Source organism: Burkholderia sp. 9777_1386 (assembly GCF_015712265.1).
Taxonomy (GTDB): domain Bacteria; phylum Pseudomonadota; class Gammaproteobacteria; order Burkholderiales; family Burkholderiaceae; genus Burkholderia; species Burkholderia cenocepacia.
The window spans coordinates 1-57,671 of record NZ_JACCQB010000041.1; the positions used below are offsets into that span (position 1 = coordinate 1).

The following is a 57,671-nucleotide window of genomic DNA, read 5'->3' on the forward strand; positions in this document are numbered from 1 at the left end:
ATGCGAGCAGGGAGGCTCGCTTACGCGCCAAATTCACTGAATTGAGCGCCGATTCGCTTCGTCATCCAGAAAATTTGAAGCCATCTCGCCTGCAACTTCGGAAGTTGGTCCATTGATCAGCGTTTCCCTAACGGAACTGGGGGCGCGCCGTGTCGAAGAACTGCTATGGAAGCTATTCTACGGACTACCGGCATGAGAATATTCCGAATATCAGTAACCAGACGCCGGCCGCCATCGGGAACTTCGTGTTATCGGAACACGTCACCGACGCTCCGTATCCATCAAATCAACCAGTTCAGTCCGAATGAATCCAACACGCCTCCGTGATCAACTTTACACCTTGCGTAAGCGAGCCGGTTTGACTCAGACAGAACTGGCCGAGCTCCTACACATTGATCAATCGAATTTGTCTAAGATTGAGCGCGGCTCCCGGTCCCTCGACGTCTTTGGCTATATTGACTGGTGTCGCGCGTGCGGTGCATCCCCGACAGATTCATTGGCGGATCTGCTGGGGTCGACTAGCCTCGACACCTAGATCCGCCACCTCACCATCCAAGAGAATGCACAAACGCCTGCCCAGCAAGGTAGGCCGACGGCTCATTGTCCCCGCTCGCACCCATAGCTCGGACCTCACTTTTCTCCGGAAACAACGCACGAAGTTCTTCGAGCTTATGGTTCTTGGAAATTTAGCGTTGCTTGGGCACTTTCACAAAAAATACCCGCTACTCGCAAAAATTCAAGCTTAAACAAATCGTTTTCGTGTTAGTTCAACGTTAAATGCACTATGAGTTCAACGTCTCACGAGCAACCCTTCAGCAGAGCGTCGCCACATCATCGATTCGACGTCAAAAGTAAGTGAATCTCGACAAGTCCGGCCCGACTGTCGAGATGCGTCCAACTTGGAATTTTTTCGTTCAAGTTGAAACCGACCCTAGCCTGGGTCCACAAGACTGTCCCGTTTGGAAGTGGAAAATTCCGGCATGACGTTGTCATCGAGACCAGGAGAGCATGCCGGCACGCCGGCATGGGCGCTGCAACCTAGGAGACCAGGTCGTGGCAGGTGTGAAGAAAGACGCGACATCTTCATCACCGATAAGGTGCAACAGTTGCTTTGCCCCCGACAGCCCGACGTAACGCAGTTGCGATTCTCCGTGGGTCCGTTAGTGCCTGCCGCACCGACTTGCCGGTGAGTCATTTCGTCCCGGGATATCACCCCGATTCCTCCCACACATTGCTGTTCCGAACCCGGCTACCGCCGTACGGACATCGGACGTGAACTTTTTGCCGGCGTCTCGTCGGATATATGGCGTTACACAAGACACGCCGGCTTCCGCTCAAGCACATTCGCCCGGGTGGCGGAAATCGCGCTACTCTCGTTCACGCATCCAGTTTGTCCTGAATTCATCGATGTTCTGCCTCGCGGCCTCCGGCGCGCACCGCCAAGGCCGCGGACCGACCCACCGCGTATCGACACGAGGAGGCACACCCGGCATGACCACCCCATTCAGGCTGGGCGACCACGTCCGCTGGAATTCCGAGGCCGGCTACGTGACCGGCACGATCGTCGCGATCCATACCGCCGACTTCGACTACAAGGGGCATCGCCATCGCGCGTCGCCCGACGATCCGCAGTACGAGATCAAGAGCGACCGGACCGAGCACATCGCCGCGCATCGCGGCCGCGTGCTCGAACGCATCGCCGGCAAGGACGACGCATGACGCTCCCGTTCTACACGATCGGCCATTCGAACCGCACGCTCGACGCATTCGTCGACCTGCTCGATGCGGTCGAGATCACGCTGCTCGCGGACATCCGCAAGATGACGCGTTCGCGCACCAATCCGCAATTCAACGAAGCGACGCTGCCGGACGCGCTCGCCGCCGCCGACATCGCGTACGAACACATCGCCGAACTCGGCGGCCTGCGCGGCAAGTCGCGCGGCGTACCCGACGACGTCAACGGTTTCTGGACCAACCGCAGCTTTCACCGCTACGCGGACTATGCGCTGTCGCCGGCGTTTCATGCGGGCCTCGACCGGCTGATCGCGCAGGGGCACGAGCAGCGCTGCGCGATCATGTATTCGGAAGCCGTGTGGTGGCGCTGCCACCGGCGCATCGTGTCCGACTACCTGATCGCGCGCGGCGAAACGGTGCTGCACATCATGGGCCGCAACCGCGTGGAGCCCGCGCGGCTCACGGCCGGCGCCGTGATCCGGGACGACGGCACGATCGTGTATCCGGATGCCGAACGCAACGACTCGGCGTCGCACCCATGATCGTGCCGCGCCGGCGCGTTAGCGTTCGCGCAACGCCTCGGCTGCGCGGTTCAGCGGCTTGACCAGGTAGTCGAACACGGTGCGGCGCCCGGTGCGGATCTCCGCGGTGGCGACCATGCCCGGCAGGATCGGATGCCGCTTGCCGTCGCGGGTTTCCAGATACGCGTGCTGCGTGAGCACGTAGACGCGGTAGTAATACACGCGCCGGTCGACCTGGTCTTCGATCGTGTCGGGCGAAATCCGCTCGACCTTCGCCGGCAGCGACCCGTAGATCGACGACTCGAACGCCGTGATCTTCACGGTCGCCTCCTGCCCCGGATGAATGAATGCGATGTCGCGCGGGCTGAGGCGCGCCTCGATCAACAACTGGTCGTCGAGCGGCACGATCTCCATCAGCATGCCGCCCGGCGGAATCACCCCGCCGACCGTCGACACCCGGATGTCCTTCACGATGCCGCGCGCCGGCGCGCGAATCACGGTTCGCCGCAATTGATCGGCACGCCCTTCGCGAACCTTGAGCAGCGGCTCGAGATCGGCCATCGTCTTCGAATAGTCGGCTTTCAGCGCGACGTAGTATTCGCTCTGCGCCGCTGCGAGCTTCGTCGAGAATTCGGCGGCCTTCTGACGCAACCGGAGCACCTCGACCTCGTTGGTCGCGCCGGTTTTCAACAGCGGCAACGCAATCCGGAGCTCGTCCTCGGCGAGCCGCAACTGTTCGCGCAGGTTGGCGACGTTCTCGCGAAACGCGCGCCGGTTTGCGACGAACAGCTGACGCTCACGCCCGGTCACGGCCTTCTCGTTCGCCAGTTCCGCCGGGAATTCGATGCCGGGCAGGTCGTTCATCTCCGCATACAGCCGCGCGGCACGCCCCTGCAATGCGGTGATCCGTTCCAGCGTTTCCTCCATCGACGAGCGCGCGAGCACCGGATCGAGCGTCGCGAGCCGCTGGCCCGCGTCGACGACATCGCCTTCGCGCACCGCCAGTTCCAGCAGGATGCCGCCTTCGAGACTCTGGATGACCTGCCCTTTCGATGCCGGCGTGACCTTGGCTTCGCCGACCGCGACTTCGTCGAGGTTCGCGAACGCGGACCACACGAGGAAGATCGCCAGCGCAGCAACGATCAGCCACAGCATCCGCCGGGCGGGTGCCGCTTCGCGTGCGCGATGCGCCGACCACGGAAAATCGCTCATCGTGCCTCTCCCGCCATCTGCGCCGGCAACGGGCTCGACTCGCCAGCCGGCGCGCGCGAAGCCGCCGCCGGCTCCGGCGTGCCGGCACCGCGTAGCGCTGCCAGCACCTCGTCTTTCGGACCGTCACGCACCACGCGCCCGCCATCGAGCACGATGATGCGATCGACGATCGACAGCACCGGATAACGATGCGTCGCGACGATCAACGTGCGATGGCCGAGCCACTGCCGCAGGCGCTCGACGATCGCGCGCTCGGTCGCCTCGTCGAGCGACGCGGTCGGCTCGTCGAGCAGCAACACGTTCGGTGCACGCAGAATCACGCGGGCCAGCATCAGCGCCTGCTTCTGGCCGCCGGACAGGCCGAGGCCGCTTTCGCGCAGTTTCAGGTCGAGGCCGTGCGGCTGCCGCAACAGCAACTGGTCCGCGCAGGCGACCTTCATCGCCGCGAGCATCGCATCGTCGGTAGCGAGCGGATTCGCGATCAGCAGGTTCTCTCGCAGCGTGCCGTAGAAGAGACTCGATTCCTGCAGCAGCATCCCGACGTCGCGACGGACGTCAGCGACGTCGATCAGCGGCAGTGGCGTGTCGTTGAACAGGATGCGCCCCTGCACCGGCGTCGCGAGTCCGCCGAGCAGCCGCAGCAGCGTCGATTTGCCCGCACCGACCCGGCCGAGAATCGCGATCCGCTCGCCCGGCTCGATCGACAGATTCGGAATACCGAGCACCGGCTTTGCCTGCGGATCGAAGCTGTATCCGACCTGCTCGAAGCGATATCGGCCGACGAGCGCCGGCTTGTGATACGCATCGACCGCCGGATCATGATCGACCGGCAGCGCGAGCAGGTTGTCGAGCCCCTTCTTGCCCGCGCGTACGTTCTGGATGCGCGACAGCACGGCGGGAATCTGGCCCAGCGGGGCGATCGTGCGGCTCGTCAGGATGGAACAGGCCAGCACGGCGCCGAACGACAGGCTCGCGTCCAGGATGCCGTACACGCCGGCGACCAGTACGCCGGCGTACGCAAGCTGCTGCACCGTCTGCGCGAGATTGACCAGCAGACCGGCCAGCCGGCGTTGTTGCAAGCCGATATCGGCATTCACGCGATTCGTCCGCGCCCACAGCTGCCGGAATCGCGGCTCCGCCTGCAACGCCTTGATGTCCTCCGCGCGATAGATGGCCTCCATCAGGATCGCGTTGCGCAGCGCCGATTCCTCGAGCCCCTGGTTCGACAGCTTCGCCAGCGGGATTTGCGCGAGCACGCCCGGCAGGATCAGCAGCGGGATCGCCGCGAGCGGCACGAACGCGAGCGGCCCGCCGAGCAGCCAGATGATGAACAGGAACGTGATGACGAACGGGATGTCGATCAGCACGCCCATCGTGCTCGACGTCAGCAGTTCGCGCAGCTGTTCGAGGTCGCGAAGCTGGGCGACCAGCGTGCCCGGCGAGCGCGGCCGCGCGTCGTTGCGGATGTCGAGCACGCGCGCGAAGAACATCGCGGACAGCTTGAGATCCGCCTGCTTGCCGAAATGATCGGCGATCGATACGCGGGCGGTACGCAGCAGCAGTTCCAGCGCGAGCGCGAGCACGACGCCTGAAGCCAGCACCCACAGCGTGTGCGTCGCCCGCGCCGGGACCACACGATCCCACACCTGCATCGCGAACAGCGACGTCGCGATCGCGAGCAGATTGCCGAACAGCGAGCCGGCACCGAGATCGAGCAATACCTTCCATTGCGCCGAGAACAGATCGTGCAGCCAGGTGTCGGGTTTGGCGGACAGGTAGCTGTCGACGCGTTCGTCACGCCGCGCGACCCGCTCGTGGACGATCAACATCCGGGCCGGCCACGCCGGCGTCGACGCGTCCAGATCGATCGCGCGTTCGACCGGCTTGCCGTCGAAGACGAACTGGACGACCGCACGCTCCGCCGCGACCGATACGATCACGCCGACATGCGCATCGTCGAACACGGCGAGCGCCGGCAGCATCGCCGGCGTGAGCCGTGCCGGCGGCAACGCGACGAACTGCGCGGCCAGGCCCACGGACGCGGCGACTTCGATGACGGCGGCGTCCGGCTCCGCGACGCTCGCCCACGACGCCGCGCCACGGACCTGCTCGGGCGAAACGGCGAGACCGAGATGCCGTGCCGCGAAAATCAGCGGGTCGGTCCAGCGCGCGATATCGGCGCCGGCATCGCGCCCGGCGCGAAACGCATCATTCATGACGACTCCCCTCGTGTTCGCGCAGCAATTCGACGAATTTGCCGACTGCCACGTATGCCTTGATGCGCGCGATCGCGCCGTCGGCCAGTGCGTTGATCGCCTCGACTTCCGATTCGAAGATGTCGCGCTCCGGATTCACGACGTCGGTCAACGTACGCTTGTTCAGGATGTATTCCTGCCAGTACAGGTCGCGCGACGCGCGCGACAGCGCGGTCACTTTCTCGTAGCTGTTCAGGCGCGCGGCCGCGCCGGACGCTTCGATTTCCGCCGACTTGAGCGCGCTGCGCGTGACGAGCCGCCGGTTCTCGAGGCTTTCGCGGTTCGCGCGCAGTTCGGCTTCGGCGGCCGCGATCTGGTGTTTCGCCAGGCCGCCGAGCGAGTAGTTGCCGCTCACCGCGAAACCGATCCATGTGTCGTTGGTCGCGTTCGGGCGGCCGCTCGATATCGAACGGCTCGCGCCGATACCGATCGACGGAAAGCGTTCCGCCTGCGCGACCCGCACGCGCGCATCGGCCGCATCGACGGCCGCCGCCGCGGCAAGCACCGACGGCGTGCGTTCGATGTCGCCGCCGGCGTGGCCGAGATCGCCGACGAAATCGACCGTGCCGCCGAGGGGCGCCACGCGCCGCGGGCGGGCGCCGATCAGTTCGGTGAGCTTCGCGGCGGCGACGTCGAAGCGCGTGTTGGCCTTCAGCACTTCCGCCTGTGCATGCAGGATCGCCAGTTCGACCAGATTGCGGTCCGACGAAACCGACAGTCCGGCCCGCACGCGATCGAGAATCTTCGTGCGCGTGTCGCTCAGCGCGGCGACCTGGCGCCGCGCGGCGGCGACGACGTCCTGGCTCGCGGCCAGTTCGATGAACGTCGACGCCGTCTGATACGCAACCGTCTCGATCGTGTCGGCCAACTGGTACTGCTTCTGGCTGCGCGTCGAGTCCGCCGCGGAAATCCGGCCCGACGTACGGCCGAAGTCGTACAGCAACTGCGACACGCCGATCGAGGCGCGCGTGCCGGTGCGGTTGCCGTTGCTGCCGAAACTGCCGCCATAGCCGGGGCGCACGCCATAGTCGATCTTCGGGTACCAGGCCGCTTTCGCGACCTCGACCTCCGACAGGCTTTGCGCCACTTCCGCATGCGCGCGACCGATGTCCGGATGGCGCGCGATCGCGACGCCGACCGCGTCGCGCAGCGTCAGGCGATCGAGCGCGATGCGCAGCGTTTCGCCCGATGCGCCGGCGGAATCCTCTGCAACCTCGGGATCCGCTGCGTGCGCGGCGGCGGGCGTGTCGAATGCGTCCGGCAGATCCGGCGTGATCGTCGTCACCCCGTCGTGCGGCAACGGCACCGGTGATGGCAGGTCGCCCGGCGCCATCGCGCGGGACAGGTTCGCGAGGACGATGCGCCGTGCCGGGTCCGCAGGCGGCAATGGCGGCGCCAGGCGCCGGCGCGGGGCGGCAGCGGCGGCGGCGGGCATGCCGGCCGGCAACGGCACGAACGACGGCGCCATCGCGGTGTGCATCGCCGGAGCGGCACCCCGGGGAGACCCCGGCGGCAACGAACGCGCGGGAGATGCCGCGGCAGCCTGGGCCGCAGGAGCCGGCACGCGGACCGCGGTCTCGAACGAATCGGTCAGTCGGCCGCTCGGCAGCGGCGACGACGATGACGCGAACGCCACCGAGGCGATATCGAACAGCGCGATCGCGAACAACACATGGCCTGGATGAAAAACGGCACGCGCCGCGCGAGCGGCGCGACGCACTGTGAATCTGGAGCAAGCGGTTGTCTTGAGCATCATCGGGACGCCGGCGGCGAGCCGTCCGGCAAAGCTGGCCCCGCGCATGACGCGGGAACGGATATGCGTCGGGCGAGCCCGCGTCGCGATGCGAACGGGCCTACCGTGTCGGGGAGGCAGGCCGGCCTCCCCGGGGCGCTGCGGTCAGACGATGATCTGATGGTTCGCGAGCAGGCTCTCCAGGTTGGTCGTCACGTTGTTCAGCGTGACGAGGGTTTCGGAACCGAACGCCGTCCCGGCGCCGTCGCGGTCGATGCTGATCACCGTATCGGCGCCGACGTTCGTCACCGACAGGAACTGCCCGATCGTGTCGCCCGCATCGATCGCGGGCACGCCGTCCACGTAGTGCGCGGGCCCGTCCGCGTCGGCCGTGTAGCCGACCAGCAGCTTCGACAGATCGATCTTGTCGCCGCTCGTATCGGTGGGGCCGCTTGCCAGCTGGAAGTCGGTGATGACGTCATGGCCGTTGCCGCCGGTGTTGTCCGCGCCGACGACTTCCCACAGGAACACGTCGGTGCCGGCGCCGCCCGTCAGCGTGTCGTTACCGGCGCCGCCGATCAGGATATCGTTGCCGTTGCCGCCGTTCAGCGTGTCGTTGCCGGCGCCGCCGCGCAGCAGGTCATTGCCGTCGCCGCCGTTCAGCACGTCGTCGCCGCCATAGCCGTACAGTCGGTCGTTGCCGGACGTGCCCGTGACGGTGTCGCTGCCCGACGTCCCCTCGATGATCGACGCCGACTGCGTCGAGCCGAGCAGGCTCGCGTTCAGCAACTGACCGGCGGTGGCCGATGCGGACAGCCCTGTCTTGTCGGTCGCGGAGATCGTCACGCTGTCGAGCGCGCTGATGCTGATCAGCCCGCCGTTCAGCGTGATCGAACCGAGAAACTCGTTGAGCCTCAGGTTGTCGATCGGGCCGCCGTCGGTCGCCGTGATCGTCAGGTCGGACGACGGCCCGATGATGCCGAGGATTCCGGGGTTGTTGACGACGTTGAAGTGCAGCCCCAGTTCGTTCGCCAGCGCCTGATTCGCGTTGAATTGCAGCGCGCCGAGGCCGAGCAATCCGCCGTAGTGCAGCGTCACGTGATCGAGGTTGTTGTTGTAGTCCGATGCGGAGAACGCCTGCTGCGTGCTGAAATCGATCAGGTTGAGCAGGTTCGCGCCGACGATCCCGAGCAGGTTCCCGGATGCCTGCGCCGATACGACCGGTGCGACATTCGGATCGATCGTGAAAAGCTGCGACGTCGTCGGGCCGAGGTTGCCGGCGGCATCGACCACGCGCACCGTCGCCGTGTAGTTCGCCGCGGACAACACGCCCGGCGTGTACCAGGTCCAGTTCGTGCCGTTGACGGTCGCGTTGGTCCAGTGGGCGCCGCCGTCGAGGCTGACCTGGACGACCTCGCCCGCACCGAGCGCAGCATTCAGCGTGCCGCTCAGGGTCGGGGTCGTGTCGCCGGTGATCCAGTCGTTGGGCACGCCGGTGTTGTCGGTCAGGGTCGTCAGCGTGGCCGTCGCAGTCGGTGCGGTCGTATCGACCGTGATCGCGAATGCCGTGCTCGGGGGGCTCACGTTGCCGGCCGTGTCCGTGGCAGTCACCGTAATCGAGTGCGCGCCCTCTCCCAAACCCGTGGTCGGCGTGAACGTCCAGTTTCCGGACGGGTCTGCTGTCGTCGTACCCAACAACGTCGTGCCGTCATAGACGCTCACCGTGCTGCCTGCTTCCGCTGTACCGGCAAGCGTCGGGGTCGTGTCGTCCGTCGTCGCGCCAGTCGTCAGCAGACCAACGATCGAGCCAACGTCGTCGGTCACGGTGCCGATGATCGGCGCGGCCGGCGCCGTCAGGTCTGCAACCGTTACCGACGCGGACGGGCCGGTGTTGCCAGCCGCGTCCGCGGCGGTCACGCCGATCACCGTACCGATCGGCAGCGGGCTCGATGGTGTGTACGTCCACGCGCCACTCGGGTCGGCCGTCACGGTGGCGTCCGGCGTGCCGTCACCGTTCGTATCGATATTGACCGTCGCGCCCGCTTCCGCCGTACCCGACAGCGACGTACCATCGGTCGCGTTCACAGTCGGTAATGCAGGAGCCGTCGTATCGATCGTCAGATCGAAGGTCGTGCTCGGGGGGCTCACGTTGCCGGCCGTGTCCGTGGCAGTCACCGTAATCGAGTGCGCGCCCTCTCCCAAACCCGTGGTCGGCGTGAACGTCCAGTTTCCGGACGGGTCTGCTGTCGTCGTACCCAACAACGTCGTGCCGTCATAGACGCTCACCGTGCTACCCGCTTCCGCTGTACCGGCAAGCGTCGGGGTCGTGTCGTCCGTCGTTGCGCCAGTCGTCAGCAGGCCGACGGTCGAACCAACGTCGTCCGTGACGCTAACAACGATCGGGGCCGCAGGCGCCGTCGTGTCGCCCGTCACCGTCACCGACGCAGACGGGCCCGTATTGCCCGCCGCGTCGGTAGCAGTCACGCCGATCACCGTACCAGCCGGCAGCGGAGTCGAGGGCGTGTACGTCCAGACGCCGCTCGGATCAGCCGTTACGGTCGCATCCGGCGTGCCGTCGCCGTTCGTATCGATGTTGACCGTTGCGCCCGCTTCGGCCGTACCCGACAACGACGTACCGTCGGTCGCATTCACCGTCGGCGACGCAGGAGCCGTCGTATCGATCGTCAGGTTGAAGGCCGTGCTCGGAACACTCACATTGCCGGCCGTGTCCGTGGCGGTGACGGTCAGGCTGTGTGCACCCTCACCCAGTGCGGTAGTCGGCGTGAACGTCCAGTTTCCGGACGGATCTGCCGTCGTCGTGCCCAGCAACGTCGTGCCGTCATACACGCTCACCGTGCTGCCTGCTTCCGCTGTACCGCTCAATGTCGGCGTCGCGTCATCAGTACTGCCTCCGGAAATGATCGCACCAACAACAGAGCCTACGTCGTCCGTCACCGTACCGATGACCGGCGCACCCGGTGCCGTCGTATCGCCCGTCACCGTTACCGAAGCAGACGGGCCCGTATTGCCCGCCGCATCGGTGGCCGTCACGCCGATCACCGTACCAGCCGGCAGCGGGGTCGAGGGCGTGTACGTCCACGCGCCGCTCGGGTCAGCCGTTACGGTCGCATCCGGCGTGCCGTCGCCGTTCGTATCGATGTTGACCGTTGCGCCCGCTTCGGCCGTACCCGACAACGACGTACCGTCGGTCGCATTCACCGTCGGTAATGCAGGAGCCGTCGTATCGATCGTCAGGTCGAAGGCCGTGCTCGGGGTGCTCACGTTGCCGGCCGTGTCCGTGGCAGTCACCGTAATCGAGTGCGCGCCCTCTCCCAAACCCGTGGCCGGCGTGAACGTCCAGTTTCCGGACGGATCTGCCGTCGTCGTGCCCAGCAACGTCGTGCCGTCATACACGCTCACCGTGCTCCCTGCTTCCGCCGTACCGGCAAGCGTCGGGGTCGTGTCGTCCGTCGTCGCGCCAGTCGTCAGCAGGCCAACGATCGAGCCAACGTCGTCCGTGACACTAACAACGATCGGTGCGGTCGGCGCCGTCGTGTCGCCCGTCACCGTTACCGAGGCAAACGGGCCCGTATTGCCCGCCGCATCGGTAGCAGTCACGCCGATCACCGTACCAGCCGGCAGCGGGGTCGACGGCGTGTACGTCCACGCGCCGCTCGGGTCGGCTGTTACGGTGGCGTCCGGCGTGCCGTCGCCGTTCGTATCGATGTTGACCGTCGCGCCCGCTTCCGCCGTGCCCGACAGCGACGTACCGTCCGTCGCGTTCACCGTGGGTAATGCAGGAGCCGTCGTATCGATCGTCAGGTCGAAGGCCGTGCTCGGAACACTCACGTTGCCGGCCGTGTCCGTGGCAGTCACCGTAATCGAGTGCGCGCCCTCTCCCAAACCCGTGGTCGGCGTGAACGTCCAGTTTCCGGACGGATCTGCCGTCGTCGTACCCAACAACGTCGTGCCGTCATACACGCTCACCGTGCTGCCCGCTTCCGCTGTGCCGCTCAATGTCGGCGTCGCGTCATCAGTACTGCCTCCGGAAATGATCGCACCAACAACAGAGCCTACGTCGTCCGTCACCGTACCGATGACCGGCGCACCCGGTGCCGTCGTGTCGCCCGTCACCGTTACCGATGCAGACGGGCCCGTATTGCCCGCCGCGTCCGTGGCCGTCACGCCAATCACCGTGCCAGCCGGCAGCGGGGTCGAGGGCGTGTACGTCCACGCGCCGCTGGGGTCGGCTGTTACGGTGGCATCCGGCGTGCCGTCGCCGTTCGTATCGATGTTGACCGTTGCACCCGCTTCGGCCGTGCCCGACAACGACGTACCGTCCGTCGTGTCCACTGTCGGAATCGACGGAGCTGTCGTATCGATCGTCAGGTTGAAGGCCGTACTCGGAACACTCACATTACCGGCCGTATCCGTTGCGGTGACGGTCAGGCTGTGCGCGCCCTCTCCCAAACCCGTGGTCGGCGTGAACGTCCAGTTTCCGGACGGATCTGCCGTCGTCGTGCCCAGCAACGTCGTGCCGTCATACACGCTCACTGTGCTGCCTGCCTCCGCTGTACCGCTCAATGTCGGCGTCGCGTCATCAGTACTGCCGCCGGAAATGATCGCACCAACAACAGAACCCACGTCATCCGTCACGGTGCCGATGACCGGCGCACCCGGTGCCGTCGTGTCACCCGTCACCGTTACCGAGGCAGACGGGCCCGTGTTGCCTGCCGCATCGGTGGCCGTCACGCCGATCACCGTACCAGCCGGCAGCGGGGTCGAGGGCGTGTACGTCCACGCGCCGCTCGGGTCGGCTGTCACGGTGGCGTCCGGCGTGCCGTCGCCGTTCGTATCGATGTTGACCGTTGCGCCCACTTCGGCCGTGCCCGACAGCGATGTACCGTCCGTCGCGTTCACCGTGGGCAGCGCGGGAGCCGTCGTATCGATCGTCAGCTCGAAGGCCGCGCTCGGGGTGCTCACGTTGCCGGCCGCATCTGTCGCAGTCACCGTAATCGAGTGCGCGCCCTCGCCCAAACCCGTGGTCGGCGTAAATGTCCACTTCCCGGACGAATCCGCTGTCGTCGTTCCCAGCAGCGTCGTGCCGTCATACACGCTCACCCTGCTACCCGCTTCCGCGGTACCGCCGAGCGTCGGCGTCGTATCGCTCGTCGCACCGCCGATCGTCACCGGATGTTGTGCATCGTCGCTGACGGCCGTAATCGCAGGCGTTTCCGGCACGATCGTATCCACCACGATCCCCACCGTGCTCAGCTCGCTCGTATTGCCGCTACTGTCGGTCTGCGTCACGGTGATCTGATGGGCGCCCTCCGGCAACGTACCGGCCGTGTACGACCAGCGCCCGTTCGCGTCCGCAGTCACCGCACCGATCGTCTGACCATCGACCTGGATCGTCACCGTCGTGTTCGGCTGAGCGCCCGAACCCGCGATCGTCGGCGACGCCCGCCCCGTGACGATATTGCCGTTGCCGTCGATCGACTGCCCATCGATCGAATCGATCGCCAGTCGCGCCGGCCCGGTCGGCGTTCCTCCGCCACTGGCGCCGCTACCGCCGTCATCCCCACCGCCGCCGCTGGCCGCGGCTGCCGCAATGCCGCCGGCCGCGGCGACGCCGCCGAGTATTCCGAGCAGCGCACCGGTCGACAACCCGTCGCCGATCGGCGCATAAGTGAGCGCCGCATCGACGATGCCATCGCCGGTCGCCTGCAGTGCGGGGCCGAACTGCACAAGAAATCGCCCGTCGTCCTGAACGAAGACGAGATTGTGATAATCCGCGCCGTTCTCGAAGAACGCCTGAACGCGCACTGTTCGGCCGTCCTTGAATTCGACGACCAGGTCGTTCCCCGAACGCGCATAGTTGGCCACGTCCTCCTTGTGGGCCGACAGCAGAAAATTCGCCGGGCCACCCGGCGACGCGACGACCTGCGAACCGTTGGCGACCGGAACATCGACGTGATTGCTCAAGACCGACGAGGAAACCATTGCCCGACTCCTTGTAGATGGATGTGACAAAAGCTGGCCCGTCGATGACAGGCAAACGTTCAACCAAACAGGCGCGACGGAGCACGACGCGAATTCGCGCCGCTGCAAACCGGGTATCCGGCTCGCGCGGGACGCAACGAGCCGCTAGCCCGCCCGAGGCGGCCTATGCCGGAAAAGGAAAAATGGAGCCGGGGCTGCTACGGAATCAGGGATGAGTCCAGACGGCCGGAACAGCCGTTCGCCCTGCGTGCCGGGAAATGGCCCAATACAACGCGCCAGTCCGACGGACATACGTGTTTGATGGCCCTCGCGCCGCGGGTGTTGTCCACGCGGCGATTTTTTGTTTGATATTGGATCTGCATTTCTACCGCCCTCGCCATATTAGTTATTTCCTTTTATCGCGAATCATCAACAATTCGCTTGATCAGGGCGAATTGCCGCGGTGCACCATCACTCTCTCTATGTACCGCTCGTGCCTGCGTTTAGATTACACCGGTCTTTCACGTACATGATTGCACTCCACTGGCACTTTTACAAATATTTTCAGCCTTTCTTTCGCATATTTCCCGCCGCTTATAAAAACATAAACAATTGTCTGGATTGGTTCACCTTATTCGCTGTCGTGACAATGATTCACCGCGATACGGGTTATCCCGGAAAGCACCGCTGGAACCGAATGTTTTCGGCCCAGCCGGTGCGACAAGGCGCATGCACGCACGCTCGCACCCAACGCTGCAGGATGAAAAATGAAATCGAACCTCAGCATACAACTATATTGAGATCGAGCATTTCGACACGTCGGATCCTGCCAAAAACCTCTTCGACGACAAGGATTTTCGCAAGACGCTTCTCTCTTCCCGACATTCACTCAAAAACTTCCGACATCCGGGCGCTTCCGACCCCAGCATCCGTTTCTGCATGGATGCCCGGAATCCAATTCAACCTTCACCGCAACCCTGTCCGCTCATACCAAAAAAACCGTCTCCCGAAAACCACACCCGATGAATCCAGAAACGAAATAAACGACCTGGTCTTTATTAATTGAATCGTCGCCGCAGACAATCGATGCTCATTTCGTCCGCGTCCTGGCCGCCATCGGCACGCCGCGTATCGTGCGTGCATCGGCCGCGGTCCTGAATTACCATCGTGCATCCCCGCCCGGCAAGCTTGGCCGTTCGCGGTTCAAGGTCGGAATATCCCGGATCCATCGATCGTGCTCGCCCTCATCATCCTCGCCGGCCTGTGGGCCGGCCTGCAGAACGCTCTCGCCGGCGGCGGCTCGTTCGTCACGCTGCCCGCGCTGATCGTGTCGGGGATGTCGCCGCTCGCGGCCAACATCACGTCGACGGTCGCACTGTTCCCCGGCCAGGTCACGACGGGCTGGGCGAGCCGGAACATGGTGAGCGGCGTGGGCAGGCTGCCGTTTCGCGCGCTGTTCGCGATCAGCGTGGTCGGCGGCGCGCTCGGCGGGCTGCTGTTGCTGAAGACGCCTTCGTCGATCTTCTCGCGCCTCGTCCCGTGGCTCGTGCTGTTCGCGACGATCGTGTTCGCATGGGGCAGCTTCTTTCGCAAGCCGGGCGCGGGCACGCAACATCTCGGCCCTGTCGCGGCCGGGGCCTCGCAGTTCCTGATCGCGATCTACGGCGGCTACTTCGGCGGCGGCATCGGGTTCCTGATGATGGCCGCGCTGACGATGGCCGGCCTGCCGCCGCGTCGCGCGATGTCGACCAAGAACGCGCTCGCGGGCGTGATGAATGCGTCGGCGGTCGTGCTGTTCCTCACCTCGCCGCACCTTCACTGGCGCGCGGCGATCGCACTCGGCGGCGGCGCCATCGTCGGCGGCCTGCTCGGCGCATGGGCGCTGCATCGCGTCAACGAACGCGTGCTGCGAATCGCGATCGTCTGCATCGGCGTGCTGCTGACCATCGGGTTGTTCGTCAAACCGATCTGACCCACGCCCACGCCTGCCGCGATCGCGGCAATTGATGAGCAAACCGCAAGACGTCTTTCGCATATCTCGTTTGCCGTCACGGCGGTGTCCGCCGACAATCCGGTTTGTCGCCATCATCGCCCTCTCGCGGGCACCGACCGGCACACCGTGGCCGCCATTTCGATTCACCGCCGGCGGCCCCGCACATCGCGTCACACACGCTCCCTCGACATCGGCGCCCCGCAGCGGCAGAACGCTTGCCGCCGCGCCGCCCGATACGTTCCCGGCCAACAATAACTAGAGGTAGGAGATGCAGGACAACTCGTTGAGGCAAAGCCTCAAGCAACGGCACATCACGATGATCGCGCTCGGCGGCGTGATCGGCGCGGGCCTGTTCGTCGGCTCCGGCGCGATCATCGCAACGGCCGGCCCCGCGGCGATCCTGTCGTACCTGATCGGCGGCGTGATCGTCACGCTGGTCATGTTCATGCTCGGCGAAATGGCGTCCCGCAATCCCGACAGCGGATCGTTCTCCACGTATGCGAGCAGCTATCTCGGCGAATGGGCCGGCTTCGCGGTCGGCTGGCTGTACTGGTTCAAGTCGATGATGACGATCACCGTCGAAGCGATCCTGCTCGGCGCGATCCTCCACGATTTCCTGCCGTGGCTGCCGATCTGGGGCGGCGCGCTGTTCATGCTCGTCACGCTGATCGCGAGCAACGCGTATTCGGTGCGCTCGTTCGGCGAAGCCGAATACTGGCTGTCGTTCGCGAAGGTCGCGACGATCATCGTGTTCATGGCGCTCGGCGCGTCGATCCTGCTCGGCTTCCAGCCGCGCATTCCCGCGCCGGGGCTCGTGAACCTCACGGATCACGGCGGCTTCATGCCGAACGGCATCTCGCCCGTGCTCGCCGGCGTGATGGTCGTGATCTTCTCGCTCGGCGGCAGCGAGATCGCGGCAGTAGCGGCGGGCGAATCGGAAAACCCGAGCAGGAACGTGATCCGCGCGATCAAGAGCGTGATCGTGCGCGTGATGGTGTTCTACGTCGGCTCGGTGTCGATCCTGATCCTGTGCATGCCGTGGACCGACAAGGCCAACCTGAAATCGCCGTACGTATCGCTGTTCGGCATGGCAGGCTTCACGGAGGCCGCCGTCGCGATGAAGATCGTGCTGTTCGTGTCGTTCATGTCGGTGATGAACTCGTTCCTGTTCTCGAACTCGCGCATGCTGTTCTCGCTGAGCCAGCGCGGCCACGCGCCCGCGGTGTTCGGCCGCACCAACGCGAAGGGCGTGCCGATGAACGCGCTCGTGCTGTGCCTCGCGATCTGCGTGTCGATCCTCGGCATTCACTTCGTGAGCGGCGGCGACCTGTTCCTGATGCTCGCGAAGAGCAGCGGCGCGTTCGTGATGATCGTGTGGATCTTCATCATCGTCGCGCACTTCGCGATGCGCCGGCAGACGAAGCACGAGCAACGCGACCCGACGGCGTTCCGCGCGTGGTTCTATCCGGTATCGAACTGGGTCGCGCTGCTGGCGCTGGTCGCCGTGCTGGGGTCGCAGGCGTTCAACCCGGATTCGCGCTTCCAGTTCTGGTTCACGGTGCTGACGGCGCTCGCGATCGTCGCGGCGTACTTCCTGCGGCGCAAGCAGCCGTCGTTCGGGCAGGCCGCCGGCGCGAAGGGGCGTTGACCGGCGGGAGGCCGACCGGCGTGCGCGTTCCGTTCAGCCGAACGGCCGCACGCCGATCAGCGGGCCGTGCAGGAACAGCGCGAACACGGCCCAGGCGACGAGCCCGGCCGCCACGGTTGCGAGGTCGCCGGCCAGCCCGCCGGCCGGATAGCGGACACCGTCGCTGCGATCCCGCGCACGCGACACGACGAAATCGACGATCGACCACACGAAGAACGCACCGAACAGCACGACCGCATGCACGGTGCCGTTCACGAGCAGGTGCGCCACCGCCCACACCATCACGCCGGCCAGCATCGGATGCCCGACGAGCGTCTTGATCCGGTTGCGCGGCACGTAGGACGCGGCGATCAGCACGAATGCGACCGCGGTCAGCATGCCCGTCAGGTGGCGCACGCCGACCGGCGACACCCACAGCAACGTCGCGCCCGCGCGGGCGATCCCGTACCCCCAGATGATCAGCACGAAGCCGACGATCGACGCGATCGCGTAGCCGCCCTTCCAGCCTTTCTCGCCGATCCGATCGATCGTCGCGGACCGCCAGCCGTCGGCGACGATCCGGACCGAGTGCACACCGAGGAAGATCGCTAAACCGAGAATCAGGACGAGCATCGGCTGTCTCCGTCTGGAATGATGAGTGGGGAAGCGTGCCGCGCGGCGTACGGTGCGCCGTTCGCGGGCCGGCGGCGAGGCCGGCGCGGGTCGCGCGACGCACGGGCGCAGCCCGCGCCGATCATAAACGTCGGGGCCGCCGTTGTGAAGCACGCAGGATGTGCGGTGCGTCACGCTCGATGCGTTCATGCGCCGGATCGCGCGGGCCAGCCGCCCGCGCGGCGTGCTGGTCGGCCGCGACGAGGCGGTCTGAAAGAAAGGAAAGCGAACCTTGCGAGGCTGTCGCGCCGCGCGGCCGGTATTACGTCTGCTTGCGCTTCGCTGCCGGTTTCGGTGCCGGCGCGGATGATGAGTTCGATGCCGGCTTCGCTTTCTGCGCCGATGCCGGTTTCGATGCGGATTTCGCCGCCGGCGTGGATGCCTTTTTGGGCGCCGGTTTCGCTGCAGGCTTCGGCGCCGCCCTCGATCCCGTCTTCGACACCGCCCGCGCCTTGCGCTTCGGCGGCCCGGCCAGCAGCGCCGCGCGATACGCGCTGCGGCACCAGTCGAACAGCGCGCCCGCATCCTCGAGCACGTCGGCCGGCGTTTCGTAATAGCCCTCGAGCGAGACGGTGCGCGTGGGCCGCGCATACGAGAACGGCCCCATCCCCGCCGCGACGAACGCCGGGCGATTCACGTCGTCGACACGCAGGAACAGCGACCCGCGCGACAGGAAGCCGAACATCACGCCGTCGAGCCGCAAGGCCGCCCCGCTGAAGAACCGTGCTACGGCGACCGTACCGAGCGGCGCAAGCTGATACGCAATTTCCTCGCCGTGCGCCTTCTCCGCCTGCCAGCTCATGCGGACGCCTCGCAGCGCTGCGTCCACGCATCGAACTCGGCCGCGTCGACCCCGACGGCCGCCGCGCTCTCGCGAATCTGCCGCCACGTTGCGCGGTCGACCGGAATCCCGGCCGTGCCGCGTGCGGCGCGGCTCGCCTCTTCCGGCTCGCCGGGCACCTGCACCGGCGCATCGCCGGCCCGCGGCGACGCCTTCGCCCACGCGACAAACGCATCGGCTTCGCGTTCGGCATCGGCCGCGTCGAACGCGTTCGGATCGATCAGCACCGACAGCATCCCGTTGACGATCGCGCTCGTCTTCTGCAGCGTATCGCCGTACGTCGTATGCCCGCCCACCAGCGCGCCGCCGAAGATCTCGCACATCGCCGCGAGCGCATAGCCCTTGTGCAGCCCGAACGGCAGCAGCGCGCCGAACGGCTGCTCGTGCATCACGGCCGGATCGTCGGTCGGCTGGCCGCGATGGTCGATGAGCGACCCGGCCGGCACGCGCTTGCCCTGGTTGTACGCGACACGCGTCTTGCCGTACGCGATCGCGCTCGTCGCGAAATCGAGCAGCAACGGCGGCTTGCCCGCCCGCGGATACGCGGCGCAGAACGGATTCGTGCCGAAACGCGGATCGGTGCCGTGCAGCGGCGCGACCAGCAGGTCGCCCGGCACGTTGACGAAATGGAACGACACGAGCCCGGCGCGCGCGCACTGCTCGGCCCAGTGCCCGATGCGGCCGAGGTGATGAACGTCGCGCAGCCCGATCGCGCAGATGCCCATGCGCCGCGCGCGCTCGATTCCTTCGACCATCGCCTCGAACGCGATCACCTGGCCGAAGCCGCGCCCGCCGTCGATCGTCAGCACCGCGCCGCCGTCGCGCACGATCGACGCGTGCCCGTTCAACTGCAACTGCCCTTCGCGCCACGACGCGACGTAATTCGGGATCATCCCGATCCCGTGCGAATCGTGGCCCGCGAGATTCGCGCCGACCAGGTGATCGGCGACCAGCGTCGCCTCGCGCGGGTGGCTGCCGGCCCGTTCCCAGAGTGCCGCGACGAAGGCATGCAGCGGTTCGGCGCGCATGCGCAGCGGTTCGGTATCGGGCGTCGGCAGTGCGGTCATCGGCAACACTCCATCAAGGCGGTTCGGGTCGGGCAATCGGTACGTCGAACGTTGCGCCGATCAGCGCGCGGTCGCGATCACGTCGGCAACGGCCGCGGTGAGCTTCTTCGCATACGGTATGTGCAGGAACTCGTTCGGGCCGTGCGCGTTCGACTTCGGCCCGAGCACGCCGCACACCATGAATTGCGCTGCGGGGAAGCCTTCCTGCAGCACGTTCATCAGCGGGATCGTGCCGCCGAGGCCCATGTACGCGCAGTCGGCGCCGAAGTGGCGGCGCGACGCGGCGTCGAGCGACGACGCGAGCCACGGCGCGAGATCCGGCGCGCTCCAGCCCGTCGCGGCGCCGGCGTCCGGCTTGAACGTGACCTTCGCGTTGTACGGCGGATCGAGTTCGAGCAATTCCTTGAGCTGCTGGACGGCCTGCGCGGCGTCGACGAGCGGCGGCAGCCGCAGCGACAGCTTGAATGCGGTGCGCGGACGCAGCACGTTGCCCGCATCGGCGAGCGCCGGCATGCCGGCCGCACCCGTCACCGACAGCGACGGACGCCACGTCGAATTCAGCAGCGCCTCGCGCGGATCGGTCGTGGTCGGCAGCACGGGCTTGCCATCCTGGCCGCACGCCCACGGCAGCCCCTTCCACACCGTGTCGCCGAGAATCGCGGCAGCGGCCTCGGCTTCGCGCACGCGGCTCGACGGAATCTCGCAATGGAACACGCCCGGCAGCAGGTTGCCGTTCTTCGCGTCTTCGAGGCGCTCGAACAGCTGGCGCATCACGCGGAAGCTCGACGGCGCGATGCCGCCGTAGACACCCGAGTGGACGCCTTCTTCCAGCACCTCGACCTGCAGGTCGCCGGACACGAGGCCGCGCAGCGACGTGGTGAGCCACATCTGGTCGTAGTTGCCGGCGCCCGAATCGAGGCACACGACGAGCGACACCTGACCGAGCCGGTCGCGCAATGCGTCGACGTACGGCAGCAGGTCGTAGCTGCCCGACTCCTCGCAGGTCTCGATCAGGCCGACGCAGCGCGGCCGCTCGATGCCCTGCTCGTCGAGCGCGCCGAGCGCCGCGAGGCTTGCGTAGATCGCATAGCCGTCGTCCGCGCCGCCGCGGCCGTACAGCTTGCCGTTCTCGAACTTCGGCGTCCACGGGCCGAGGTCCGCGCGCCAGCCGTCGAATTCGGGCTGCTTGTCGAGGTGGCCGTACAGCAGGATCGTGTCGGTGCTGCCCGAGCGCGTGGCCGGAGACTCGAAGAAGATCACCGGCGTGCGGCCCGGCAGGCGCACGATTTCGAGCTTCAGGCCCTTCACCGGCTGCCGTTCGGCCCACTGCGCGGCATCGGTGACGACGCGCTCGAGATATCCGCGTTTCGCCCAGTCGGGGTCGAATGCGGGGCTCTTCGCGGGAATCGCGATGTAGTCGGTCAGGGCGTGGAGGATTTCATCGTTCCACTTGCGCTCGATGAAGGTAACGAGCTTGTCATGGTCGAGGACGGGGGTAGTGTCGACGGAAGTCATGGTGGGGGTGCCTGGATCGGGCTGACGAAAACCCAGATCATACGCCGATGCGCCCCCGCCGGCGCCCCTCCTGGCCGTTCAGACAGCGTTCGGAAATGCGTCGCGCAGCCCGGCCGCGCGGGTGAGCGCATCGTGCCGCAGGGACGGCTTTTCATCGTCGCGCGAGCGCTCCGGCCCGACACCCGCTACGTGCCGCCCCGATCCATCCCGCGCCGGTACGCGGCCGGGCTCGTCGCCGCGACGCGCCGGAAATGCCGGCGCAGCGACTCCTCGGAACCGAACCCGGCGCGCGCCGCGACCTGTGCGAGCGGCAGTGCCGGCTGCGCCTCGAGCATGTCCTTCGCGACGTTCACGCGCTCGCGGATCAGCCACGCCAGCGGCGACATCCCCGTCGCATCGGAGAACTGACGCTGCAGCGTGCGCGTGCTCATCGCGGCCTGCGCGGCGAGCGACGCGAGCGTGTGCGGCTCGGCCGCATGCGCGCGCATCCAGTCGATCAGCTTGGCGAGCCGGTCGGTGCCGCCCGGTGCGACCGGACGCGGCACGAACTGCGCCTGGCCGCCGTCGCGATGCGGCGGCAGCACGAGACGCTGCGCGACGCGGTTCGCGATCGCGCCGCCATGATCGCGGCGCACGAGATGCAGCAGCATGTCGAGCCCCGCCGCCGAGCCGGCCGACGTGACGATCTGCCCTTCGTCGACGTACAGCGCATCGGGATTCACGCGCAGCGCCGGATAACGGGCCTGCAGGCGTTCCGCATACCGCCAGTGAGTCGTCACGGTGAGGCCGTCGAGCACGCCGGCCGCCGCGAGCACGAACACGCCCGAACAGATCGAGCAGAGCCGCGCGCCGCGCCGGTGCGCGGCCCGCAGCTTCTTCAGCAACGGCTCGGGCGGCAATTCGTCCGGATCGCGCCAGCCGGGAATCACGATGGTGTCCGCGCGATCGAGCGTCGCGAGCCGGTAGGGCGCGGCAACGGTAATGCCGCCCGCCGCGCGCACCGGCCCCGGCTCGCTCGCGCATACCGCGAAGCGATACCAGTCGACGCCGAGTTCGGGGCGCTCGAGCGCGAACAGTTCGACCACGCAGCCGAATTCGAACGTGCAGAGCCGATCGTAGGCGAGCGCGACGACGAGATGATTGTGCATGGCGCGATGTTACCGGAACTTGTCGATCGCGCCACTGCCGCGACCCGCGCCGAACCGCGATACTGCCCTTCATTGCGGCGCATTTCGTGCCCGTTCAACCCGGAGAGCCTGACCATGTCCCACGTCACCGACGTCCCCGCCGCCGACAGCCCCGCCGCCCTCGCGCATTTCGAGGCCTCGCTGCGCTTCGAGACCGATTGCTGGGACGTGCACGACGCGTTCGCATCCGGCACGCCCGATTTCGTGCTGCTCGACGTGCGCGGCCCCGACCAGTTCGCCGCCGGCCACGTGCCCGGCGCGCGCAACCTGCCGCACCGCAAGATCGTCGAAAGCAAGCTCGCCGGCTACCCGGCCGACACGCTGTTCGTCGTCTACTGCGCGGGGCCGCACTGCAACGGCGCCGCCCGCGCGGCGATCCGGCTCGCGCGCCTCGGCCGCCCGGTCAAGCTGATGATCGGCGGCGTGACGGGCTGGCTCGACGAAGGTTTCGCACTGAGCAACGACGTGCAGCCGACCGACGTCGAAGCCGCCTGATCGTCACTAAAAGCGCAACAATCAATTGCCTGCACACGAACGGAAAAAGCGCGACAATCAGCCTCATTGCAGTTCGGACGGAGCAGCACCATGCATGATGCAGTCCTGATTCAAGTGGCCGGTTCAGTCGCGGCGATCGCGCTCTATTTCCTGCCGGCCGTCATTGCCGACCGGCGCGGCCGGCACGACAAGCTGACGATCGCGATGTTCAACGCCCTGTTCGCGTGGACAGGCATCGGCTGGCTGATGACGCTGTACTGGGCGTGCCAGCCGAACCCGCGCACCGACGTCGCGCAGACGATCCTCGCGAAGCGCCGCGGCATCAGCATGCGGACTTTTTCGACCGGCCTCGTCGAACGCGTGCAACGCCGTGTCGCCGCCCAGGAGCAATGGGCGGAAAAACAGGGCTGCCGGTAGGTTCCTCTTTCCCCTTCACCGACTCGCGTCGAACTTCGGCATCCTGACGTTGGTCGACGCGCGGTAATCCCACTTCAGTGCGTCACGCGGCGGCCAGCCGCCCGCGTGCAACCGCACCGCGAATGCCCCCGCCGTGACCGCCCGTGCGATTCGCTCGCCCGGACATCCATGCGGCCCCGTGCCGAAGCCGAAATTCGGCCCCGCCGTGCGGCCGGGCATCAGCCGGTGCGGCTCGCGATGCACGGCCGGATCGCGATTCGCCGCCGCCAGCACGACGAGGATCGCGTCGCCGGCTTCGACGCTCACGCCTTCGATCGTCGTGCGTGCCGCGACGAAGCGGCGCGTGTTCTGTACCGGTGAATCGAAACGCCCGACTTCGGCGACGAATGCGTCGATCGCGGCGGCGTCCGGCACCTCGCGTGCTTCGCCGTTCCACGCCACGAGTGCATTGCCGAGCCATGCGGCGGTCGCCTCGCATGTCTGCGACAGCAACCCGACGAGATTCGCGACCAGCGCGCCGCCCGCCTGCCAGCCCGACGCGCGGGCCGCCTGCTGTACCGCGGCGACCAGCGTGCCGTCCTGCGCATGCGACTGCGCGACGCGTTCCGTCATCCGGTCGAGCAGTTGTCGCGCCGCGTCGCTCGCGCGCGCCAGCGCCGCGGCATCCGACAGCGGCGACAGTGCCGCGACGAATTCGACGACCCGCGCCGCGATGTCGTCGAGCTGGGTTTCGTCGAAGCCGAGCAGCTCGGCAACCGCGCACACGGGCACCGTCATGCACCATGCGTTCAGCGCGTCGGCATCGCCGGGCGCGGACAACCGCCGCGCGGCAATCGCCTCGGCGCGATCGCGCAGCGCGGCCGGGTCGAGCGGCGCGAACGCCGCACGCAACGCCTGCTTCGGTAGGTCGTGTCGCGATGCACCCTCGTTCATGCGTACCAGCTCGCCGAACAGCGCGCCGGCCGTCGTGCCGCGCAACGCGGGCGGCACCGGCGCGTCGAGCGGGCGCACGCGGCAGGCCGGATCGCCGAGCACGGCCGTCACGGCCGTCGCGCGGCTCGCGACCCACAGGCCGAGCGTGGCATCGAACGCGAGCGGCGGCCCGTCGACGAGCGCGGCGTAATAGGGATAGGGATCGCGGTGCGTGACCGCGGCAATGGGATCGGTCGGGTTCATGCGCTCAGTATCGGCGCAGTGCGCCGCCGCATGTTTCGGGATGGCGTGAAATGTCGCGGTACGGACGGGGAGCGACGAGTCACGGCATGGCTGAGGCGGCCGGCGTCAGGCCGCCGATCGGTCGCGGTGCGACTGCATGCGCAGCCGGACCCGCCCGGCCGAAATCGCGCGCGGTTCGGGCACCACCGTGTCGTGATGGAACATTTCCTGCCGGAATTCGCCGCTTTCGTCGAACCACTGGCAGATCAGCCAGTCGCCGTCGTCGAACACGACCGGCCCGGCATACGTGACGGTCATGCGCGGGCCGCCCGTTTTAAGCGTCACGACATCGCCCACGCGAAACCTCATGCGGTGATTTTCTCGGATCGTCATCGCTCTCTCAGCTTTTTATATATTGAATATATTGATATTCCCGGCGGCGCACTGACCGGCCATTGGAACGTGCCGCAGATTATCAATCAAAAAATCATCCGGCAACTGCCGCGCGCGGCAACGCTCTGAACAATAACCTGCAACAATGCGCGGGATCGTCACGCCTGACGGCCCGCCGGGCGTCAGGCGCGGCGCGCCGGCTGTGGCCGAACAGGCGGAATGCGGAGAATAGACGATGATTTTCGTGTCGTCATCGACGATTAATTCGGACGCGAAACCGGTTGATTATTGTCAATCAATGTTTCGCCGTAAACGATTCCGGCTTTTATTGGGGCTCATTCGTCGAACAAAATCGGCGAATTATCCGGTGCCGCAAACCAGCGGTTGATATCGCGCCCCGGCACGGCCGCCTGGGTAAAGGTGAAGGTGCCGTCGCGCCTCATCTCCGTCGTCGCGCGCAGGAACGCGCCGAGCGCGGCCCGCGCCAGCGCGCCGCCGACGCTGACACGCTTCACGCCGAGCGCCGCCAGTTCGTCGAGGCTCAGCAGCCCGCCCTGCAGGCCCATGACGACATTGACCGGCGCGCCGACCGCCCGCGTCACCGCCGCGATCTCGTCGGCGTCGGTGATGCCGGGCGCATACAGCACGTCGGCGCCGGCGTCGCGATAGGCGACGAGCCGCGCGATCGTGTCGTCGAGGTCGCGGCGGCCGTGCAGGTAGTTTTCGCAGCGGGCCGTCAGCGTGAACGGAAACGGCAGCGCGCGCGCCGCGTCGACGGCCGCCGCGATGCGCTCGACCGACGCGTCGCGCGCATAGATCGGCGTATCGGCGCGGCCGGTCGCATCCTCGATCGAGCCACCGACCGCGCCGGCTTCGGCCGCCAGCCGGATCGTTTCGGCCACCGTGCCGGGCGCGTCGCCGAAGCCGTTCTCGAGATCGGCGCTCACCGGCAGGCCCCCCGCGGCGACGAGATCGGCGATGTGATCGAGCATCGCGTCGCGGTCGATCGCGTTGTCGGGCTGCCCTTTCGAAAACGCGTAGCCGGCGCTGGTCGTGGCGAGCGCCTCGAAGCCGGCCATCGCGAGCAGGCGCGCGGTGCCGGCGTCCCACGGGTTCGGGATGATGAACGCGCCGGGGCGCGTATGCAGCGCACGGAAAGCTTCGGCGTGGCGGGCTTGCAGGTCGGAACGGATCATCGCGAACTCCAGGGACAGTGTTGACGGGTGAGCTTACGCCGGTCGTGCACGCGACGTTTCAGCTTTCGTCGAAATGTCGTCGCGCAACAGGAAGAATGCGGCCCAACGCCGAATGCAGGCCACCCCGCGCGGCCGCCCGCGTCGGTTCACGTCGATACGGGCCGCCCGCCGTCGCTGCCGAGCAACACGTCGGTGACGGCCTCGGAGAACCGCATCGCGCGACCGTCGATCAGCACGCCGTCCGGATTCGACGGATCGCGCACCGCTGGCGGCACGCCATACGCAAGCAGCACGCGCGCGCACGCCTCCCAGTCGGCCTCACCAGCTCCCTCCGGTTCGTTGACCGACGCCCACGACAACGTACCGAGCGCGTCGCTGCCGAACCCGTGCAGGTCGCGCCAGCCTGCACCGTGCGCGAGCAAAAACGCCAGCAGTTCCGCATCGCCGCGGAACACCGCGTGATTCAGCGCGCTCGCGTCCCAGTCGCCGCCGCGCGCGTCGATCGGCCAGCCCAGCTCGACCATCACCTTCACCGCATCGCGCGAACCCCATGCGGCGGCGTCCGGCAGCAACCGCAGCCGGTCGTCGGACAGCGCACCGGGCAGGTCGCGATGACGTGCCTGGATGCGCCGTGCGTCGTCGGCATCGGCGCGCGCGCACGCCGCCACGAACGCGTCTTGCGCATCGAGCGCTTCCTCCGCGCCGGCCGCGCGCAACAGCGCCGCGACATCGGACGATCCGGTCTGCATCGCGAGCCGGTACGCGCTGACGCCCGCGGCGGTCCGCGCGCGGGGATCGGCGCCGGCCGCCAGCAGCGCGGCGACGTGGCGCGCCGGGCAACGCACGGCGATCGCGCGCAGCAACGGCGCGCCCCACGTCCTGGTCGGCCCCTCGCCGGCCGGTTCGTTCGGATCGCCGCCATGCGCGAGCAGCAGTTCGAGCGCGGTCGCGTCCGGCACGTCGAGCGCGCGTCGCAACGCATTCGTCCCGCCCACCCGTGCGCCGTGCTCGAGCAGCAGCCGCGTGCACGCCGGGTTCTCCACGGAGTGATACAGCGATTCGCCGTCGTTCGGATCGGCGCCGGCTTCCAGCAGCATCGCGGTGAGCGCCGGATCGCGCTGGACGCCGGCGGCGCCATAGAGCGCCGACAGCGGCGCCGACGCATCGGGCGCGGCGAGCGAGGCCGGCGGATACCGGTTGCCGATCCGCTGGTTCGGATCAGCGCCCGCATCGAGCAGATGACGCGCGCACGCACGCAACCTCGCCGCGAATTCGGGAAGCTGCCCGAGCCGCGAATGCGTGACGGCGACGAGCGGCGGCAGCTTCAGCGCCCCGCCGGCGCGCGCGATCCAGCCGGGATCGGCGGCCAGCGCGGCCTTCACCGCGTCGAGATCGCCGGCCGCACACGCGATGGTCGGGTCCGCCGAAACGAGATCGGGATGATCGAGCAGCAATTGCGCGGCGACGCGCGGCCGGGCCGCGTCGAAGCCGCCCGTCACGTCGGCGCCGTAAGCGAGCTCGAGCCAGCGGCGGATCAGCAGCGGCCGCGGTTCCCGCGTGAGCGCATGGGTTTCGACGAACACGCCGAGATCGGCCCACGAAGCAAAACCGTACTCGCGCGCGATGCAGGACTGCGCGTCGTGCAGGCGCAGCCCGAGCGCGAGCGTTTCGTCGTGCGTGCGATTCGCGGCGGCGGGCAGCGACTCGACGAAGCGCGCGACGGCATCGGCGTCACCCTGCCGGTACAGGCGCAACAACGCCTTGGCCTGCTTTTTCAGATGATCGGGATGGGCGTTGGGAGGCAGCTTTTTCATGCGGATCCTCGTGCATGGATGGCCGAAGGTCCGCAATACCGCCAGCACAAAGGATGGGGAAAGACCGGATTTGCCGCGACAGGTGGGTTGAACCCTTTCCGCGGACCCGGAAGCGACCTGCATCGCTGTCCGGTATCGTAGGCGACGGCCGCCGGCAACGTCAATCGTGCCGCGCGGCGGCGCTCAGCCCGCGAGCTTCTTCGTCAGGAAAATGCGGCTGTGCCCGACCGGATAATCGGGCAGCTCGCCGAAGCGGACATAGCCGCGCTTCTCGTAGAACGGTCGCGCCTGGAAGTCGAACGTGTCGAGCCACGCGCTGTGGCAGCCGCGCGCGACGGCCTCCTGTTCGGCCAGGTCCATGATGCGCGTGCCGGCACCCTGGCCGCGCGCGGCCTCGGGCACGACCAGCAGGTCGACGTGCAGCCAGCCGAACGCCGTGCCGCCCCACAGGCCGCCGACCACCGCGCCGGCCTCGTCGGTCACGATCACGGCCAGCGGCCGGAAGTCGACCGGGCCGGCCTGGCTTTCGTTGAAGCGGATGAGCGGCGCGACGATCTGCTTGCGCACCGCCGCGTCGCCCGCGTCGGTCACTGCGTAGGTCAACGTCATCGAGTTGCGTCGGGTCGTGAATGAAAGTGATGCGAGAGGGCTGAAACTGCCCGTGCCGCGCCCGTCAAACGACGTACGCGCCCTTCGCGTGCAGTTCCGCTTCGGTCCGCTCGAGCGCCGCGATCGCATCGCTGCCTTCGAGCGCCAGCAACTGCGCGACCAGCGCCTCGGCCATCGCATGCGCGGCCACCAGCGACGGAAAGAACGACGGGCTGTCGTGCGTGAAGATCAGTTGCGCGTCCGCGTGCAGCGCGATCGGCGACACGGCGCTGTCGGTGATCGCGACGATCCGGCTGCCCTGCGCCTTCGCGGCCTGCGCGACGCGCGTCGCTTCGGCCGAATACGGCGCGAAGCTGACGATCACGGTCACGCTCTGCTTCGCGATCGTCCGCAGTTCCATTTCGAGCGAACCGGCGACGCCGTTCAGCAGCGACACGGTCGGCCGGAACAGCCGGTAGCCGTAGACGAAACCGAACGCGACCGGATAGCACGAGCGAAACCCCGCCACGTGCACATGCGATGCCTTGCGGATCAGCTTTGCCGCATCCGCGAGCGCATGCTCGTTCTGCGCGGCGGTCGCCGACAGGTTGTGCTGCTGCGCGGCGAGCAGGTCGTGTGCGAGCGACGCCTTCGCGTCGGGCCGCACGAGCGAGCGCGCACGCTGCGTGAGCGGCTCGGGCCGCGTACGCACGCGCGCGACGCACAGGTCGCGCAGCTCGTTCCAGCCGGGAAAGCCGAATTGCTGCGCGAGCCGCACGAGCGACGCAGGCTGCACCTGCGCGCGCTGTGCGACCTTACGCATCGACGACGTGGCGACTTCGTCGGGATGATCGAGCAGGAAGGCGGCGCCCGCCTGGAATTGCGGGCTCAGCTCGGAAAATTGCGCCCGGATCCGGGACGCGAGTTCGTCGAAATTGGCGGCCATCTTGATGGGAACGGGAACCGGTCGTCCATGGTATCACCGGCCCCGCGCGCATCGGTCAGCGCAGCACTTCGACGTGATCGGCGTCGACCTTCACGCGGCCCGACCATTTGCGCTCGAATTCGCCGGTCAGCTTCACCTCGTTCTTGTCGCTGACGGGCTGGCCCGCCGCCCACAGCTTGTGGTCGATTTCGACGTGGATCGTGCCGGTGGCGTCGGCGAACTCGTAATCCTCGCCGCCGACGTGCTTGACGATGCGCCCCTGCAACTGCACGTGCTGGTCGTCCCGGCCGTTGGCGAGCAGTTCCTTCACGGTCGTCGTCGTCAGCGCGGACGGCCCCGTGTATTGCGCGTAGACGGCGGCGGGCAGCGCGACGAGCGCGACCGCCAGAATTCTGGCCAGGTGTTTCATGATCGTGGTCCTCTTCTTCGATGTGGCGCCGCGCTCCGTTGAACGCGACGGCGCCAGATTACGGACCGTAAGATTAAGCAAACCTGAAGGGCATCCCGAAGTGACACGGTGCCGCATTGGACGAGTACGAAAACCGCGCGGCGCCCTGCGCGCATTTAAGCTTGGTCTAAGACGCGTGCGCTTATCATGGGAATCCCGGGCGCCGCGGCGCCCCGTTTGAAGAGACACGGATTCATGCGCGTACTGCTCGTCGAGGACGATCCGCTGATCGGCAGCGGGCTCGAACAGGGCCTCAAACAGGAAGGCTTCGCGGTCGACTGGGTGAAGGACGGCGACGCCGCGTCGCTCGCGCTGCGCGCGACCGGCTACGGTTTGCTGCTGCTCGATCTCGGGCTGCCGAACCGCGACGGCCTGTCGGTGCTCGCCGCGCTGCGCCGCCGCGACGAAAACCTGCCCGCGATCATCATCACCGCGCGCGACGGCGTGCCGGACCGCATCGCCGGCCTCGACAGCGGCGCGGACGACTATCTCGTCAAGCCGTTCGAGCTCGACGAGCTGCTCGCCCGCATTCGCGCGGTCAGCCGCCGCCATGTGGGTCGCGCGCAGACGACGCTCGCGATCGGCCCGCTGCGGCTCGATCCCGTCAAGCACCTCGTCTGGCTCGACGGTGACGAAGTCCCGCTGTCGCCGAAGGAATTCGTACTGCTGCACGAGTTGATGCGCGAACCGGGCGCGGTGATTTCGCGCGAGCAGTTCGAGGAACGGCTGTACAGCTGGGGCGAGGAAATCGAGAGCAACGCGGTGCAGGTGCATATCCACAACCTGCGCAAGAAACTCGGCCACGACATGATCCGCACGGTGCGCGGCGTCGGCTACCGGATCGGTGACGGCACGTGACGCGCATGGAACGCGCGGTCGCGCGCTGGCGCAACGCGTCGCTGCGGCGGCGCCTGCTGACGTGGCTGCTGCCGGCCGCGTGCGTGATCGGCCTGGTCGCGAGTGCCGGCACCTACTGGGGCGCGCTGCGCGAACTCGACGACCTGCTCGACGACCAGATGCGCAGCATGTCGAAACAGATCGTGGTCGGCCCGAACGGCGAGCTGTCGTTCAGCAACCATGCCAAAGGCAAGCACGGCTTCGAAGCGAGCGACCCCGACGCGGTGCTGCTGCAGGTGTGGCGCAACGGCACGCTCGTGTATTCGACCGATCGCGACTCGAAGCTGCCGCCGCCCGCGCAGCAGGGCATCGCGAGCGTCGACGTCGGCGGCCAGCCGTGGCGCACCTATGTGACCGAGCGCGGCGGCACGACGATCCGGCTCGCGCAGGCGCGGCATGCGCGCTGGGAAGCGATCGCGGGCATCGCCGTCCACCTGCTGTGGCCCGTGTTCTCGATGCTGCCGCTGCTCGCGCTCGGCCTGTGGTTCGGCATCGGCGCGGGGCTGCGGCCGCTGCGGGCGATCGCGTCCGGCCTGAAACGCAGGAATGCGAACAACCTCGAACCGGTCGACGTCGCGTCGATGCCGAACGAGGTCCGCCCGCTCGCCGAAGCGATCAACGACCTGCTCGCGCGCCTCGACCGCTCGTTCACGCTGCAGCGGCACTTCATCGCCGATGCCGCGCACGAGCTGCGCACGCCGATCATGGGGCTGTCGATCCAGTCGCAACTGCTGCGGCGCGCGGCGACGGCCGAGGAACGCGAGCACATCCTCGCGCAGATCCATGCGGGCACGACCCGCCTCGGCCACCTCGCCGAACAGTTGCTGACGCTCGCGCGCCTCGAACCCGATGCGCAGGCGGTCGTCTCCGCATCGGCGCCGGTCGATCTCGCCGCGCTGTGCCGCTCGGTGGTGTCCGATCGCGCACGCGTCGCCGACGCGCACCGGATCGATCTCGGCGCGATCGTCGACGTGCCGGTGATGGCCGCGGGCAATGCCGACACGCTGCGCGTGCTGCTGAACAATCTCGTCGACAACGCGATCCGCTATGCAGGCGAAGGCGCGCGCGTCGACGTGTCGGCGCGCGTCGACGGCACGACGCCCGTGCTCGAAGTCGCGGACGACGGCCCCGGCATTCCGGAAGCCGAGCGCGCCGACGTGTGGGAACGCTTCTATCGCGGCGAAGGCGCACAGGCCGCCACGTCGTCGGGCAGCGGGCTCGGGCTGTCGATCGTCAAGCGGATCGCCGAACAGCATCGCGCGACCGTCTCGCTCGGCACCACCCGCGGCGGACGCGGGCTGACCGTCACGGTGCGCTTCCCGCTGCCGGCCTGATGCGCGGGCGGCCGAAGGCTTGTCCACAGATAATGTTGGCAAGCTTGTGGACAACCTTCCATTAACAGCACCAAGCCCTTGATCGGAAAGGGTTTGTCGTGCGTGCGCGGCAAATGCGCCGGCCCGGGGCAAGCACGCCCGCGCGCGTCACTCCTGGTGGACAATCCGCTCGCCCCAAAGATCGGTCGAGGTTTCACGGATGTTCGCGTGCGCTTCCACGCTGCAATACCGAAGCCCCTTCGTCTGTCGACACTCGCCCATCAATTTGACAACTAGTTGTCTATTACGTAAAGTAGTTGTCAATTTACGACCCGAGCTGGCCATGACGAAATCCGACAAGTTGACCGCCGTCGCGCTATCCGTATTCCGGTTGAACGGCCTGCTGATCGAATGGGGCAACACCTTCGCCGGGCCGCACGGCTTGACCAGCGCGCGCTGGCAGGTGCTGGGCGCGATCTCGATGGCGCCGGACGCGCCCAACATCCCGCAGATCGCCGACACGATGGGCATCACGCGGCAGGCCGTCCTGAAACAGATCAACGTGCTGACCGACGAAGGGCTGGTGCTGTCGTTGCCCAATCCGGCGCACAAGCGCTCGCCGTTGTTTGCGCTGACGCCGCGCGGCGAAGCGGCCTATCAGGCCGTGGTCGAGCAGTGGCAGCGGCATGTCCGCGACATCGCCGGCGACTTCAGCTCTTCCGACCTCGACGCGGCGCTGCGCGTGCTGTCGGCGATGTCCGGCGCGCACGGCCAGGACGGCCACGCGTAGCCGCCCGCTCGCCCTCTACCTCACCAGGAGCACCCATGCCCCAGTTCAAGCCGATGGATCCGGCCTTTCCGATCCAGCAACAGATTGCGATCGACGCGGACCCGGTCGTGCTCGTCAACGTGTTCACGCTCGCGCCCGCCGACGAAGCCGATTTTCTCGCCGCCTGGAAAGACGACGCGGCTTTCATGAAGCGGCAGCCGGGATTCATCTCGACGCAGCTTCATCGCGCGCTCGGCGACAGCCCGACCTACCTGAACTACGCGATCTGGGAATCGACGGACGCGTTTCGCGCGGCCTTCACGCATCCGGAGTTCGTCGCCAAGCTGTCGGCCTATCCGTCGTCCGCCGTCGCCAGCCCGCACCTGTTCCAGAAGGTCGGCGTGGCCGGTATCTGCACGGCGTGAGCGGGCATGCGAAGCGTGGCAGTGCGTGGCATCGGCCGCCTCGCGAACGTGGAGTTCTCCACAGAAAATGTTGGCAAGCTTGTGGATATCCTGCGCACCGCGACGCTAAACCCTTGATCCGATGGACTTTGGCACGCGTGATGCAGACACGGCGCGCGCCATGGCCATCGCGCACACCGCTTCGCCGCACTTCGCATCACGACGCCACGGCGATGTAGTCCCGATGTAGTCCTGTAGTCCGATGCACGCCCGCTGCGCGTCGTAACGCCCGCACGCATGCCGGGCCGGCGCTGCGCCACTTACCCACAGATTGTGTTGGCAAGCTTGTGGATATCCTGCGCAAGCCTGCGCTAACCCATTGATCGGTCTACGGTTCGTGCCGCGTGTCATCGTTTCGGCAGCGCGCGGTAGCGGCCGGCGCGCACGCGGACGATTCAGTGCGATCGCGGCGCAGCGCCGATGCCTTGACGCCCGCGCCCGTCACCCATCAAGATCACGCAAGCCGCACGCGGCCGCGCATGGCCGGCAACGCGCGTCGGCGCCACGGGCCGGCCGTTCCGCCGGCACCGCATGACGACATTTCAATCCGAGGAAGACCATGGAACACTTCACCGCGTGGCAATTGCTCATCTCGCTCGTGCTCGTCGCCATCGTCGTCTATCCGTACGTCCGCATCGTCCGGCGCACCGGGCATTCGGGCTGGTGGATCCTGACGATGTTCGTCCCGGTGCTGAACTTCATCATGTTGTGGGTGTTCGCGTTCGCGCGCTGGCCGGCCGTCGGCGATCGGCAGCCCTGAGCGTTGCCATCGCGGCAGCGCGCGGGCTTGTCCACAGATTGTGTTGGCAAGCATGTGGATAGCCTGCGCATACCGCGATCAAGCACTTGATCCGAAAGACTTTGTCCGCGCCGCCTCGAAAACGGCACGCGAGCGGCCAATCACCGATTATGTGCTGCCTCGACGCGTGACGCGCCGGCTGCCACACTGCTCGCCGCGCTTGTCCACAGATTGTGTTGGCAAGCGTGTGGATAGCCTGCGCATACCGCGGCCAAACGCTTGATCCGAAAGACTTTGTCCGCGCTGCTTCAAACGCGGCACGACGGCGGGCGCATGCCGGGCGCCGCCGCGTGCGGGCTTGTCCACACTTTTTGTTGGCAAGCATGTGGATATCCTGAGCATGCGCGATCTAAGTCGTTGATCGCACAACGTTTGATCGCGCGGGTCACGACTGCGGCACGGCGCGCCCGCGGATCTCGCTACGCACGCCGCGCCGCGCGGCTCAACCGAACGTCTGCGCGACGATGCGCGCGACCGACGCGATCACGTCATCCTTCGCCCGCGCATCGGCTCGCGTCTGCGTGTAGTACACGGCCAGCACGATCGGCGCGCGCGACGTCGGCCAGATGACGCCCGCGTCGTTCGTCGTCCCGTAGTCGCCGGTACCGGTCTTGTCGCCGACCGTCCATCCGGCCGGCACGCCCGCACGAATCCGCTTGTCGCCGACCTTGTTGCCGCGCAGCCATGTGACGAGCTGCGCACGCTGCGCGGCCGGCAGTGCGTCGCCGAGCGTCAGCACGCGTATGCTGGCGGCCATCGCGGCAGGCGTCGTCGTGTCGCGCGGGTCGCCCGGCAACGCGGTATTCAGTTCGGTCTCCCATCGATCGAGCCGGAACGCGTCGTCGCCGATCGAGCGCGCGTAGGCGGTGACCGCCGACGGGCCGCCGATCAGCTTCATCAGCAGGTTCGCGGCCGAGTTGTCGCTGTACTGGATCGTCGCCTCGCACAGCGCGGCCACCGTCATGCCCGCGCCGACATGCTTCTCCGACACCGGCGAATAGTTGACGAGGTCGGCCTTCGTATACGTCACGCGCTGTTGCAGCAAGCCCGGCCGCTCGACGCTCTGCGCGAGCACCGCCGCACTCAGCATCGCCTTGAACGTACTGCAGAACGGGAAGCGCTCGCCCGCGCGATGCTCGATGACCCGGCCGCTCGCCGTGTCGATCGCGCATACGCCGAGACGGCCGCCCGCGTCGCGTTCGAGATCGGCGAGCGTCGCTGCTGCCGCGGCGGGCGCCATGGCGTCCGCGGCAGCCGCTGCCGCCGCCGTGGCCGGGTCCGGCGCAGCGGCCTGCCGCGACGCGCACGCGGTGGCGGTGAGAACGAGCGGCGCCGTCGCGGCGGCCAGCAACAGGGTTCGACGTTTCGATGAGTAGGTCATGTCGGTTGTCTCGTGGTGGAATGGCGGCGCAACGGTGTCGGGAGAGGGAAAACGGCCGGCCGCCGAGACAGCACTATCGAGACTTTACGGTTGCCTGACAAGCAACGATAATTGAGCGCTGACAAAAGAAATCCTTATGACGAAGCTCCGCCCTCATCTTCCGCTCAATGCGTTGCGCGCGTTCGAATCGTCGGCGCGCCACCTGAACTTCACGCGCGCCGGCCTCGAGCTGAGCGTGACGCAGGCCGCCGTCAGCCAGCAGGTGCGCTCGCTCGAGGAGCGGCTCGGCTGTACGCTGTTTACGCGGTTGCCGCGCGGCCTCGGGCTCACCGACGAAGGGCGCGCGCTGCTGCCGGTGCTGAGCGACGCGTTCAGCCGCATCGAAACGGTGCTCAAGCAGTTCGACGGCGGGCGTTTCCACGAAGTGCTGACGCTCGGCGTCGTCGGCACCTTTGCCCTAGGCTGGCTAATGCCGCGGCTGAAGCAGTTCGGCGACACGCACCCGTTCGTCGAGCTGCGGCTGCGGACCAACAACAATGTCGTCGACCTCGCCGCCGAGGGCCTCGACTTCGCGATCCGTTTCGGCGAAGGCAACTGGCCGGCGACGCGCAACGAGCGGCTGCTCGATGCGCCACTCACCGCACTGTGCACGCCGGAGATCGCGCGGCGCCTCGCGCGGCCGGCCGATCTCGCGAACGAAACGCTGCTGCGCTCGTACCGCACCGACGAATGGCTCGGCTGGTTCGACGCCGCACGGCTCGAACCGTGGGCCGTCAACGGACCCGTGTTCGATTCGTCCCGGCTGATGGTCGAGGCCGCGATGCAGGGTGCGGGCGTCGCGCTCGCGCCCGCGTGCATGTTCGCGCGCGAACTGCAGCTCGGCCAGCTCGCGCGGCCGCTCGACATCGACGTGCGCGCGGGCGGCTACTGGCTCACGTCGCTGAAGTCGAAACCGCTGACGCCCGCGATGACGCTCTTTCGGGACTGGATCGTGGCCGAGGCGGCCGGCGCCGCGCCCGTCGAATAACGCCGCTTGTCCACAGAAAGTGTTGGCAAGGATGTGGATATCCTGGGTACCTGGCGCCTAAGCCCTTGATCGCGCACGCATTAGCGTGCCGGTGCACGGCGCGGGCAGCCTTTGCGCACGGGCTTAGTGCCCCGGTCGCATTCCGGCCGGATCCTCAACCCCTGCGACGCAATCGATTGCGAGTTGTCCACAGATTTTGTTGGCAAGCCTGTGGATATCCATCAGATCGGACGCGTAACATCTTGATACACAAGGGGATTCGATCCACGGACCTTGACCGGTCAATGGTGTGGCACCGGAACGATTGTCGAACCGCTCGCCACGCACCCGCGACGCACCCGGCCGGCGGCCGGGCGGTTCTCCACAGATTGTGTTGGCAAGCTTGTGGATATCCTGCGTATCGGGCACCTAACTGGTTGAGCGCACGGGGTTTTGTGCCGCGTCTGCCAAATCGGGCAGCGCCCGCGCCGCCCGTGCATCAATGGCGGTCGAGCCCGCCGCGCAATTCGCTCGCCTTGTCGCGCAACGCTTCGTAGCCCGAACGCGCATGCTCGGGCAGGTCGGGATCGCCGATCAGTGCGCCGAGCGTTTCGATCAGGCTGAACAGGATGCCTTTCGCCGCGCCGACCGCGATGCTCTGCGATTCGATCGACTTGTGCAGGTGGTCGACCGCCGCTTCCAGATTCTCGAGCTTGTGCTCGCCGTCGTCGGGCCGGTTGTCGGTCGTCATCGTCTACCTCCGCCATCGTTCAAGGGTCATGTCACGATTCTATGCCGCTGCGCGCGAACGTGGCGCGACATCGCGCAACGCCCCGCTACAGTACCGCGACCACCTTCACGCGGCCCGGCTGCTCCGCCGCCGCGACGACCTGACCGTCGACACGGCGGAACGTCAGCGATACGGTTTCGTCGCCGACGCGCAGCGCGTCGATCCGCAGCCAGTCGACGCCTTCCGGCAATGCCGGGCGCTCGACGCGCACCTCGTGGCGCGACGCGTCGATGCTCACGCCGAGGCACGCCTGCAGCATCATGAACGGCGCGCCGGCCGCCCACGCCTGCGGCAGGCAGGCCACCGGATACGCGGTCGGCGGTTCGCCGCGCCGGCGCGGGAACCCGCAGAACAGCTCCGGCAGGCGCATCTCGAAGCTCACCGCCGCCTCGAACAGCGCGCGCAGCAGATTCACCGCGGCCGTCTTGTCGCCGTAGCGCGCGAGACCGCGCGCGATCAGCGCATTGTCGTGCGGCCACACCGAGCCGTTGTGATACGCCATCGGGTTGAAACGCGGCTGGCCGGCCGCGAGCGTGCGGATGCCCCAGCCCGTCTGGAACAGCGCCGAGCCGAGCACGCCGGCGACCGCCGCGCCGCGCTCGGCGTCGGGCAGCCCGAATGCCAGCAGGTGGCCGGCGTTCGACGCGAACACGCGGCACAGCTCGCCATGACCGTCGAGCGCGATCCCGTAGAAATCGCCTTCCGGCATCCAGAACAGCGCATCGACCTGATCGCGCAGCGTCTTCGCGCGCAACGCGTAGCGCGTCGCGTCGGCCGCATGGCCGCGCCGGTGCGAGCATGCCGACATCGCGTCGAGCGCCGCGCACGCATAGGCCTGCACTTCGACGAGCGCGATCGGCCCGTCCGGGAAACGGCCGTCCGCGTGGAACACCGAATCGTGGCTGTCCTTCCAGCCCTGGTTCGCGAGGCCGCGCTCCGACGTGCGCTGGTAATCGAGCAGTCCGTACGGATTGCGGTCGCACTTGTCGATCACCCATTGCGCGGCGCGCTCGAGCGCGGGCCACAGCTCGTCGATCAGCGCATCGTCGCCGGTGCGTTCGAGATAGGCGCCCGCGAGCACGATGAACAGCGGAGTCGTATCGACGCCGCCGTAGTACAGCGCGAACGGCACCTCGCCCGTCGCGGCCATCTCGCTGCGGCGGAACTCGTGCATGATCTTGCCGGGCTCCGCGTCGCGGAACGCGGAGGTCTCGCGCGCCTGATGCTCGGCAAGAAAACGCAGCACGCCGCGCGCGAGCGACGGCTGCAGCCACAGCATCTGCAGCGACGTGATGATCGCGTCGCGGCCGAACGGCGTCGAGAACCACGGAATGCCCGCATACGGGTACGGCCCCGTGTCGAGCTGCGTCGTGAGCAGCCCGAGATCCGCGAGCGAACGATCGAGCCATGCGTCGAACAGCGGATTGCCGGTGTTCACGCGCGCCATCGACTCGCGCCGTGCCCGCATCTCGCGATGCACGCCGACCAGCGCGGTACGCAGCGCGACGCGGCCGCATCCGGGCCCTTCGCCCTGCTCGGGCCCGAGCGTCGCATCGACGGTCAGGTAGATCGACACGCACGCCTGCGCGGCGATCGTCAGCGTGTAGTCCGCACGATCGACCGACAGCGCGTCGGGCGCCGGCGAGAAATGCACGGTCACGTTGCGCTCCACGCCGTCGAGGCCGTCGTAGCGCAGCCGCACCGCGCCCGCGTCGACGCGCGGCGCGCCCACCGTGCCGCGCTTCGGCCGCTGCGTGCCGCGCACTTCGAACATGTCCTTGAAATCGGCCGCGAACGACAGCGACAGCGGCACCTCGGCTTCGCTCGCGCCGTAGTTCGTCAGCGTCAGCGCTTCGTACAGCACGTCGCCCGCGAGCACGCGCATGCGCTCGATATGAATCACGCCCTCGGGCGTCTCGTGGCCGCCGAGCGGCGGCAGCGGGCGGTTCGTCAGGTGCGCGGTGAACGACGCGTTGTCGGCGCTCGTCGCGCCCGACAGCAGCGACGGCGCGCGGCCGCCGAACGTCAGGCGCCATTTCGATAGCACGCGCATGTCGTCGACGAACAGGCCGTCGTCATGCCCGCCGATGTCACCGAGCGCGTCGCTGACCACGAACGCGTCACCGGATTTCAGCACGTACTGGTTGTTGCGCGCGAGAACCTGCTGATCGGCTTCGGGCGCGATGAAGGCGGGACCCGACGCGATGGTCGGGGCAACTGGCGCGACTTGCGGCGCCTGCGTCGTCGTGGCTTCGGCGTGATTCGGCATCGATGCTCCTGTGTCGAGGCGCAACGCGCGGCGCGCGTCGCGTGTTTCGCACAGGATAGGCCAGAACCGGGCACGTGCGCCGCGGACGGGTACGTCAGTTGCCGGTCAGAATTTCCACAGGATGTTGCCGAGGATCGCGTTGTCGCGCACGCCGCTGCCATACTGGCCGCTGTACGTGAGGCCGAGCGTCAGGCGCTTCGTGACGTTCGCGTCGATGCCGGCTTCGAGTACCGCGCTGTCGCGAGCAATCGGCACGCCCGACACCTGGAACGACGTGCCGCCATTCGCGAACGTGAACGCCGACGACGGCCGCACGTTGCCGAACGCATGTCGCCAGCCGACCGTCCCGCGCGCGGTGAACGTGCCGCTCGCGATCGAGCCGAGCTGCGACGCCGCACGCAGGCCGAGCGTCGAGAAGCCGACGTGGGTCGTCTCGCCGCCGGCGCGCAGCGCGGCCGCGCCGCCGGTTTCCGTATAGCCGTCGGTATGCAGGTTCACGTACGCGAGGCCCGCGAACGGCTCGATCGCGACCGGCCCGACCGGCAGCGCGTAGCCGACTTCGCCGAACACCTGCGCCGAATTCGCGTTGTAGCCGGCCGAGTCGTGATCGGAGAAGCCCGCGAAGCCCGGATAGCGGTCGCTGTTGATGCGGTACCACGTGTACGACGCGCCGCCGCGCACGCCGAGCGCGCCGTACTGCGCGCCGCCGTACAGCGACAGGTAGTAGCTGTTCACCGCCGCCGACGAACTCTGGTCGTTGTCGAGCGAGCTGTGCGTGACACCGGCCGCCAGCCCCGCGCGCCACTTGTCGTTGAGCGCCATGTCGGCGCCGGCGATGAAGCCCGTCATGCTGCGGTTGATCGTCGACGCGTTGGCGTCGCCGGCGAGCCGGCTGCGGCCGCCGAACGCCTGCCCCCAGACGACCGGCTGATACGGCGTCCCACCGTAGCACCCGTCGCGCGAGCCGATCCGGCGTTCCGGCGGCAGCGTCGGGTCGGCCACGCCGGCCGTGTTGTCGCCGCACAGCGCGGCGCCGCCCGACGACAGGGCCGCGAGCGGGCCCGATCCGGGCGCGAGACCCTGGCGGACACGATCGGTCACCGCGTCGCGTACATAGCGGCTGTCGAGCAGCAGCATGCTCTTCAGGCTCGCCTGCAGTTCGCCGTCGAGCAGCCCGTACGCGCGGCGCGCGGTGGGCGCGTCGGTCGTCAGCACCGCGTCGTACAGCGGATTGCCGGCGCCGAGCCCGCCCAGCGCGGTCGCGACCGAGCGCTGGTTCGGCGTCGTCGCGACGTCGGGCAGCGACGTGCCGTTCTGAACCAGTCGCAGGTACACGTGGCCCGGGTCGTAGCTGAGGGTCGGCGTCAGGAACGCGTAGTTCGCGCTCACCTGGGTGAACGCGCCCTGCACGCCCGACGACGCGCTGAGGATCGTGTACGTCGTGCTCGGCTGGTAAGCGCTCTGGTTCGCCAGCACCTGCACGGTGCCGCCGTTCAGCGTCGCCGTGCCGCTCGCCGCGAGGCTGCCGCTTTGCTGCGGCGTGGCGGCGACCTGGAACGTCGAACCCGGCTGGAACGTGACGTTGCCGCCCACGTTCAGCGCCGCGCCCGGTTGCGTGGCAGCCGCCGTCGCGCCGTTCTGCACGACGAGGCCGCCGACCGTGCCGGTGCCGGTCAGCGTCGCGCCGCTCTGCACGGTCACGGTCGACTGGCCGAGCGAACCGTTGACGGCGAGGGTGCCCGCGCTGACCGTGGTCGGCCCGCTCAGCGTGCTCGTGCCGGTCAGGGTCAGTTGTCCGCTGCCGGCCTGGGTGAGGGAGCCGGTGCCGGACAGCACGCTCGCGATCGTCACATTGCCGGATTGATTGACGATCAGCGCACCGTTGTCGACGACGTTGCCGGCCACGCTGCCCGACGTGCCGCCGTTGCCGAGTTGCAGCGTGCCGCCGGCGGCGATCGTGGTGCCGCCCGTGTACGTGTTGCCGCCGGTCAGCACCTGCGTGCCGCTCGCCACCGTCACGCTGCCCGAGCCATCGATGGTGCCGCCGAACGTACTGCTGCCGGTGCCGTTCAGCGCCAGCGCATTCGCGCCGAGACTCACGTTCGTGCCGGCCGCGCCGGACAGCGCACCGATCGTTTGCGTACCGGTCGCGGCGCTCACATCGAACCTCGCACCGGTGCCCGCAAGATTCACCGCGCCCGTCGACGCGAGGCTACCTCCCGCGCCAAGTGCAAGCGTGCTGCCGCCATGGATCGTCGTGCCGCCCGTGTACGTGTTCGCCCCCGTCAGCGTCTGCGTGCCGGTGCCCGCCAGCGTCACGCCCCCCGTCCCGCCGATCGTGCCACCGAACGTGTTGTTGCCGCTGCCGCTCAATGTCAGCGCATTCGCGCCGAGATTCACGTTCGTGCCGACCGCCCCCGCCAGCGCACCGATCGTTTGCGCGCCGCTCGCAGCGCTCACGTCGAACGTCGCACCCGTGCCCGCGAGATTCAGGGTGCTACCGGACGCGAGACTGCCACCGGCTCCCAGCGCAAGCGTGCTGCCGCCGTTGATCGTCGTGCCGCCGGTATATGTGTTCGCGCCCGTCAGCGTTTGCGTGCCCGTGCCGGCGAACGTCACGCCGCCCGTCCCGCCGATCGCACCGCCGAACGTACCGTTGCCGCTGCCGCTCAACGTCAGCGCATTCGCGCCGAGATTCACGTTCGTGCCGGCCGCGCCGGTCAGCGTGCCGAGCGTCTGGGCGGCCGTCGCGCCGCTCACGTCGAACGTCGCGCCCGCGCCCGCGAGAGTCACGGCGCCCCCCGACGCGAGGCTGCCGCCCGCACCGAGCGCGAGCGTGCTGCCGCCGTTGATCGTCGTGCCGCCGGTATACGTGTTCGCGCCCGTCAGCGTTTGCGTGCCCGTGCCGGCGACCGTCACACCGCCCGTCCCGCCGATCGCACCGCCGAACGTACCGTTGGTGGTGGCATTCAGCGTCAGCGCATTCGCGCCCAGATTCACGCTCGTGCCGCCCGCACCCGCCAGCGTGCCGATCGTCTGCGCGCCCGTCGCGCCACTCAGATCGAGCGTCGCACCCGTGCCGGCGAGGGTCACCGCGCCGGTCGACGCGAGGCTGCCGCCCGCACCCAGCGCCAGCGTGCCGCCGCCGCTGATCGTCGTGCCGCCGGTATACGTGTTCGCGCCCGTCAGCGTCTGCGTACCGCTGCCGGCGAGCGTCAGGCCGCCGGCGCCGCCGATCGCGCCGCCGAACGTGTTGCTGCCGTTGCCGCTCAGCGTCAGCCCGTTGCCGCCGAGGTTCACGTTCGTGCCGGCCGCACCGGTCAGTGCGCCGATCGTCTGCGCGCCCGATGCGCCGCTCAGGTCGAACGTCGCCCCGGCCCCGGCCAGATTCACCGTGCCGGTCGACGCAAGGCTGCCGCCCGCGCCGAGCGCCAGCGTGCTGCCCCCGCCGATCGTCGTGCCGCCCGTATAGGTGTTCGCGCCGGACAGCGTCTGCGTGCCGGTGCCCGCGAGCGTCAGGCTGCCCGTGCCGCCGATCGCACCGCTGAACGTGCCGCTGGCGGTCCCGCCCAGCGTCAGTGCGTTGCCACCGAGGTTGAGGTTCGTGCCCGCGACGCCCGACAATGCGCCGAGCGTTTGTGCGCCCGTCGCGGCGCTCAGATCGAGCGTCGCGCCGGCACTCGCGAGATTCATCGCTCCGGTCGACGCGAGGCTTCCGCCCGCGCCCACCGCCAGCGTGCCGGCGTTGATCGTGGTGCCGCCCGTGTACGTGTTCGCGCCCGTCAGCGTGGTCGTCGCCGCGCCGCTCTTCACGAGGCTGCCCGCACCGGAAATCGCACCGCTCAGGTCGAGCGCATTGCTGCCGCCCAAGGTGAGCGCCGCACCCGTGCCGAGATTGACCGCATTGGCCACCGTCAGGCTCGCGTTCGTATCGAGCGTCGCCGCGCCGCCCACGTTCACCGTGCCGGTGCCCAGCGCCGTATTGTTGCCGAGCACCACGCCACCGCTATTGAGGTTCGTGCCGCCCGAATAGGTGCTCGCGCCGTTCAGCGTCTGCGTGCCGGTGCCTGCGAGCGTCAGGCTGCCCGTACCGCCGATCGCACCGCTGAACGTGCCGCTGGCGGTCCCGCCCAGCGTCAGTGCATTGTTCCCGAGGTTGACGTTCGTTCCCGCGACACCCGACAGCGCGCCGAGCGTTTGGCCGCCCGCTGCGCCGCTCAGGTCGAGCGTCGCGCCGACGCCCGCGAGGTTCATCGCACCGGTCGATGCAAGACTGCCGCCCGCGCCGAGCGCCAGCGTCCCCGCGTTGATCGTCGTGCCGCCCGTGTAGGTATTCGTGCCGGTCAGCGTGGTGGTGGCCACGCCGTTCTTCACGAGGCTGCCCGCGCCGGAAATCGCGCCGCCCAGCGTGAGGTTGTTGCTGCCGCCGAGCGTGAGCGCGGCGCCCGTGCCGAGATTGACCGCATTCCCGACCGACAGGCTCGCATTCGTATCGAGCGTCGCCGCCCCGCCGACGTTCAGCGCGCCGGAGCCGAGCGCCCCGTTGTTGCCGAGCACCAGGCTGCCGCTATTGAGATTCGTGCCGCCGGTATAGGTATTTGCGCCGTTCAACGTCTGCGTGCCGGTACCCGCCAGCGTCAGGCCGCCGGTGCCGCCGATCGTGCCGCTGAACGTGCCGCTCGCGGTCCCGCCCAGCGTCAGCGCGTTGGCGCCGAGGCTCACGCTCGTGCCGACGCCGCCCGACAGCGCGCCGATCGATTGCGCGCTGCCCGCGCTGATGTCGAGCGTGGCACCCGCATTGACCAGGTTCACCGTACCCGTGGACGACAGGCTGCCGCCCGCGCCGAGCGCGAGCGTGCCGGCATTGATCGTCGTGCCGCCGGTGTAGGTGTTCGCCCCCGTCAGCGTCGTGGTCGACGCACCGTTCTTCACCAGCGCGCCCGTACCGGAAATCGCGCCACTCAATCCGAGTGCGTTGCTGCCGCCGAGCGTCAGCGTCGCGCCCGTGCCGAGACCGATCGCATTGCCGACCGACAAGGCGGCATTCGTATCGAGCGTCGCCGCGCCGCCGACGGTCAGCGCACCGGTGCCCAGCGCGGAGCCGTTGCCGAGCACGAGGCTGCCTGCGTTCAGCGTCGTGCCACCGGCGTAATTGTTCGCGCCGTTCAGCGTCAGCGCGGCCGCGCCGTTCTTCACGAGACCGCCGCCACCGGCAATCACGCCGCCGAGGCCGAGATCGGTGCCGCCGCCGAGCGTCAGCGTGGTGCCCGTCGCGAGATTGACGCCGTTTGCCAGGGTCACGTTGGTCGTCGCGTCGAGCGTCGACGAGCCGTTCACGTTCACCGCGCCGCTGCCGAGCGCCGTATTGCTGCCGACGACGAGGTTGCCGCCGTTCAGGTTGGTGCCGCCCGTGTATACGTTCGTACCGGTCAGCGATTGCACGCCGGTACCCGACAGCGTCACGCTGCCCGACCCGCCGATCGTGCCGGCATAGGTCGCATTGCCGGTGCCGCCGAGCGTCAGCGAATTGACGCCGAGGTTCACGTTCGTGCCGGCCGCGCCGGCCAGCGAGCCGATCGTCTGCCCGCCCGACGCAGCGCTCACGTCGAACGTTGCACCCGCACCGGTCAGGTTGACCGTGCCGGTCGCCGACAGACTGCCGGCCCCATTCAGCGCGAGCGTACCGCTGTTGATGGTCGTGCCGCCCGTATACGTATTGACGCCGCTCAGCGTCGTGGTCGCCGCGCCGTCCTTCACGAGGCCGCCGCTTCCGTTGATCGCGCCGGTCAGCCCGAGACTGTTGCTGCCGCCGATCGACAGCGTCGAGCCGGAGGCGAGATTGACCGTGTTGCCGAGCGTCACGTTCGTGCTCGTGTCGAGCGACGCCGACGCGTTCACGTTCAGCGTGCCGATGCCGAGCGCCGAATTGTTGCCGATCACCAGGCCGCCGGCGTTCAGGTTGGTGCCGCCCGTGTAGCTGTTCGCGCCGGACAGCGTCAGCGTGCCGCCGTCGCTCTTCGTCAGCGCACCGCCACCCGACACCGTACCGGACAGCGTCAGCCCGGTCGTGCCCTGCACCGTCAGGCCCCCCACGCCGAGCGACACGTTGTTAGAGACGTTGAGCGCCGCCGTGCCCGCCTGCAACGCACCGCCGTTCCCGGTGATGTTGCCGGTGCCGAGCGACGCGTTGTCGTTGATGATCGCCACGCCACCGCTCAGCGTCGCGTCCTGCGCGGTGGACGCGCCGTTGATCGTCCAGTTGCCGCCCTGGACGTTCAGGTGATTGAAGTTGATGTAGTTGTTGGCCGCGATCGTGCCGTTCGCGGAAGCGCCCTGCTGCAGGTTGAGCGTGTTGTTGCCGCCCGCGCCGCCGTCGACGATGCCCGTCTGCGCGACGTTGAGCGTGTTCGCCCCGACCGTGATGTTGAACGCGCCCCCGGTGCCGCCCGCCGTATTGACCTGCGAGCCCGTGATCGCATTGAACGTGTTCGTGCTGTTCGCGCCCATCGACACGCTGCCGTTGATCACGCCCGAGTTGGTGAACGTATTGCCGCCCCCGGGCGCGCTGTTCGAGCCGAACGACACGCGGCCGCTGATCGTCCCGCTGTTCGTCATGTTGACCGTGCCGCCGCCGTAGGCGGCGACCACCGGCGCATCGGTGCCGATCAGCGTCGCACCGACCAGCGCGGAAGAGCCGATCGAACCGGTGTTCGTAATGGTCGACGTGCCGCCCTGGCCGTTCTGGACCGACAGCGCCATGCCCGTCACGCCGCTGATCGCCACGCCGGTCGAGCCGTTCATCACGCCGTTGTTGGTGACGTTGACCGAGCTCGCCGCCGCGTTGCCGATCACCGCGCCGCTCGACAGCACGCCGAGCCCCGAGCCGAGCGCCGACGGGTCGATCGTGCCGTTGTTGGTCAGCGTGGTGTTGTTGCCCGTCAGCGACATCGCCGTGCCGCCGACGCCGAGCAGCACGCCGACGCTCGCACCGGGGTTGACCGTCGCGTTGATGTTGTTGAGGTTGCTCGAGAAACTCGGCGCCAGCGGGTTCGCGACGCCGGAACAGCTCACCGTCGTGCCCGCCTGGTTGCAAGTTGCATGAGCGGGCACGATACCCGCGCCGGACAGTGCCAGGAAAACACCCGTGGGCAACAACAGTCTCGGGAACGGTTCACTCGCCTTTTTCGAACGCGCAGTATTCATGCTTTCCCTCGTTATTGATTTCGGCCTTGGTATTGGTATTGCGACCACACAGGGTGACGCACAGCAGAAAATCACGGATGAAAGCGTCCGCTCCGGCAATCGCGGCGCGATGTCGGTTTATTCATGGATGAATTTTTAGTCAGACCGGGAATGCAAGTCGAAACTAGTCGAATGACATGATGGCGGCCCCTGTTTTTTGCAGCGACTTTCTGTTGATTTGATTACTGCCCTGCTTTTATCAGACAAGGCTATATCAAACTCAACCCGTTTTCCAGTCGATGTTTTCCCATCGGATCAAGGGCCGACGCACATGTACTTTTTACTCACCGGAAGGCGCTCATCAATAACGACCGGCACGTCTTTCACCGGCTTGTTTCAAGTTTTTCGCAAAGATATCGGACGCGCCGCATCCGTGAAAACGCTGATATATCGTCCTGATGCGTTATACGCGAATCTTGCAGTGCAATATTTTTACCCTGCCAGATCAGGAAACGGATAATCCGCGCCGCCAATAATCATCAGAGGAATCCGGATTTTCAAGCAACCCCCGGAATTGCTTCGATTTTCGTCTTGAAACACCGTTGCAACGCGGCCGGAAGCATGTGCCGCCGCGGCTGCCGCGTCACGAAAACAGGCTCATCAGATAAAGCATCGGCCGAAACGAAACCGGCCGCGCATCGGGATTCACCCACAGCCGCACCGCATACACCGCATAGGCCGGCACCTCGCGCCAGCTCGAATAGACATCGCGCCACTGAAAGCGGCGCGGATAGGCGGCGGAGATAGTCGACCGCGCAATGCCGACGCGTTCGAACGCGAGGCGCGCCCGCGCGAGGTGGTAATACTGGCTGACGATCAGCACGCGCGACAGGCGGTGCGTGCGCAGGTAGGCCAGCGTGTGCTGCGCGGTCGCGAGCGTGTTGTCGCCCTGGTCGTCGACGGCGATCCGGTCCGCCGGCACGCCGCGCGCGACGAGGTAGTCGCGCATCGCCGTCGCCTCGTTCAGCCCGGGGCCGTCGATCGCGCCGCTAACCAGAAACGCCGGACACTGCCCCGCGCGGTAACACCGCACGCCGACATCGAGCCGGGCCGCGAGCACGGGCTTCGGCGCGCCGGTTTCGTCGAGCGCGTTGCCGAAGATCACGGCGACGTCCGCCGGATCGCTCGGCATCCGCATGCCATGGACGACGATCGCGCCAGCGGCCGCGGCCCAGACGCACGCAACGACGGCCAGCACGCGGCCGGCCCGGGCCGCGAAGCCCCGTTTGGTTCGATATTTCAAGGTAGTCGGTCTCTCTCAGGTATCGCCGCGCGCATCGGCCGGCCCGCCCCGAATGGGCGCGTCACGCTAGCACGGCGCGCTCGCGCCTGTCCATGCGACGAACCGATGCCGGCCACGCAGGCCGGCCATCGGGAGATCGAAAGTATGTGAAGGATGCGCCGCGTCGCGACGCGAACCCGGCACCGCCCCGGGTCAGTCGGCCGGGCACATCGCGAGTCGCCCCATCGCCTCGCCCGCGCCACGTACCGCGCAGGTGGCCGGCTCATCGGCGATCCGTGCGACCAGTCCGGTCTCGTCGTACAGCAGGCGTTCGAGATCGGCGAGCAGCGCGCCGCCGCCGGTGAGCACCACGCCGCGATGCGCGATGTCGGTCACGAGTTCGGCCGGCGCGTTTTCCAGCACTGACTTCACCGCGCCGATGACCTGCTTGAGCGGCGCGGCCAGCGCGTCCGCGACGTCGTGGTTGGACAGCTCGACCGAGCGCGGCAGGCCGTCGCCGATGCTGCGACCGACGGCGCGCGTGGACGTGCGCGGCACCGCGCTGGTGGCCGAGCCGATCGTCTTCTTCACGTGCTCCGCCGTCTGCTCGCCGAGCAGCACGCCGTACAGGTTGCGGACATGGTTGACGATCGCCGCGTCGAACTGGCTGCCGCCGACGCGGATCGCCTCGCGGTAGACGATGCCGCCGAGCGCGATGACCGCGACTTCGGTCGTCCCGCCGCCGATGTCGATGACCATCGAGCCGACCGGCTCGGTCACCGGCAAACCCGCGCCGAGCCCGGCCGCGAGCGATTCCTCGATCAGTTCGACCTCCGATACGCCGGCCGCGAACGCGGCCTCGCGGATCGCGCGGCGCTCGACGGCCGTCGCGTCGGACGGCACGCACAACGTGACCTCGACGCGGCGACCGAAGCGCGAGCGGGTGCGCGACATGTCGATGAAGCTGCGGATCATCTGCTCGGCCGCGTGCGCGTCCGCGATCACGCCGTGGCGCATGGGCCGCACGGCTTCGAGGTGCCCCGGTTCGCGGCCGACCAGCGCCTTCGCGAGCTCGCCGACGGCCTCGAGCGTCGGCCGCGCGTCGCTCGCGCCGCCCTTGCGGAAGCAGACGACCGACGGCTGGTTCAGCACCACGCCGCGTTCATGCGTATAGATCCGCGTACTCGCCGTTCCCGGGTCGATCGCAACGGGTTGCGCAAACAACTTTCCGAACAGCGGTGTCGACATATCAAACCTTTGTGAGGGAACGGGCCGGGACGGCCGCGCCGCACTTTTTTGCCGCGCGTCCATGCCGCCCCATCACGAGCTTAGCGGCAAATCATTCCGATACTTTAGGCAATTCCCATGATTTTTTCGCGACGAAATTGCCGAAACGGGCATTCCGCGCCCGTCCGGCTACGCAACAGCCTCTCGCGTTGGGCCTGTAAAACACGGTAATCTCTCGGTCTTGCCTGCTCCCGGCAGGCGTCAGACGCACGATCACGCCAGGTATTTTCACCATGACAGCGACCGTTTCCTTCCGCTGGGCGCCGGTGCGCCCGCTCTGCACGACGCTCGTTGCCTTCTGGTGCTGCACGGTCGCCGCGCAACCGCTGCCGGCCACCGAATCCGCCGCCGCCCAGGCCGTCGCCGCGGCGGCCAACGCGCCGGCGGCCGCCACGCCCGCTGCATCCGCTGCATCCGCGCACACCTGCTCGGCCGACGGCGGCCCGGCCGGCCGCCCGTCGATCGGCCTCGTGCTGTCCGGCGGCGGCGCGCGCGGCTACGCACACCTCGGTGTCCTGAAAGTGCTGGAGGACAACCGGATCCCGATCGACTGCATCGCGGGCACCAGCATGGGCGCCGTCGTCGGCGGCCTGTACGCGAGCGGAATGGCGGCCGACGAAATGCAGAAGCGGCTGTCGGAAGTGAACCTCGCGGATATCGCGTTCGACGTGACGGATCGCGCGGACCTGCCGCAAACCAGCCGGGAAGACGAACGCCTGTACATCAACGGACTGACGCTCGGCTTCGGCAAGAAAGGCGTCAAGGCGCCGGTCGGCCTCGTGCAGGGCAACCGGCTGCAGGCGCTGCTCGCGAACTGGACGGCCGCCGTGCCGACCAACCAGCCGTTCGACCGCCTGCCGATCCCGTATCGCGCGGTCGCGACCGACCTGCAGACCGGCCAGATGGTCGTGCTCGACCACGGCTCGCTGCCGCTCGCGATTCGCGCGAGCATGGCGATGCCGGGCCTGTTCGCGCCGGCCGAGATCAACGGGCGCGCGCTCGTGGACGGCGGCCTCGTCAGCAACCTGCCCGTCGACACCGCACGGCAGATGGGCGCGAACGTCGTGATCGCGGTCGACATCGGCTCGCAGTTGCGCCCGCTCGACGCGCTCGCGTCGCCGGCCGACGTGATGCAGCAGATGGTCGGCATCCTGATCCGCCAGAACGTGACCGCGCAGCGCAAGCAACTCGACGCGCAGGACGTGCTGCTCACGCCGGACCTCGGCTCGCTCGCGTTCACCGATTTCCAGAACGCGAAGCAGGCGATCGCCGCCGGCGAGGCCGCCGCGACCGCGGCGCTGCCGAGGCTGCGGCGTTTCGCGCTCACGCCGGAACAGTACGCGGCGTACCGGTCCGCGCACGCGCAGCCGCTGCCGCCACCGATCCGGATCACGCGCATCGACATCAAGACCAGCGGCGGCGTGCCGAAGCGGGTCGTCAGCAACGCGCTGCACGTGAAACCCGGCGACATCTACGATCCGCAGACCGTCAGCCAGGATCTGCTCGGACTCACGACGGGCGGCAACTTCGAGAGCGTCACGCAGCAGATCGTGAGCCGCGGCGACGACAACGTGCTCGAGATCGACGCGCGCGAGAAGTACTGGGGGCCCAACTTCCTGCTGTTCGGGCTCGGCATGTCGAGCAGTTCGACCGACGAAGGCGGCTTCCGCCTGCACGTCGGCTACCGGCGGCCGTGGCTCACGGAGTCGGGGCTCGAATTCCGCGCGGACACGACGATCGGCAGCGACCTGCAGTCGGCGCGCGTCGAATTGCGCCAGCCGCTGCCGGCCGCATACGGCGTGTACCTGTCGCCGTACGCGGAATACCAGCGTCGCTACGCGAACCTGTACGACAACAGCAATGACGTGAAGCTGAACCAGTACCTGATGCAGACGGCGCGCGCGGGGCTCGACCTCGGCTTGCCGATCGGGCGTCTCGGTGACTTCCGGATCGGCCTCGGCTATGCGACCGGGCACGGCTCGCCGAACTACAACCTGCCGTTCTCGGCCGACGACGGCAGCAGCTCGACGCTGCTGTGGCCGAGTTTCACGTCGCAGGCGCTCATCGCCCGTGCGCGGCTCGTCATCGATCAGCTCGACGATCCGATGTTCCCGCGTCACGGCTACTACACCGAATTCCGCGTCGAACGCTCGCTGCTGTCGCACAACAGCCAGTCGGCGCAGGAATTCGACGATGCGATCTCCAACACGCCGTACACGGAGATCTACGGCAAGGCGATGATCGCGCAACAGTTCGGCCGGCACAGCATCAGCGCAACGATCGAAGGCGGCAAGAGCATCGGCGGCACCAACCTGATCAACGCGTTCAACTTCACGCTCGGCGGCTTCCAGCATCTGGCCGCCTATGCGGCCGACCAGTTGAACGGCAACGAGCTCGCATACGGCAACGTGACGTACATGAACCAGCTGATGACGTTCAACGCGTCGCCGATCAAGGCCCTGTCGATCGGCGCCAGCGCGGAAGTCGGCAACGTGTGGGCCGCCGGCGAGAAGATCGGCGGCGGCGCGCTCAAGCAGAGCTATACGTTCTTCACGAGCCTGTCGACCGCGTTCGGGCCGGTCTACATCGGCGTGGCGCTCGCCCCCGGCGGCCGACGCAACGTCTACCTGCAGCTCGGCCGGACTTATTGAGCATGCGCGGATGCCGCTGCGGCGGCATCCGTGCGGCCGTCGCGCCGGCGTCTTCCCCGATCAGAAATCGGCGGCCATCGCGACCGCACGCGCTTGCGCGCGTTCGATGCTTTCGTGCGCTCTCGCATGCCACGTGTGTTCGACGGTCAGGCTTCTGACCTCGTCCACGCCGATGAACTTCAGCCAGAATTCGATGTAATCGGCCTGATGCCCGAAGCCGGGATGGCCCGCACGTCCCGCGCCGGCCGCCTCGCCCTGCCCGCGCACATGGATGGCCAGTGCGCGCGGAATCTCCAGCAACGGGCCGTAGGCAGTGCCATCGAACGTGAACAGCATGTTCCGCTGGCTGACGAGATCGATCAGTTGCTTGAGCTTGTACGGATAGCCGAAATTCCACATCGGCACGCCGACGACGATCCGGTCCGCTTCCTGAAAGCGCTTCACGAGGGACTGGATTCGTCGCCAGATCGACTGCTCCGCCTCGTCCATCGGCACGTTGGCGACGCCCTTGTATTTCGCGCCGATCGCGTCGCCGTCAAAGTCCGGCAAATCCTCCTCCCAGACATTCAACGTATCGACGTCGAGCGTGGCGCCCGTCTGCCGGTATGCATCGATAAAGGCATTGGCGACCGCGATCGAAGCCGACTTCGCGCCGCGGGGAGAAGACACGATATTCAAAAGCCGCATGATGTGTGACCCGGACAGGAATGCATGAACAAGGGGACGGCCATCGTGGCGGCCCCGGCTTCACTGCTGCGTCGCGGGGCGCCCGCGTCCGCCGTCACGGATCGGCCACCCATATAGTTGCAATTGCAATCGTAATGCAAAGCGCGCCCGCGTGGCAAACGAATCGTCACGCGCTCGCGGTGCAGGAAGGCATCGATAAGGGGAAGGTATGGCGGGAAAGGCCGGCGACGCACCCGGTCCGGCGCGCGCGGCTGCGTGCTGTCGTGCCGTTGTTGCGGCGAGGCTCGGGACGCTTGCCGCGTATCGCTAGACCGGCCAGCTGATCTCGAACCGCGCGCCGCCGAGCTCGACCGGATCGACGACCGCGATCCGGCCGTTGTGCGCGTGGAGCACCTGCCGCGTGATCGACAGGCCGAGCCCGTAACCGCCGGTGCGGCGGTCGAGGCGCACGAACGCGTCGAAGATCCGTTCGCGCTCGCTCTCGGGCACGCCGGGGCCGTCGTCCTCGACGAAGATCCCGATGTTGCCGTGCACGAGCGAGATCCCGACGACGATCCGCGATTTCGCGTACTTGCTCGCGTTGCGCAACAGGTTGCGCATCGCATACGACATAAGCCGCCGGTCCATCTTCACGCGCAAATCCGACGCGATCGCGATGCGCGACTCGATCGCACGCTCCGGATACAGCAGCTGCGCGTCGTTCACCTGATGCTCGAACCATGCGACGGGCGCGGTCGACTCGAGGTTCGACTGCAGCGAGCTGTATTCGAGCCGCGCATACGTGAGGCTCATGTCGATCAGTTCCTCGAGCTCGGTCACGTCCTGCGCGATGCTCTCGAGCGCGCCCTGGTATTCGGCCGCCGAGCCCGGTTCGCGCAGCATTTCGAGCGCGAAGCGCACGCGCGCGAGCGGCGTGCGCAGTTCGTGCGAGATGCCGTTCGTCAAATCGCGTTGCGCGGCGATCAGCCGCTCCATGCGCATCGCCAGCGCATTCAGCGTGCGCGCGAGCGGACCGATGATCACGCTGTGCGATTCGCGCGCGCGGGTGTTGAAGCGGCCGCCGGTGAAGTCGATCGCCCGCTCGCGCACCATCACGAGATCCGACCAGACCGGCCGCATCCACCGGTACGCGGCGAGCGCGGGCGCGGTGAACACGAACGCGAGCACGATCCAGATGTCGCCCGGCAACGAGTCGAACGCATGCCACACGACCTGCGGCGACAATTCGACGCACAGCGCGAGAGCGGGCACCAGTGCGGTGAGCAGCACGAGGCCGAGCAGATGCAGATAGGTGCGCACGTACAGGCGCGACCAGCTCGGAATGCGGTCGGCGCGCGTGTCGGTCCACGCGCGACGGAAATGCAGCCAGCGCCACTTGACGTAGCGCAGCGTCGGCAGCGGCGGCGCATCGGGGTGCGAACGGGTTCGTCGGATCATCGCGGCTCCCGGCCGGCAGGCGGAATGCCCGCGCGGAACGTGACGGCGTCGCGCGAGCGCGGCGTCATTCCCACGCGTGCTTGCTGAATTGATAACCCTTGCTGCGGATCGTCTTGATCCGCTGCGGGTTGCTCGCGTCGTCGCGCAGCTTGCGGCGCAGCTTCGAGATGCGCCCGTCGATCGTGCGGTCGAGGCCGTCGAATTCGACGCCGCGCAACTGCAGCATCAGGTCGTCGCGGCTGACGACTTCGCCCGCATGACACACGAGCGCCCACAGCAGGTCGAATTCGGCCGACGTCAGATCGGGCGTGCTGCCGTCGGGCAGCACGACGGTGCGGTCGGTGCGGTCGATCGAGAACTTGCCGAACGCGTAGCGCTCCGGCTGCGGCGCGGTGCTTTCGGCCGCGCGCGCGGGCGCGCGGCGCAGTTGCGCCTTGATCCGCGCGAGCAGGATGCGCGGCTCGACCGGCTTGTGCACGTAGTCGTCCGCGCCGAATTCGAGGCCGAGCAGCTCGTCGAACGGTTCGTCGCGCGCCGTCACCATGATGATCACGCCGTCGTACTGCTTGCGCGCCTCGCGGCAGATTTCGAAGCCGTCCTTGCCCGGCAGGTTCACGTCGAGGATGACGAGATCGGGACGAATGGACAGGATCGCCGGCACCGCGGCGTCACCATGCAGCACAGTGTCGACTTCATAGTCGTTCTTGCGCAGGTAGCCGGCGATCAGCGTGGACAGGCGGGTGTCGTCTTCGACGAGCAGGATGCGAAAAGACATGGGCAGCGGTCGGATCATCGGGGAAGCCGCGGCGGCGCCGGCCGGTGCCGGACGCCGGCCATCGGCCGAAACGTACCGCATGATACTGCGCCCGCCGCTTGCCTGTTTGCCGGTCTTGAAAATAAGGGCGCGATTCGGCCCGCGCTTGACGAATCGGCGCCGGGACGGTTCCATACGGGCTCGCCGGAATCCGGCCGTGCCTCTACCCTGCCTGACGCGATGAATTACCAGACGACTCTCGAACGCATCCACACCGAACTCGCCCCCTGGATTGGCCAGGGCCGGGTGGCCGACTACATTCCCGAACTCGCAAAAGTGCCCGCCGACAAGTTCGGGATGGCGGTCGTGACGCTCGACGGAAACGTTTACACGGTCGGCGATGCGCACGAGCGCTTCTCGATCCAGAGCATCTCGAAGCTGTTCGCGTGCACGCTCGCGTTCCAGCTGCTGGGCGACGAACTGTGGGAACGGGTCGGCCGCGAGCCGTCCGGCACCGCGTTCAACTCGCTGGTCCAACTCGAAAGCGAGCGCGGCAAGCCGCGCAATCCGTTCATCAATGCGGGCGCGCTGGTGGTCACCGACGTGCTGTGCCGCCGCTTCGTGAAGGCCGAGACGGCGCTCGTCGAGTTCGTGCGGCGGCTGATCGGCTCGAACGATATCGACTACGACTCGCGCATCGCGTTGTCGGAGTTGCAGCACGCGGAACGCAACCGCGCGATGGCGCATTTCATGGCGAGCTTCGGCAACATGCAGATGCCGCCCGATACGGTGATCGATGCGTATTGCCGCCAATGTGCGATCGAGATGAACTGCGTCGAACTGGCCAGCGCCGCGCTGTTCCTCGCGAACGGCGGGGTCGCGCCGGTGACCGGCGAGCGGATCGTCGATTCGAGTTCCGCGAAGCGGCTGTCGGCGCTGATGCTGACCTGCGGCACCTACGATGCGGCCGGCGATTTCGTGTATCGGGTCGGGTTGCCGGCGAAGAGCGGCGTGGGGGGCGGGATCGTCGCGGTGCTGCCGGGGGAGATGGCGGTGTGCGTGTGGGCGCCGGGGCTCGATGCGAACGGGAACTCGTTGGCGGGGACGCTGGCGCTGGAGTGGTTGACGACTTATACGGGAAGGTCGATTTTTTGAGAAGTCTCAGTGGACACTCGCGTCGTCCGGTGCCGTGACACCGGATTGATGTCGACGCGCACCACGAAGTGACGCCATTACGTCGGCGAGATTGTCGACAATGTCGTCACAACGCCGCGCGGGACGGGCACGGGGAATGGACATCGTTGCTTTGCTCGACGACAACAAGGATCCAGCGTGATGCAGACCAAGAACAGAATTCACGTCGTTTCAACCGCTCATACCAGGCACGGCTTCGTCAGCCCCTTGGCCGTCGTGACGGCATTGAGCCTGTGCCTGCCGTTCGGCGGCGCACATGGGCAATCGGCGGATGCCCCACCCGACGGCAGCGGGGCCGTCGAGTCGCGAAGCCCGGCGAACCTGACCGTCACGCAAGCGCTGCAAGGCATGCTGGAGCTGATTCGGATCAGCAATCAGGTTACCGATATGACACCCGACGCGGTGCACCGCAGCTTCGGCGTGCAGACCCACGCGATCGATCAAGACAGCTTCGGCTACGGCCAGCGCCTGCCCGGTAACTGGGCGGTCGGTATCCAGCGGTTCGTGGTCTATGGAAGAGGGACGCGCGTAGAACTGGGCTTTGATCCGATTCCCGGAATGCCGGCTGCTCCGCTGACGACATGCGAGCCGAATTTCGCGCAATTCACTGGAGCACTGGAGTCGATGGGGTTCAATCATCGTACCCACTACGGCGAGCACGGCCGCCGGATCTCCGAGATCTTCTGGCGCGAGCAGATGTCCGTGGAGGTCGTCCCCTACAGAGAACGCGGCGATAACGGTGAGCCGCCGGCCCCGGCTTGCGTAAGAACGGTACGGGTGCGATAGATCGCTGTCGCCGCAACGCGCGATTCCGGCAAGCATCGCAACGAAACGCCGTGATCCCCTGCCGTCAAGCCGCGCTGGAAATCGTTCGACTCGTTGATATCCTCGGGAAATATCCAACCGAGACTGCGCAACGCGCGAGCACGCTGGCGCCGCCGTGACCGACGATACGGAACAACCGACTTTCCCGACATTCCGCAGCGATTACTGGAGCCCCACGCATGAATCCGGACAACGCATCAAAAGTCGCAACGACGGCCCGCGCGCATGCCAACAGCCATTCCTCCTCGCCGATCCCGCGCATCGCGCCATCCCGAACCGCGCTGCTCGTCATGCATTACCAGACCGACATCCTCGGCCTCTTTCCGTCGGTCGCCCCTGAATTGCTCTCGAATACGCGCCGCCTCTGCGACGCGGCGCGAGCGGCCGGCGTCGGCGTGTGGTTCGCGAATCTCCGCTTCAGTCCCGGCTATCCGGAAGTCAGTCCGCTCAACAAGAACGGCCAGGGCATCAAGCAACTCGGCCTCTTCATCGACGATGCCCCCTGCCCGGAGCTGGCCAAACAGCCCGACGAGCCGCTGATCCTCGCCCACCGCGCGAGCGTGTTCTTCGGCACCGATCTGCAGGCGCGGCTCATCGCCCAAGGCGTCGATTCGCTGATCATGGTCGGCATCGCGTCGACCGGCGTGATGCTGTCGTCGATCGCCCATGCGAGTGACGCCGATTTCCGCCTCTACACGGTCAAGGATTGCTGCTACGACCCGGACCCGGTGGTCCACGAGCATCTGTTCGCCACCGCGTTCGAATCGCGCACGACGGTGCTGTCGCTCGCGGAGGCGCTGCGGCTGCTGGCGTAACGACGGCCGAGCCGCAGCATCCGCCTCACTTCGCGATGAACACGCCCGACGTCGGGCACGTGCCCTGCGTGTTGCCGTC

Annotated in this window: 44 protein-coding genes and 3 pseudogenes (1 of these 47 running past the window's edge); 20 read left to right on the forward strand and 27 right to left on the reverse strand. The window is 67.5% G+C overall.

The genetic code is table 11. The annotated features are described in order from the left end of the window. Positions 1-115 precede the first annotated feature (115 nt). From H0X91_RS35445 to H0X91_RS25420, 4 genes and pseudogenes are all read left to right on the forward strand, one after another. Positions 116-196 (forward strand): annotated as a pseudogene (locus H0X91_RS35445) (antitoxin Xre/MbcA/ParS toxin-binding domain-containing protein); the annotation flags it as partial. A gap of 108 nt (positions 197-304) precedes the next feature. After that, on the forward strand, positions 305-535 hold the full coding sequence (locus H0X91_RS25410) for a helix-turn-helix domain-containing protein (protein WP_081066253.1): 231 nt from the start codon (positions 305-307) through the stop codon (positions 533-535). A 956-nt stretch (positions 536-1,491) separates the two neighbouring features. Next, a complete protein-coding gene (locus H0X91_RS25415) occupies positions 1,492-1,719 on the forward strand; it encodes a DUF2945 domain-containing protein (protein WP_006498880.1) in 228 nt (75 codons plus the stop codon). Beyond that, complete coding sequence (locus H0X91_RS25420; protein ID WP_196433455.1) at positions 1,716-2,276, forward strand: DUF488 domain-containing protein; 561 nt, start codon at positions 1,716-1,718, stop codon at positions 2,274-2,276. The genes H0X91_RS25415 and H0X91_RS25420 overlap by 4 nt, the downstream gene beginning before the upstream one ends. Before the next feature lie 18 nt (positions 2,277-2,294). On the opposite strand, the gene H0X91_RS25425 is transcribed toward H0X91_RS25420, so the two are convergent. Genes H0X91_RS25425 through H0X91_RS25435 form a run of 3 tightly spaced genes read right to left on the reverse strand, consistent with a single transcriptional unit; the run spans position 2,295 to position 7,109 of the window. After that, complete coding sequence (locus tag H0X91_RS25425; RefSeq protein WP_058903380.1) at positions 2,295-3,467, reverse strand: HlyD family efflux transporter periplasmic adaptor subunit; 1,173 nt, start codon at positions 3,465-3,467, stop codon at positions 2,295-2,297. Next, entirely contained in the window at positions 3,464-5,683 is a 2,220-nt protein-coding gene (locus H0X91_RS25430) for a type I secretion system permease/ATPase (RefSeq protein WP_196433456.1), read from the reverse strand. The genes H0X91_RS25425 and H0X91_RS25430 overlap by 4 nt, the downstream gene beginning before the upstream one ends. Further along, on the reverse strand, positions 5,676-7,109 hold the full coding sequence (locus tag H0X91_RS25435; RefSeq protein ID WP_230205442.1) for a TolC family protein: 1,434 nt from the start codon (positions 7,107-7,109) through the stop codon (positions 5,676-5,678). The genes H0X91_RS25430 and H0X91_RS25435 overlap by 8 nt, the downstream gene beginning before the upstream one ends. Here H0X91_RS25435 and H0X91_RS35345 point away from each other — a divergent pair. Next, positions 6,994-7,407 carry a hypothetical protein gene (locus H0X91_RS35345; RefSeq protein ID WP_241313397.1) on the forward strand — a complete coding sequence of 138 codons (414 nt, stop codon included), beginning with the start codon at positions 6,994-6,996 and terminating at the stop codon, positions 7,405-7,407. The genes H0X91_RS25435 and H0X91_RS35345 overlap by 116 nt on opposite strands. Before the next feature lie 212 nt (positions 7,408-7,619). Here H0X91_RS35345 and adhA read toward each other — a convergent pair. Both adhA and H0X91_RS35450 read right to left on the reverse strand, forming a co-directional pair. Next, positions 7,620-12,995, reverse strand: a pseudogene (gene adhA / locus H0X91_RS25440) (cable pilus-associated adhesin AdhA); the annotation flags it as partial. A 219-nt stretch (positions 12,996-13,214) separates the two neighbouring features. Further along, a pseudogene (locus H0X91_RS35450) lies at positions 13,215-13,457 on the reverse strand (BapA prefix-like domain-containing protein); the annotation flags it as partial. Between the two features lie 1,213 nt (positions 13,458-14,670). Here H0X91_RS35450 and H0X91_RS25445 point away from each other — a divergent pair. Continuing rightward, positions 14,671-15,408 (forward strand): sulfite exporter TauE/SafE family protein, encoded by a 738-nt coding sequence (locus tag H0X91_RS25445; protein ID WP_006490854.1) that lies wholly within the window; start codon positions 14,671-14,673, stop codon positions 15,406-15,408. A gap of 289 nt (positions 15,409-15,697) precedes the next feature. Next, positions 15,698-17,077: an amino acid permease gene (locus tag H0X91_RS25450; protein ID WP_006490861.1), complete on the forward strand. Its 1,380-nt coding sequence runs from the start codon at positions 15,698-15,700 to the stop codon at positions 17,075-17,077. 33 nt (positions 17,078-17,110) lie between these two features. Here H0X91_RS25450 and H0X91_RS25455 read toward each other — a convergent pair whose 3' ends face one another. From H0X91_RS25455 to ftrA, 5 genes are all read right to left on the reverse strand, one after another. Next, positions 17,111-17,689 (reverse strand): NnrU family protein, encoded by a 579-nt coding sequence (locus H0X91_RS25455; RefSeq protein WP_006490860.1) that lies wholly within the window; start codon positions 17,687-17,689, stop codon positions 17,111-17,113. A gap of 301 nt (positions 17,690-17,990) precedes the next feature. After that, positions 17,991-18,530 carry a TfoX/Sxy family protein gene (locus H0X91_RS25460; protein ID WP_196433458.1) on the reverse strand — a complete coding sequence of 180 codons (540 nt, stop codon included), beginning with the start codon at positions 18,528-18,530 and terminating at the stop codon, positions 17,991-17,993. Then, entirely contained in the window at positions 18,527-19,636 is a 1,110-nt protein-coding gene (locus H0X91_RS25465) for a malate/lactate/ureidoglycolate dehydrogenase (protein ID WP_006498874.1), read from the reverse strand. Before H0X91_RS25465 ends, H0X91_RS25460 begins: the two co-directional genes overlap by 4 nt. A gap of 60 nt (positions 19,637-19,696) precedes the next feature. Further along, positions 19,697-21,151 (reverse strand): M20 family metallopeptidase, encoded by a 1,455-nt coding sequence (locus H0X91_RS25470; RefSeq protein ID WP_084751650.1) that lies wholly within the window; start codon positions 21,149-21,151, stop codon positions 19,697-19,699. 185 nt (positions 21,152-21,336) lie between these two features. Next, a complete protein-coding gene (gene ftrA, locus H0X91_RS25475; RefSeq protein ID WP_006490855.1) occupies positions 21,337-22,299 on the reverse strand; it encodes a transcriptional regulator FtrA in 963 nt (320 codons plus the stop codon). 114 nt (positions 22,300-22,413) lie between these two features. Here ftrA and H0X91_RS25480 point away from each other — a divergent pair, with 114 nt between their 5' ends. After that, positions 22,414-22,833: a rhodanese-like domain-containing protein gene (locus H0X91_RS25480; RefSeq protein WP_060211854.1), complete on the forward strand. Its 420-nt coding sequence runs from the start codon at positions 22,414-22,416 to the stop codon at positions 22,831-22,833. A gap of 90 nt (positions 22,834-22,923) precedes the next feature. After that, positions 22,924-23,250: a superinfection immunity protein gene (locus H0X91_RS25485; protein WP_006490851.1), complete on the forward strand. Its 327-nt coding sequence runs from the start codon at positions 22,924-22,926 to the stop codon at positions 23,248-23,250. A 15-nt stretch (positions 23,251-23,265) separates the two neighbouring features. Here the strand turns inward: H0X91_RS25485 and H0X91_RS25490 are convergent, their stop codons facing one another. The 7 genes from H0X91_RS25490 to H0X91_RS25520 all read right to left on the reverse strand — a co-directional run bounded on the left by H0X91_RS25490 (position 23,266) and on the right by H0X91_RS25520 (position 29,751). Continuing rightward, positions 23,266-24,426, reverse strand: a complete 1,161-nt coding sequence (locus tag H0X91_RS25490; protein ID WP_196433459.1) for a cytochrome P450 — start codon at positions 24,424-24,426, stop codon at positions 23,266-23,268. A gap of 105 nt (positions 24,427-24,531) precedes the next feature. After that, positions 24,532-24,798 (reverse strand): YodC family protein, encoded by a 267-nt coding sequence (locus tag H0X91_RS25495; protein WP_034178596.1) that lies wholly within the window; start codon positions 24,796-24,798, stop codon positions 24,532-24,534. A 335-nt stretch (positions 24,799-25,133) separates the two neighbouring features. Continuing rightward, complete coding sequence (locus H0X91_RS25500; RefSeq protein ID WP_196433460.1) at positions 25,134-25,994, reverse strand: isocitrate lyase/PEP mutase family protein; 861 nt, start codon at positions 25,992-25,994, stop codon at positions 25,134-25,136. 146 nt (positions 25,995-26,140) lie between these two features. Further along, positions 26,141-27,808, reverse strand: coding sequence for an ankyrin repeat domain-containing protein (locus H0X91_RS25505; RefSeq protein ID WP_196433461.1), 1,668 nt, complete (start codon positions 27,806-27,808; stop codon positions 26,141-26,143). A 183-nt stretch (positions 27,809-27,991) separates the two neighbouring features. Next, complete coding sequence (locus H0X91_RS25510) at positions 27,992-28,417, reverse strand: GNAT family N-acetyltransferase (RefSeq protein ID WP_006485684.1); 426 nt, start codon at positions 28,415-28,417, stop codon at positions 27,992-27,994. Positions 28,418-28,481: 64 nt separating this feature from the next. Beyond that, positions 28,482-29,342, reverse strand: a complete 861-nt coding sequence (locus tag H0X91_RS25515) for a MurR/RpiR family transcriptional regulator (protein ID WP_006485686.1) — start codon at positions 29,340-29,342, stop codon at positions 28,482-28,484. Between the two features lie 55 nt (positions 29,343-29,397). Next, positions 29,398-29,751 (reverse strand): YgiW/YdeI family stress tolerance OB fold protein, encoded by a 354-nt coding sequence (locus H0X91_RS25520; RefSeq protein ID WP_006485690.1) that lies wholly within the window; start codon positions 29,749-29,751, stop codon positions 29,398-29,400. Between the two features lie 234 nt (positions 29,752-29,985). Here H0X91_RS25520 and H0X91_RS25525 point away from each other — a divergent pair, with 234 nt between their 5' ends. The 5 genes from H0X91_RS25525 to H0X91_RS25545 all read left to right on the forward strand — a co-directional run bounded on the left by H0X91_RS25525 (position 29,986) and on the right by H0X91_RS25545 (position 33,993). Beyond that, positions 29,986-30,648, forward strand: a complete 663-nt coding sequence (locus tag H0X91_RS25525; protein WP_196433462.1) for a response regulator — start codon at positions 29,986-29,988, stop codon at positions 30,646-30,648. A gap of 5 nt (positions 30,649-30,653) precedes the next feature. After that, complete coding sequence (locus H0X91_RS25530; RefSeq protein ID WP_206532996.1) at positions 30,654-32,021, forward strand: ATP-binding protein; 1,368 nt, start codon at positions 30,654-30,656, stop codon at positions 32,019-32,021. A gap of 322 nt (positions 32,022-32,343) precedes the next feature. Next, positions 32,344-32,790 carry a MarR family winged helix-turn-helix transcriptional regulator gene (locus H0X91_RS25535; RefSeq protein ID WP_196433463.1) on the forward strand — a complete coding sequence of 149 codons (447 nt, stop codon included), beginning with the start codon at positions 32,344-32,346 and terminating at the stop codon, positions 32,788-32,790. 35 nt (positions 32,791-32,825) lie between these two features. Next, on the forward strand, positions 32,826-33,194 hold the full coding sequence (locus H0X91_RS25540) for an antibiotic biosynthesis monooxygenase family protein (protein ID WP_006485685.1): 369 nt from the start codon (positions 32,826-32,828) through the stop codon (positions 33,192-33,194). Between the two features lie 598 nt (positions 33,195-33,792). Then, the gene (locus H0X91_RS25545) at positions 33,793-33,993 is read left to right on the forward strand and encodes a membrane protein (RefSeq protein WP_006485688.1); all 201 of its coding nucleotides are present in this window, start codon (positions 33,793-33,795) and stop codon (positions 33,991-33,993) included. 481 nt (positions 33,994-34,474) lie between these two features. Here the strand turns inward: H0X91_RS25545 and blaPEN-B are convergent, their stop codons facing one another. Further along, positions 34,475-35,413: a PEN-B family class A beta-lactamase gene (blaPEN-B, locus tag H0X91_RS25550; RefSeq protein ID WP_196433464.1), complete on the reverse strand. Its 939-nt coding sequence runs from the start codon at positions 35,411-35,413 to the stop codon at positions 34,475-34,477. Between the two features lie 136 nt (positions 35,414-35,549). Here blaPEN-B and penR point away from each other — a divergent pair, with 136 nt between their 5' ends. Next, positions 35,550-36,440, forward strand: a complete 891-nt coding sequence (gene penR / locus H0X91_RS25555; protein WP_006491626.1) for a beta-lactamase transcriptional regulator PenR — start codon at positions 35,550-35,552, stop codon at positions 36,438-36,440. A gap of 478 nt (positions 36,441-36,918) precedes the next feature. Here the strand turns inward: penR and H0X91_RS25560 are convergent, their stop codons facing one another. The 3 genes from H0X91_RS25560 to H0X91_RS25570 all read right to left on the reverse strand — a co-directional run bounded on the left by H0X91_RS25560 (position 36,919) and on the right by H0X91_RS25570 (position 46,681). Beyond that, complete coding sequence (locus tag H0X91_RS25560) at positions 36,919-37,170, reverse strand: hypothetical protein (RefSeq protein WP_006482135.1); 252 nt, start codon at positions 37,168-37,170, stop codon at positions 36,919-36,921. A gap of 85 nt (positions 37,171-37,255) precedes the next feature. Next, complete coding sequence (locus tag H0X91_RS25565) at positions 37,256-39,478, reverse strand: amylo-alpha-1,6-glucosidase (protein WP_006482131.1); 2,223 nt, start codon at positions 39,476-39,478, stop codon at positions 37,256-37,258. Positions 39,479-39,583: 105 nt separating this feature from the next. Beyond that, on the reverse strand, positions 39,584-46,681 hold the full coding sequence (locus H0X91_RS25570) for an autotransporter-associated beta strand repeat-containing protein (protein WP_196433465.1): 7,098 nt from the start codon (positions 46,679-46,681) through the stop codon (positions 39,584-39,586). Between H0X91_RS25570 and H0X91_RS25575 the strand changes: the two genes are divergently transcribed. Further along, positions 46,623-46,820, forward strand: coding sequence for a hypothetical protein (locus H0X91_RS25575; protein WP_077209982.1), 198 nt, complete (start codon positions 46,623-46,625; stop codon positions 46,818-46,820). The two genes, H0X91_RS25570 and H0X91_RS25575, sit on opposite strands and share 59 nt — an antisense overlap. A 483-nt stretch (positions 46,821-47,303) precedes the next feature. Here H0X91_RS25575 and H0X91_RS25580 read toward each other — a convergent pair whose 3' ends face one another. Next, positions 47,304-47,963 (reverse strand): YdcF family protein, encoded by a 660-nt coding sequence (locus H0X91_RS25580; RefSeq protein ID WP_048989341.1) that lies wholly within the window; start codon positions 47,961-47,963, stop codon positions 47,304-47,306. Positions 47,964-48,155: 192 nt separating this feature from the next. Next, positions 48,156-49,190, reverse strand: a complete 1,035-nt coding sequence (locus tag H0X91_RS25585) for a rod shape-determining protein (RefSeq protein ID WP_006498859.1) — start codon at positions 49,188-49,190, stop codon at positions 48,156-48,158. A gap of 272 nt (positions 49,191-49,462) precedes the next feature. On the opposite strand from H0X91_RS25585, the gene H0X91_RS25590 reads away from it, so the two are divergent. After that, positions 49,463-51,880: a patatin-like phospholipase family protein gene (locus H0X91_RS25590; protein ID WP_058903394.1), complete on the forward strand. Its 2,418-nt coding sequence runs from the start codon at positions 49,463-49,465 to the stop codon at positions 51,878-51,880. A gap of 60 nt (positions 51,881-51,940) precedes the next feature. On the opposite strand, the gene H0X91_RS25595 is transcribed toward H0X91_RS25590, so the two are convergent. The 3 genes from H0X91_RS25595 to H0X91_RS25605 form a co-directional block, all read right to left on the reverse strand. Continuing rightward, the gene (locus tag H0X91_RS25595) at positions 51,941-52,567 is read right to left on the reverse strand and encodes an FMN-dependent NADH-azoreductase (RefSeq protein WP_006483167.1); all 627 of its coding nucleotides are present in this window, start codon (positions 52,565-52,567) and stop codon (positions 51,941-51,943) included. 306 nt (positions 52,568-52,873) lie between these two features. Next, positions 52,874-54,004, reverse strand: coding sequence for an ATP-binding protein (locus H0X91_RS25600; protein WP_006483159.1), 1,131 nt, complete (start codon positions 54,002-54,004; stop codon positions 52,874-52,876). Between the two features lie 64 nt (positions 54,005-54,068). Continuing rightward, positions 54,069-54,779: a response regulator gene (locus H0X91_RS25605; RefSeq protein ID WP_006498855.1), complete on the reverse strand. Its 711-nt coding sequence runs from the start codon at positions 54,777-54,779 to the stop codon at positions 54,069-54,071. 219 nt (positions 54,780-54,998) lie between these two features. Here H0X91_RS25605 and H0X91_RS25610 point away from each other — a divergent pair, with 219 nt between their 5' ends. From H0X91_RS25610 to H0X91_RS25620, 3 genes are all read left to right on the forward strand, one after another. After that, entirely contained in the window at positions 54,999-55,913 is a 915-nt protein-coding gene (locus tag H0X91_RS25610) for a glutaminase (RefSeq protein WP_111442332.1), read from the forward strand. Positions 55,914-56,093: 180 nt separating this feature from the next. Further along, entirely contained in the window at positions 56,094-56,738 is a 645-nt protein-coding gene (locus H0X91_RS25615; RefSeq protein ID WP_058903397.1) for a hypothetical protein, read from the forward strand. Positions 56,739-56,956: 218 nt separating this feature from the next. Further along, positions 56,957-57,592 carry an isochorismatase family cysteine hydrolase gene (locus tag H0X91_RS25620; RefSeq protein ID WP_062884895.1) on the forward strand — a complete coding sequence of 212 codons (636 nt, stop codon included), beginning with the start codon at positions 56,957-56,959 and terminating at the stop codon, positions 57,590-57,592. Between the two features lie 25 nt (positions 57,593-57,617). On the opposite strand, the gene H0X91_RS25625 is transcribed toward H0X91_RS25620, so the two are convergent. Further along, a protein-coding gene (locus H0X91_RS25625; RefSeq protein WP_006498851.1) for a ribonuclease T2 crosses the window boundary here: on the reverse strand, positions 57,618-57,671 show its 3' portion. 678 nt of this gene lie beyond the right edge of the window; the window shows 54 of its 732 coding nt (coding positions 679-732); its start codon lies beyond the right edge, outside the window — the gene reads right to left on this strand; it ends in the stop codon at positions 57,618-57,620.

Bases quoted from the DNA above. Each gene is read 5' to 3' on its own strand.
- H0X91_RS25495 (WP_034178596.1), bottom strand. From the start codon at position 24,798: ATGACGATCCGAGAAAATCACCGCATGAGGTTTCGCGTGGGCGATGTC.
- H0X91_RS25615 (WP_058903397.1), top strand. From the start codon at position 56,094: ATGCAGACCAAGAACAGAATTCACGTCGTTTCAACCGCTCATACCAGG.
- H0X91_RS25420 (WP_196433455.1), top strand. From the start codon at position 1,716: ATGACGCTCCCGTTCTACACGATCGGCCATTCGAACCGCACGCTCGAC.
- H0X91_RS25605 (WP_006498855.1), bottom strand. From the start codon at position 54,779: ATGTCTTTTCGCATCCTGCTCGTCGAAGACGACACCCGCCTGTCCACG.
- H0X91_RS25450 (WP_006490861.1), top strand. From the start codon at position 15,698: ATGCAGGACAACTCGTTGAGGCAAAGCCTCAAGCAACGGCACATCACG.
- H0X91_RS25560 (WP_006482135.1), bottom strand. From the start codon at position 37,170: ATGACGACCGACAACCGGCCCGACGACGGCGAGCACAAGCTCGAGAAT.
- blaPEN-B (WP_196433464.1), bottom strand. From the start codon at position 35,413: ATGACCTACTCATCGAAACGTCGAACCCTGTTGCTGGCCGCCGCGACG.
- H0X91_RS25610 (WP_111442332.1), top strand. From the start codon at position 54,999: ATGAATTACCAGACGACTCTCGAACGCATCCACACCGAACTCGCCCCC.
- H0X91_RS25510 (WP_006485684.1), bottom strand. From the start codon at position 28,417: ATGACGTTGACCTACGCAGTGACCGACGCGGGCGACGCGGCGGTGCGC.
- H0X91_RS25425 (WP_058903380.1), bottom strand. From the start codon at position 3,467: ATGAGCGATTTTCCGTGGTCGGCGCATCGCGCACGCGAAGCGGCACCC.
- H0X91_RS25505 (WP_196433461.1), bottom strand. From the start codon at position 27,808: ATGAAAAAGCTGCCTCCCAACGCCCATCCCGATCATCTGAAAAAGCAG.
- H0X91_RS25465 (WP_006498874.1), bottom strand. From the start codon at position 19,636: ATGACCGCACTGCCGACGCCCGATACCGAACCGCTGCGCATGCGCGCC.
- H0X91_RS25565 (WP_006482131.1), bottom strand. From the start codon at position 39,478: ATGCCGAATCACGCCGAAGCCACGACGACGCAGGCGCCGCAAGTCGCG.
- H0X91_RS25585 (WP_006498859.1), bottom strand. From the start codon at position 49,190: ATGTCGACACCGCTGTTCGGAAAGTTGTTTGCGCAACCCGTTGCGATC.
- H0X91_RS25525 (WP_196433462.1), top strand. From the start codon at position 29,986: ATGCGCGTACTGCTCGTCGAGGACGATCCGCTGATCGGCAGCGGGCTC.
- H0X91_RS25490 (WP_196433459.1), bottom strand. From the start codon at position 24,426: ATGAACCCGACCGATCCCATTGCCGCGGTCACGCACCGCGATCCCTAT.
- ftrA (WP_006490855.1), bottom strand. From the start codon at position 22,299: ATGCACAATCATCTCGTCGTCGCGCTCGCCTACGATCGGCTCTGCACG.
- H0X91_RS25410 (WP_081066253.1), top strand. From the start codon at position 305: ATGAATCCAACACGCCTCCGTGATCAACTTTACACCTTGCGTAAGCGA.
- H0X91_RS25485 (WP_006490851.1), top strand. From the start codon at position 22,924: ATGCATGATGCAGTCCTGATTCAAGTGGCCGGTTCAGTCGCGGCGATC.
- H0X91_RS25455 (WP_006490860.1), bottom strand. From the start codon at position 17,689: ATGCTCGTCCTGATTCTCGGTTTAGCGATCTTCCTCGGTGTGCACTCG.
- penR (WP_006491626.1), top strand. From the start codon at position 35,550: ATGACGAAGCTCCGCCCTCATCTTCCGCTCAATGCGTTGCGCGCGTTC.
- H0X91_RS25620 (WP_062884895.1), top strand. From the start codon at position 56,957: ATGAATCCGGACAACGCATCAAAAGTCGCAACGACGGCCCGCGCGCAT.
- H0X91_RS25515 (WP_006485686.1), bottom strand. From the start codon at position 29,342: ATGGCCGCCAATTTCGACGAACTCGCGTCCCGGATCCGGGCGCAATTT.
- H0X91_RS25595 (WP_006483167.1), bottom strand. From the start codon at position 52,567: ATGCGGCTTTTGAATATCGTGTCTTCTCCCCGCGGCGCGAAGTCGGCT.
- H0X91_RS25570 (WP_196433465.1), bottom strand. From the start codon at position 46,681: ATGAATACTGCGCGTTCGAAAAAGGCGAGTGAACCGTTCCCGAGACTG.
- H0X91_RS25430 (WP_196433456.1), bottom strand. From the start codon at position 5,683: ATGAATGATGCGTTTCGCGCCGGGCGCGATGCCGGCGCCGATATCGCG.
- H0X91_RS25520 (WP_006485690.1), bottom strand. From the start codon at position 29,751: ATGAAACACCTGGCCAGAATTCTGGCGGTCGCGCTCGTCGCGCTGCCC.
- H0X91_RS25530 (WP_206532996.1), top strand. From the start codon at position 30,654: ATGGAACGCGCGGTCGCGCGCTGGCGCAACGCGTCGCTGCGGCGGCGC.
- H0X91_RS25545 (WP_006485688.1), top strand. From the start codon at position 33,793: ATGGAACACTTCACCGCGTGGCAATTGCTCATCTCGCTCGTGCTCGTC.
- H0X91_RS25480 (WP_060211854.1), top strand. From the start codon at position 22,414: ATGTCCCACGTCACCGACGTCCCCGCCGCCGACAGCCCCGCCGCCCTC.
- H0X91_RS25600 (WP_006483159.1), bottom strand. From the start codon at position 54,004: ATGATCCGACGAACCCGTTCGCACCCCGATGCGCCGCCGCTGCCGACG.
- H0X91_RS25500 (WP_196433460.1), bottom strand. From the start codon at position 25,994: ATGATCCGTTCCGACCTGCAAGCCCGCCACGCCGAAGCTTTCCGTGCG.
- H0X91_RS25415 (WP_006498880.1), top strand. From the start codon at position 1,492: ATGACCACCCCATTCAGGCTGGGCGACCACGTCCGCTGGAATTCCGAG.
- H0X91_RS25470 (WP_084751650.1), bottom strand. From the start codon at position 21,151: ATGACTTCCGTCGACACTACCCCCGTCCTCGACCATGACAAGCTCGTT.
- H0X91_RS25540 (WP_006485685.1), top strand. From the start codon at position 32,826: ATGCCCCAGTTCAAGCCGATGGATCCGGCCTTTCCGATCCAGCAACAG.
- H0X91_RS25460 (WP_196433458.1), bottom strand. From the start codon at position 18,530: ATGAGCTGGCAGGCGGAGAAGGCGCACGGCGAGGAAATTGCGTATCAG.
- H0X91_RS25590 (WP_058903394.1), top strand. From the start codon at position 49,463: ATGACAGCGACCGTTTCCTTCCGCTGGGCGCCGGTGCGCCCGCTCTGC.
- H0X91_RS25535 (WP_196433463.1), top strand. From the start codon at position 32,344: ATGACGAAATCCGACAAGTTGACCGCCGTCGCGCTATCCGTATTCCGG.